Here is a 57,671-nt window from a genome sequence, read left to right as displayed (position 1 = left end):
ATGACGACCCTGTCGACGCACGACACCAAGCGCAGCGAGGACGTGCGCGCCCGCCTGGGGGTGCTGTCCGAGCTGCCGGTCGAGTGGGCGGACCTGGTGGGACGGCTGCGCGCCGCGTCCGCGCCGTACCGGTCGTCCCTGCTGGACGGCCGCACGGAGAACCTGCTCTGGCAGACGCTCGCCGGCACGTGGACCGCGGACGGGCCCCTCGCCGGCGACCGGCTGGCGGAGTACCTCACGAAGGCGGTGCGGGAGGCGAAGGACCGCACCTCCTGGACCGCGCCCGACGAGGCGTACGAGCGGGCCGTGCTGGACGCCGCGTCGCAGGCGCTGGCCGACGACCGCGTCGCCGGGCTGTTCGCCGAGTGGGAGCACCGCACCCGGACCGCCGTCCGCGCGGCGACGCTCGGGCAGAAGCTCGTGCAGCTCACGCTGCCCGGTGTCGCCGACGTGTACCAGGGCACCGAGGTCCCCGCGGTGGCCCTCGTCGACCCGGACAACCGGCGGCCCGTCGACGCCGAGGCGCTCGCCGCGCGGCTCGCCCGGCTGGACGAGGGTGCCGGCGCGCGCGACCTCGCGGACGAGAAGCTGCTGGTGACCTCGCGCGCGCTGCGGCTGCGCCGGGACGTGCCGGAGGCGTTCGTGGGGCCGGGCGCGGGCCTCGTGCCGCTCGCCCACTCGTCCGGCCACGTGCTGACCTACGCGCGCACCGCCGACGGGGAGCCGCGGGTCACGGTGCTCGCGACGCGCCTGGCCGCGACGGTCGACCGGCTCGGCGGCTGGGACGACCACACCGTGGCGCTGCCCGAGGGCGAGTGGCACGACGTGCTCGCCGACCGCAGCGTGCCCGGCGGGGTGCAGCAGCTCGCCGGCCTGCTCGACCGGATGCCGGTCGCCCTGCTCGTGAGGAGGACGGACGCGTGAGCGCGACCACCCCGGCACCTTCCCCGCGGCCCGCTGGCGCCGTCTGGGCGCCGCACGCCGGCAGCGTGGCGCTGCACCTGCCCGCCGCGGACGACGGCGGCGCGGAGACCGTGCCCCTCACCCGCGGCGCGGACGGCTGGTGGACCCCCGACCGGGACCTGCCGCACGGCACCGACTACGCCTTCGTGCTGGACGACGGCGACCCGCGCCCCGACCCCCGCAGCCCCTGGCAGCCGCACGGCGTCCACGGGCCCAGCCGCGTGTTCGACACGACGCGCCACGACTGGGCCGACACCGGCTGGGCCGGGCTCGACGTGCGCGGGGCCGTGCTCTACGAGCTGCACGTGGGGACCTTCACGCCGGAGGGCACGCTCGACGCGGCCGCCGCCCGGCTGGAGCACCTGGCGGGGCTCGGCGTGCAGGTGGTCGAGCTGCTGCCGGTCGCGCCCTTCAACGGCGTGCACGGCTGGGGCTACGACGGCGTCGGGCTGTACGGGGTGCACGAGCCCTACGGCGGGCCCGCCGCGCTGCAGCGCTTCGTCGACGCCGCGCACGCCGCCGGCCTGGCGGTCTGCCTCGACGTCGTCCACAACCACCTGGGGCCGTCCGGCAACTACCTCGGCGAGTTCGGCCCGTACTTCACCGAGGCGCACCACACGCCCTGGGGCGCCGCCGTGAACCTCGACGGGGACGACGCGGGCGAGGTGCGCCGCTGGATCCTCGACAGCGCGCTGCGGTGGCTGCGGGACTTCCACGTGGACGCCCTGCGGCTCGACGCCGTGCACGCCCTCGTCGACGAGTCCCCGCGGCACGTGCTCGCGGACCTGTCCGACGAGGTCGCCGCGCTGGCCGCGGAGGTGGGCCGGCCGCTGTCGCTGATCGCCGAGGTCGACCTCAACGACCCCGTGTCCGTGACGCCCACGGCGGACGGCGGCTGGGGCATGACCGCGCAGTGGGCCGACGACGTGCACCACGCGCTGCACGCGCTCCTCACCGGCGAGCGTCACGGGTACTACGTCGACTTCGGGTCGCCCGCGACGCTCCGCAAGGCGCTGCGCGACGTGTTCGTCCACGACGGGACGTACTCGACCTTCCGGGAGCGCGACTGGGGGCGCCCGGTGCCGCCGGACGTCGACGGGCACCGGTTCGTCGTGTTCGGGCAGGACCACGACCAGGTCGGCAACCGCGCGCTCGGCGACCGGCCGTCCGCCGCGCTGGACGACGGCGCCCTCGCCGCCGAGGCCGCGCTCGTGCTGCTGTCCCCGTTCACGCCGATGCTGTTCATGGGCGAGGAGTGGGGCGCGCGCACGCCCTGGCTCTACATGACCGACCACCCGGAGCCCGAGCTCGCCCAGGCCGTCCGCGAGGGCCGCGCCCGGGAGTTCGGCGGGCACGGCTGGGCCGCGATGTACGGCCGGGACGAGGAGACGTTCCGCGTGCCCGACCCGCAGGACCCCGCGGGCGTCGAGGCCAGCCGCCTCGACTGGGACGAGACGGCGCTGCCCGGCCACGCCCGGATGCTCGACTGGTACCGGCGGCTGGTGGAGCTGCGGCGGGAGGTCCCGGACCTGGGGTCGGGCGACCGCGCCGCGACGGACCTCACGTGGGCGCCGGAGGGCGCGGACGCACCCGGTGGCGCCGACGGCCCCTGGGGCGACTGGCTCGTCCTGCACCGCGGGGACGCCCGGGTGGTGGTGAACCTCGCGGGCACCGAGCGCGTCGTCCCCCTGGGCACCGACCGCGCGGACCTGCGCGTCCTCGCGACCTGGGCGACGGCCCGGCTGCTGTCCCCCGCCCCGGACGGCACCGCCCAGGTCGTCGTGGGCCCGCGCTCGGTGGCCGTCCTGGCCTGAACCGGGCGGCGCCGGGCTACGCGCGCGCGGCCGCCTCCTCGCGGCCGCGCTCCGCCAGGGCGCCCAGGCGGGACAGCGCGCGGAAGTACTTCTTGCGGTACCCGCCCGCGAGCATCTGCCCGGTGAACAGCGCCGACTCCCCCGCGCCGCCCAGCAGCACCGGGACGTCGCGGTCGTACAGCCGGTCCACCAGCACCACCAGGCGCAGGGCCACGTCCTGGTCCGGCACCGGCCCGACGCCCGTCAGGCCCACCAGGTCCACACCGTCCAGCAGCGCCCCGTACCGGGACGGGTGCACGGTGGCCAGGTGCCGCAGCAGCGACCCGAAGTCGTCGAGCGTCGCGGCCGGCGCCCCGGCGACGGCGTCCCGCACCGCCGCGTCGTCCAGCCCCGGGGCGTCCGTGACGACCGCGCGCTGCCGGTAGTCCTGCCCGTCGATGCGCAGCACCTCGAACCGCCCGGCCAGGTCCTGGATCTCCCGCAGGAAGTCGTCGGCGGCGAACCGTCCCTCGCCCAGCGACTCCGGCAGGGTGTTCGACGTGGCCGCCAGCGCGACGCCGCGGTCGGTGAGCTCGCGCAGCAGCCGGGACATGAGCACCGTGTCGCCGGGGTCGTCGAGCTCGAACTCGTCGATGCACACCAGGCGCCGGGTCGCGAGGGCGTCGACGGTCGGCCGGAACCCGAGGGCGCCGACCAGGTTCGTGTACTCGACGAACGTGCCGTAGGCCGAGGCCTCCGGGCCGACGGCGGTGGCCAGCGACGCCAGCAGGTGCGTCTTGCCGACGCCGAACCCGCCGTCCAGGTACACCGCGGGCACGGCGGCGGGACGGCGCCGCAGTCGGCGCAGCAGGCCCCCGCCGCCGTCGCCGCCGGCGAGCGTCCCCGCGACCTCGCGCAGCCGGTCGAGCGCCGCCTGCTGGCTCGGGTAGCGCGCGTCGGGCCGGTAGGTGTCGAACGACTCGTGCGCGAAGTGCCGCGGCGGGACGCGCTCCGCGAGCAGCCGGTCGGGTGCCACCTCGGGTCGGCGGTCGGCCAGGCTCGCGGTGGTCGGCGTGGCGGGGGTGGAGGTCACGGCCGCACAGCCTAAGCCGGGACCCGGCGCGCGGCGAGACCGGGCCCGCGGGCCGCACGCGGACCGGGGCCGCGCCCGGCCCACGCCCGTCCGAGCCCACGCCCGTCCGAGCCCACGCCCGCCCCGCACCGCCCGGCCAGCTCGCCCCTCCCGGCCCGCCCGCACCTCCCGGGCCCGCCCGCGCCGCCCGGTCCCTCTTACGCCGAGAAGCCAGGACACGCCCGGGATCTCGCGCGACGCCCGGCGTGTCCTGGCCTCTCGGCGAGCACCCGCCCGGCGGGGGACGCGCGCGGGGTCCGCGGGGCAGGTCCGGACGGAGAACGCGCGGGCCCCGGCGCACGGCGAGACCGGGTCCGCGGGTCGCACGCGGGCTCGTCCGCGCCCGGCTCACGCCAGTCCCAGCCCACGCCCGCCTCGCCCACGCCCGCCCCGCCCGGCCCGCTCGCCCAGCCCAGTCCTGCCTACGCCGAGAGGCCAGGACACGCCCGGGATCTCGCGCGACGCCCGGCGTGTCCTGGCCTCTCGGCGAGCACGCGCCCGCGGGGGGCTCGGGGGCGGGGCGGGCGGCGTCCGCACAGGGGCCCGGGGGCCGAACGGGCGCCGGGCGCGGTGGCCGGGCGCAGAACGCGCGGACACCGGGCGCGCGGGCCGGCCCCCGAGGGCGCACGCGCCAGGCACGCGGGCCGGACGGGCGCCGGGCGCGGTGGCCGGGCGCAGAACGCGCGGACACCGGGCGCGCGGGCCGGCCCCCGAGGGCGCACGCGCCAGGCACGCGGGCCGGACGGGCGCCGGGCGCGGTGGCCGGGCGCAGAACGCGCGGACACCGGGCGCGCGGGCCGGACGCAGAGAGCGCAGGCGCCAGGCACGCGGGCCGGACGGGCGCCGGGCGCGGTGGCCGGGCGGGCGGTCCCGCTAGCCTGGCCGGCATGCCTCGCGAGCTCCCGCCCCTGGACGTGCTGCTGCCGCTCGACCGCGCCGGCGCGGTGCTCGCGCCCGGCGGCGACGAGCGGGAGCTGCACGCCCTGTACGCCCACCCCGACCCCCGGGACGGGCGCCCGGCGGCGGTGCGGGCGAACATGATCGCGACGCTGGACGGCGCCGCGCAGGGGCCTGACGGGCGGTCGCGGAGCATCAACGGCCCCGCCGACTGGCGCGTGTTCCGGGTGATGCGGGCGGTCGCGGACGTGGTGCTGGTCGGTGCCGGCACGGCGCGCGCGGAGGGCTACACGCCGCTGTCCGTGCCCGCGGACCTGCGCGCGGCGCGCGCGGCCCGGGGCCAGGACCCGGCCCTGGCGCTGGCGGTGGTGTCGGCGTCCGGCGAGCTCCCGGAGGGGCTGCGGGGCACGGACCGGCCGCCCTACGTCGTGACCTCGGCGGCGTGCCCGCGCCTGGACGCCCTGCGCGACGAGCTCGGGCCGGAGCGCGTGGTCGTCGCGGGCGAGGAGACCGTCGACCTGGCCGCGGCGCTGGCGGCCCTCGCCGGGCACGGCCTCACGCGCGTCCTCGCGGAGGGCGGCCCGCGGCTGCTGACTGACCTGGTGCGCGCCGGCCTGGTGGACGAGCTCTGCCTGACGACGAGCCCGCTCGTGGTCGCCGGTCCCGCGCTGCGCGCCGTGCAGGGGCCGGACTGGGTCGGCCCGCTCGCCGCCCGCCCCGAGCACCTGCTGCACCACGACGGGATGCTGCTCGGGCGCTGGACGCTCGCGCGGCGATAGTCTCGACGGCGTGACCGACACCATCCTCGTCCTCACGGAGGACACCCTGGCCTCGGCGGACGTCGCCCACATCCTCTCGCTCCACGACGGCGAGACGCTGGCGTACCGCGTGCTCGTGCCGGCCGACACCGAGCGGAACGTGCTCGTGTCCCTCGTGGACCAGCTCAGCCTCGGCGAGCTCCGCGAGGCGCTCGACACCGTGCTCGGCCGCGAGCCGCAGCCGGCGGAGGCGACGGCGGACGCCGCCGAGCAGCTCGCCGACAGCCTCGCGGCCTTCGCGGCGGCCGGCGTGACCGCCACGGGCACCGTCGTCGACGACGACCCGCTGCCTGCCCTGCGCTCCGCGGTGGCGTCGGAGGGCGCCCGCGAGGTCGTCGTCGTGACCTACCCGCACGCGCTGGAGGACACGTTCCACCGCGACTGGGCCTCCCGGGCGCGCGACGAGCTGCACGTGCCGGTGCTGCACCTGTACTCGGGGACGTCCGAGCTGGGCTGAGACCCCGCCCGCAGCACCCGCACGCGACCGGTGCCCCGGACCTTGGACACGGTCCGGGGCGCTCCCCCGTCACTAGCGTGACGGGCGTGAGAGACGACGTCGTGCTTCACCCGGACACCGTGTCCCGCATCGTCGGCTACCTGCAGGACGGGACGCACGTCCAGGTGGTCGGGATGCGCGCGGCGGGACGCTCGTGCGTGCTCGACCAGGTGGCCGACCGGCTCGCGACGCTCGGGGTCGGCACGGTCCGGCTGCGCGGCGTGCGCGCCCTGCGGGACCGCACGCTCGGCGCCCTCGCCGTGGCCGGCGTCGCGCTGCCGAGCGCACCCCAGCAGCTGCGGGTGCTGAGCGCCGCGATGGAGTCGCTGGAGCAGATGCTCGCCGCACCCGGTGCGGTGCTGCTGGTCGACGACGCGGACGACCTGGACAGCGGCACGGTCGGCGCGGTGCTCGCGGCCCGGGCGCGACTGGGCACCCGCGTCGTCATCGCGTGCGGCCGGGGCGGCGGCACCGCGGCGGCGCTGCTCGCGGACGGCCTGCAGCCCGCGGCCCGCGTCACCGTCGACCCGCTGTCGTTCGCCGGCGTGCACCAGCTGCTGCACACGATGCTCGGCCGGGGCGTGGAGCCCGCCGCGGTGGCGCGCGTCGCCGCGGCCACGGGCGGGCTGCCCGGCCTGGTGCAGGCGCTGGTGGACACCGCCCGGCGCGAGAACCGCCTCGTCGTGCGCGACGGCCTCTGGGTGGCCCGGGGCGACCTGTGGACCACGTCGCTGGCGCAGACCGTCGAGCCGTTCCTCGCCGACCTCGACGACGACCTGCGCGACGCGCTGACGGTGCTGGCGTTCGCCGGGACGGTGTCGCTGGCCGCGGCGGGCCGGCTCGCGGGCACCGCCGCGCTCGTGCGGCTCGAGGAGTCCGGCCTGGTGCAGGTGGCCTCCGACGGCGAGCACGCGCTGGTCGGGGTGTTCCCGCCGCTGCTCGCCGACTACCTGGTGCAGGAGAGCGCCACGACGCGCGGCCTGCTGGTGCGGGCGCGCGTCGCCGAGGAGCTCCAGGGCGAGGACCCGGCCCCCGCCGGCGTGCGGACCGCCGCGCCGCTGGCCCGCCGGCTCATCGCGCAGCGCTGGGAGCAGCGCCGCCGCGACGCGCGCCGCCGCTGGGAGGCCGACCCGGACGCCGGGGCCGGCGCGGAGCTGCTGGAGGCGATGCTGCTCACCCACGCCCGCCCGCACCAGGTCGAGCACGTGCTGGAGCGCACCCGCGCCGACCGGGGCGACCCGGACGAGCGCGCGGCGTTCCTGGCCGCCCACGCCGTCTACCGGGGACGCGAGTCCGGCTCCCCCGCCGCGGCCGCCCTGGTGGTCGCGGAGCACGGCGCCGACCTGCCCGACCACGGGCCGGCGCTGGGCGCCGTGCTCGACCACCTGGCGCTGACGAGCGGCTCCCCGGTGCCCCCGGACGCCGGGCCGGCGCCGGTCGTGGCGGCTGCGACCGCCGCGGTCCGGGCGGCCGCTCCCTCGGACGGGCTCGCGCGCGCCGTGCGGGCCGAGACGCTCGTGGCCGCGGGACGCGCCCGGGAGGCGCTGGAGCTGCTGGACGGGCCCGAGCCGCGCGACCCGCGGGCCCGGTGGATCGCCGGCACCGCCCGCGGCCTGGCGCTGCTCTACACGTGCGACGTCTCCGCCGCCGCCGCGACCGCGCTGGCCGGCGTCGAGCGCGCGCGGCAGGAGCTGGACCCGGTCTCGCTGCTGGCGCACGCCTCGGTCGCGGGTCTCGCGCTCGCGGTGCAGGGGCGTGCGATGGAGCTCGACGCCCTGACCTGCGACGCCCTGGCGCTCAGCACCGCGTGCCCGCAGGAGCCGCAGCTCGTCACGGGCCTGATCGCCCTCGCGGCGGAGGCCGCGACCTGGCAGGGGCACCGGGAGTTCGCGGAGTCGCTGGCGGTGCAGGCGCGCTCGGTCCCGGCACGCCGCGGGCCGCACCCGTACCAGTCCAGCGACCTCGTCGCCCCGCTGATCCAGGACGAGGACGACCCGGCCGTCGCGGCCGGGACGGCGGACCGGATCTGGCAGGTGGCCGTCGAGCGGCTCGACGCGGGGTACCTGCCCGCGGGCGTCGTGGCGGGGGTCGCGGCGGTGGAGCGGCGCCCCGACCCGGCGCGCGCCGCCCACCTCGCGGAGGCCGCCTCGCGCAGCGACGCGCCGCTGCTCACGCACCTCGCGGGGTTCGCCACGGCCGTCGCGTCGGGCGACCCGGAGCGCCTCGCCGCGCTCGAGCCGGAGCTCCGGCGCGCGGGCCTGCGGCAGTTCGCGGTCCGCGCCGCCGTGGCCCGGGCGGTGCGGCTGCTCGCCGACGGGCAGCCGGCCGCGGCCATCGAGCGGGCGGACACCGCGTGGAGCCAGGGCGGGCTGCGCGGGCGCGACCTGTGCGGGCTGTTCCTGCCGTTCGACCGGGCGGTGCGGCTGACGTCGCGGGAGCGCGAGGTCGCGGTGCTGGTGGCGCGGGGCCTGTCGTCCCCCGAGATCGCGACCCGGATGGTGCTGAGCGCCCGGACGGTCGAGCACCACATCCTGTCCGCGTGCCGGAAGGTCGGTGTGAACTCCCGGGAGGGGCTCGCGCGGGCCGCCCGCACCTGGCTCACCTGCGCCCAGCGCTGAGCCCCCGGCCGGGGCGGGGCGTCCCCGCGACGAGACGCCCCGCCCCGGCTGCTCAGCCCTCCCGGAACGCGATGCCGAAGCCGCCGCGCGGGTAGGTCCACTCCAGGACGCCGGGGTCGGCCACCGCGAGGCACGCGCCGCACTCGAGGCACGCGGCGTGCTCGACGCCGATCGTGCCGTCCGCCTCGCGGGTGTAGACCTTCGCGGGGCAGACGGCGATCAGCCGGTCGCCGCAGCCGGTGCGGCGCGCGAGCTCCTGGTCGACGCGGATGTGCGGCTGCTCCTCGTCGGTGACGTAGCTGTTGGCCGCGAGACGGTCCGGGACCGAGGTCGTCCTCACAGCGCCCGCACCCCCGCCAGGCCGTCGCGGACCAGGTCCCGCACCCGCACGGGCGAGCGCCGGAGCTCGGCACGCGCCACGTCGAGCAGGTGCCGGCGCGGCGTCAGGTCGTGGTCGTACACGCGGTGCAGGACGTCGCCCAGCAGCGCTCCGTAGTCGTGGTACATCCGCTCCCTCTCCAGGAAGGCCGGCGCCTTGGCGTAGGTCTGCAGGTCGCGCCCGGCGGTCGAGCCGAGGAGCTCCCGCCGGTACCCCGCCAGTCCGTCCCGCGAGGTGTCGCCCGCGTCGAGAGCCCGGCCGACCGCCGACGCCGCCGCCACCCCGGACGCGACCGCGAGGTCCATCCCGCGGACGGTGAGGCCGGTGTTGATGGTCAGCCCCGCCGCGTCGCCCACGACGACCATGCCGTCGGTGACGACCTCGCCGAGCATGGCCAGGCCGCCCTCGGCGACCAGGTGGCTGCCGTACTCCACCACCTCCCCGCCCTCGAGCAGCGGCGCCACGAACGGGTGCGCCAGGAAGTGGTCGAACACCGCCGCGGAGTCCTCGCCCTTCGCGACCAGGTCGTCCAGGCGCAGCACCACCCCGACGGACAGCGACGCGCGGTTCGTGTAGAGGAACCCGCCGCCGCCGACCCCGCGCGTGCAGTCCCCGACGACGGCGTACGCGACGCCCTCGTCGCCGGTCAGGTGGAACCGCTCGCGCAGCCGCTCCTCGGGCAGCGCGACGACGGCCTTCACCCCGAGCGCTAGGTGGTGCAGCGGCTCGCGGCCGCGCAGGCCCGCGCTCCGGGCGAGGAACGAGTTCACCCCGTCCGCGGCCACGACGACGTGCGCCCGCAGCTCGTCCTCCCCTGCGCGGACGCCGACGACGCGGCCGTCCTCGCGCAGCACCCCGTCGACGCGGACGCCGCTCAGCAGGTCGGCGCCCGCCTCCTCGCACTGCTCGGCGAGCCACGGGTCGAACCGGGCGCGCAGCACGGTCACCGCGTTCACGGGCTCCGCGAGCCGGCGGTCCTGGTAGTCGATGCCGACCGCGGACTCCGCGTTGAGGAGCTGGAGGTAGTTGCGGGTGATGCGGCGCTCGATCGGCGCGCGCTCCAGCAGGTCCGGGAAGACCTCCTCCAGGCCGCGCGAGTACAGCACCCCGCCGGACAGGTTCTTGGACCCCGGCGCCGCGCCGCGCTCGACGAGCGCCACCGACCGGCCCGCCTGCGCCAGCCGGTAGGCCGTGACGCAGCCCGCGATGCCCGCGCCGACGACGACGACGTCGAAGTCCGGCTCGGCGGTCACGACGCGGCCCCCGGGCCGGGCGCCGCCAGCGCCGCGGTGAGCGCCGGCAGCACCTCGTACAGGTCGCCCACCACGCAGTAGTCGGCCTCGGCGAAGTACGGGCAGCCGGGGTCGGTGTTGATGGCGACGACGGTGCCCGCCCCGCGGGCCCCGACGACGTGCTGGAGCTGCCCGGACACGCCGGCGGCGACGTACAGCTCGGGCGCGACGTGCTGGCCGGTCACGCCGACGTACCGGTCGTGCGGCAGCCACCCGACGCCCTCCGCGAGCGGCCGGGAGCACGCCACCTCGGCGCCGAGCGCCGCGGCGAGGCCCTCCACGAGCGCCAGGTCCTCCTGGCGCCGCACGCCCCGGCCCGCCGCGACCACGCGCGGGGCGCGGGACAGGTCGACCGCCGCGCGCTCCGCGACCCTGGTAGCGGTCACGGTCACGGCCGGGTCGGCGGGTGCGGCCCCGGCGTCCACGACGGGGGCGGAGCCGCCGTCCGCGGCGGTGCCGCCGTCGGTGACGACGACGGCCGGGCCCGTGACGCGCTCGGTCCGCTCGGCGATGCCGCCGAAGACCGAGCGCGTCACCTCGACGCCGCCGTCCGCGACCTCGACGGCCCGGACCATGGTGAGGACGGGCGCGGCCAGGCGGGCGGCGACGGCGCCCGCGAGCACGCGGTCCGCCGGGCGGGGCGCGGCGAGCACGAGCGCGGGCGCGGCGTCCGCGACGAGGCCGGCCACGGCGGCGGCGCAGGTCTCCGCGGGGGCGCCGGGAGCGGGCTCGACATGCAGCACCCGGTCGACGCCGGGCGTGCGGGCCACGGCGGCGGCGGTCCGACCGTCGCCGACGACGACGACGGTGGTCGGGCCGGCGGCGAGCTCCACCAGGCGGCCGATGCGGGCGTCGCCCGCGGTGAGGATGTAGGTGGTCACGATGGGTCTCCCTCGGTCAGATCACGGCGTCGGCGCGCAGCGCCGCCACGAGCTCGGCGGCGGCGGCGGACGCGTCGGAGGCGTCGACCACCTGGCGGCGGCGGGCCCGCAGCGCGGGCGGGGCGGTGCCGACGACGTCCGGCCCGGCCGGCAGCTCGACGGGCAGGGTCTGCAGGTCGAGCTGCTCGACCGGCCGCTTGCCCGCCGCCAGGATGTCCTTCATCCCGGGCACGCGCGGGACGACGGCGTCCGCCGCGACGGCGAGGACCACCGGCCCGCGCACCGCGAGGTCCTCCGAGCCGGTCCCGGTGGCGCGCTCGACGGTCAGCGACGCGGTGCCGCCGTCGACCGCCGAGACCGCGCCGACGCCGAGCAGGGCGGGCCAGCCGAGCGCGCCGGCCAGCACGGCGGGGACGAGCTGCGCGCCGGAGTCGACGGACGCGTCGCCCGCGAGCACCACGTCCACCTCCCCGACGTGCCGCACGAGCGCCGCCAGCGCGAGCCCGGTCGCGGTGGTCCCCGCGGCGGCGAGCGCCGGGTCCGCCAGCACGACCAGCCGGTCCAGCCCGCGTGACAGCAGCGACTTGCGGGCCAGCGCGGACGCCACGTCGGGGCCGCCGACCGTGACGCCGACCAGCTCGGAGCCGGTGGCGTCGGCCAGCCGCCGGCCGACCTCCACGGCCACCGGGTCGTACTCGGACACCGCGGGCTTCGCGCGGCCCCAGTCCACGGCGCCGTCGGGTCCGACGGACGCGTCCTGGGGGTTCGGGGCCCACTTGCAGGCCACGACGATGGTCATCTGGTTCTCCTTGCGTCGGTGACCGCGGGGGTCACGGTCGGTGCGGCACGCCGGGGCCGGGGGCGGGCCGGCGGCGGCCGGGGGGTCCCAGCCGCAGGGCGGCGGACTCGGTGAGGGTCAGGCCGCGGGTCTCGGGCGCCGCGAGCACCGAGACGACGAGGCCGAGGCCGGAGATCGCGGCGCCGGCGAGCATGGTGGCGCGGGTCCCGTGCGCGAGCAGGAACCCCGGCAGCACGTACGTGGACACGACCGTGCCGATGCGGCTCACGGCCATCGCGGCGCCCACGGCGGAGGCGCGGATCTCCGTGGGGAACAGCTCGTTCGGGTACAGCCACTGCAGGTTGCCCGGCCCGCCGGAGAAGAACGCGTACAGCCCGAGGCACGCGACGACGGCCGGCAGCGCCGGCGACGGCACGGCGCCGAGCACCGCGAGCGCCGCGGTCATGATCGCGAAGCTGACGACGAGCAGCCGGCGGCGGCCGAGCGAGTTCGCCCAGTGCATGGCGGGCAGGCAGCCCACGAGGAAGAACGTGCCGATGACGATCTCGCCGAGCGTCGCGACCTGGCGCTCGCCGAGCCCGAGCTCGCCCATGATCTGCGGCCCGTAGGTGTAGATGGCGAACATCGGTGCCGCCTGGCAGAGCCAGATGGTCCCGACGAACAGCACCTTGCCGAGGTAGCCGCGGCGGAACAGGGCGGCGTAGGACTCCGTCCGCTCGGGTTCGGGCTCGAGCTGCACGTCGGCGCCGAGCACCCGGTGCACGATGGCGCGCGCCTCCTCGCCCCGGCCGCGGCGGGCCAGCCACCGCGGCGACTCGGGGATGTCCCACCGCCCGACGAGGATGACCAGGCAGGGCACGACGGCGCTGGCGAGCATCCACCGCCAGCCGCCGTCGACGTCGAGCAGCAGGTACCCCACGAGGTAGGCGGCGTTGGCCCCGAGGTACCAGGCCGCGGCGATCAGCCCCATGGAGACCGAGCGGTGCCGGCGGGGCGTGAACTCGGCGACGAGCGACGTCGCGATCGGGTAGTCCGCGCCGATGACGACGCCGATGGCGAACCGCATGGCGACGAGCTGCCAGGGCTCCGCGACCAGGGCCGTCGCCGCGGAGATGACCGCGATGCCGATGATGTCGACCACGAACATGCGCTTGCGGCCGATCCGGTCGGTCAGGTAGCCGCCGACCGACGTGCCGAGGAACAGCCCGACGAGCGCCGCCACGCCGACGAGGGCGGTCCAGCGGGCGTCGAGGTCCAGGGCGGGCGTGAGCTGGATGAGCGCGACCCCGATGATCGACAGCACGTACCCGTCGAGGAACGGCCCGCCGGCGGAGAACAGCGTCACCCGCTTGAGGAACGGCGTCATCCCCACGTCGTCGAGCAGCACCGTCTGCCGCCCGGGGCTCAGCTCCACTCGACGACCCCCCAGTTGAGGTGCGGCTTGGCGGTCGGGTCGTCGGCGTCGACCAGGCGGAAGTGCGCCCGGTGCTCGTCCATGCGCCACAGCTCGGTGCGCAGCGTCGAGCCGGGCAGCACGGGCGCGGTGATGCGGGTCTTGAACCGCCGCAGCCGCTCGGGCTCGCCCGGGAACAGCGAGCGGATGGCGTGCCGGCAGACCACGCCCGCGAAGCTCACGGCGTGCAGGATCGGCCGGGGCTGGCCGTTCGCGGCGGCGTACTCCCAGTCCACGTGCTGCGGGTGGTAGTCCCCGGAGAGCCGGTAGATGAGCGCCTGGTTCTCCGGGATGCGCTCCTCGACGGCGATGTCGGCGGGGCGGTCGGGCATCTCCACGAGGTCCTTCGGCGCGGCCGGGCCGCCCCAGCCGCCGTCGTAGATGAGGCAGTCCCACGACTCGTTCGTGAACAGCAGCGTGCCGTCCTCGTCGCGGGTCTCGCCGACGTGCTGGGCGAGCAGTCCCTTGCCCGGGCCGCGGTCGTAGAGGCCCTTGAGCAGCACGCGGGTCGACAGCCGCCCCTCGAGCCGGGTGATCGGCTGGTGGAACGTCAGGTCGAAGCTCCAGTGCAGGGACCCGGCGTAGTCGTACCCGTAGTCGATGGTGCGCGTGACCTCGGAGTCGACGATCGGCATGGCGCCGAACGTCGGCAGCACCTTCATGCCCTTCTCGTAGACGTACTCCAGGTCGGTGCGGCCGTCCACGGCGCACCCGGACCCGAGCGCGAACAGGCTGAGGTCCCGGGTGGCGTACTCGCGCTCGAACGGGCCGAACCACTGCCCGACCATCTCGGTCTTGATCGCCATGTCGTGCTGCTCCTCCATCGGTGCGGGTGGTGCGGGGACGTGCGGGGTGGTGCGGGGTCGTGCGGGTCAGGACCGGGCGGGCCGGGCGCCCTCGGCGGGCCGGACGCCCCGGGCGGGCCCCGCGGTGCCCGGGGCCCGGGCGGCCGCGCGGGCGGACAGCGCCCCGGTGGCGACCTTGTAGCTGGCGGTGCGCGGCAGCCGGTCCGCGACCTGGACGGTGCCGGGGACGGCGGGCGCGGGCAGGTGCGCGGCGCAGTGGGCGCGGACGTCCGCCTCGGTGAGCGCGACGCCGGGCCGCGGGACGACGACGGCGAGCACCGCCTCGTCGTAGACCGCGTCGGGGACGCCGACGACCGCGGCCTGCGCGATGCCGGGGTGCGCGAGCAGCACCGCCTCGACGCGCGCCGGGGAGACGTTCTCCGCGCCGCGCTTGATGATCCGCGAGCGCCGGTCCAGGAAGTAGTACCAGCCGTCGGCGTCCACGTACCCGAGGTCGCCCGTGCGCATCCAGCCGTCGGCGTCGTACGCCGCCGCGGTGGACTCCGGGTCATCGAGGTACCCCGCCATGAGGCTGACGCCGGGCTCGCCGCGGAGCTGGATCTCCCCCGGCTCGCCGGGCGGCAGCGCGCGACCGTCCGGCCCCGCGACGCGCGCCTCGTAGCCCGGGCCGACGCGGCCGACGGACGGCCAGCGCCGCTCGCCGGCGGGCGGGTCCGTGATCGCCCCGACCAGGCACTCGCTGGTGCCGTACGAGTTGAGCAGCCGGACGCCGAAGCGGCGCTCGTACTCCTGCTTCTCGGCGTCGGGCAGCGGCAGGTAGTACAGGATCTCGCGGACGTCGTGGTCCCGCTCCCCCGGCTCGACGGGCCGGCACAGCTGGGTGCGCACGATCATCGCGATGGACTGCACGACCGTGGCGCGGTGCGCCTGCACCTGGTGCCAGAACCGCCGCGCCGAGTACCGCTCGACGACCACCAGGGTGGCGCCGGCCGCGACCACCGGCAGCAGCGCGTTGAGCTGGAAGTTCACGTGGCAGGCGGGCATGGTCGTCAGCAGCCGGTCGGCGGGGGTGAGCGCGGCCTGCCACTGCACGAACCGCCCGGAGAACACCAGGTTGGCGTGGGTGAGGACGACGCCCTTGGGGGTGGCGGTCGACCCGGACGTGAACACCACCCCGGCGGTGTCGCTCCCGGTCACGCCGGCGCCGAGGAGCTGCCCGGTCCCGGGTGCGCCCACCGCGCCCACCGCGCCGACGCCCACCGCGCCGACGCCCACCGCGCCCGCGGCCACCGGCCCCACGACCCGCAGCCCGGGCACCCCCGCGTACCGCCCGGCCGCCTCCGGCGTGCAGACGGCGAGCCGCGCCCGGACCCGCTGCGCCACGTGCGCGCACTCCGGCGCCGGGCTGCCCGGGTCCTGCACCACCGCGACCGCGCCGGAGACCATGACGGCCAGCAGGTGGCGCACCAGCTCGGCGCCCAGCGGCAGGTGCAGCACCACGGCGTCCCCGGGGCGCACCCCGAGCCGGCGCAGCGCGGCGGCCGCGGACGCCACGAGGGCGTCGAAGTCGGCGTAGCCGAACGTGCGCACCGCGCCCACGGCGTCCTCGGCCACCAGGAAGGGGTGGTCGCCCCGCCGGCGCACCTGGGCGTGCCACAGGTCGCCGAGCGTCTCCTCGCGTGCAGTGTCCATGGTCGTGCCGGGCCCGGGGACGACGCCCCGGGCCCGCGTCGTTCACCCTCTCCGGATCGTCCCGTCGGCCGCCAGGCGCTCGATGCGCTCCGGCGCGTACCCCGCCTCGGCGAGCACGGTGTCGGTGTCCATGCCGAGCGTCGGCATGGGGCGCCAGATCCGGCCCGGGTGGCGGACGAACTTCGGCACGATGCCGACGCCGCGCACGGGGTCGCCGTCGTGCGTGCGCCAGTCGACGATCGCCTCGCGCTGCGCCACGTGCTCCTCGGCCAGCAGGTCGTCGAACTCCAGCACCGCGTTCGCCGCGATCCCGACGGCCGAGAGCTCGTCCTCGAGCTCCCGCGCCTTCTGGGTGAGGCAGAACGCGTCGAGGTGCTCCTCGATGAGCTGCGCCGCGGGCCCGTCGAGCCAGAGCGCCGCGGTGTCCTCCGGGTAGTCCTCGGTCCCCCACAGGTGGCCGAGGCCGATGCGCTCCAGCAGGTACTTGTTCTGCGGGACGCCGTAGACGCACAGCCCGATGAACCCGTCCGCGCACCGGTACTCGCCGATGCCGCACAGGTTGGGGTGCCGGGCGCCGGGGCGCGGGTAGCGGGTGCCGGCGTTGAGGTAGTCCATGAGGTAGTACGCGCCGACGCGCAGCATCACCTCGTACATCGCCACGTCGATGCTCTCGCCCTGCCCGGTGGTCCGGGCCTTGTGCAGGGCCGCGAGCGCCGACGCCGTGACCATCTCGGAGGTGAAGTAGTCCCCCACGTACGGCAGCGGCGCCATGGGCTGCTCGGGGGTGCCGTTCTGCGCGAGGTAGCCGGAGTACGCCTGGACGGTGAGGTCGTAGGCGGCGCGGTTCACGCGCTCGGGCACGCCGTACTGGCCGAAGCCGGACACGTGCACGATGACGAGCGCCGGGTTGCGCTCCCAGAGCAGCTCGTCGGTGATGCCGCGCCGGGCGTACGTGGGTCCCTTGGACGACTCGATGAAGATGTCCGCGTCCGCGACCAGGTCCAGCAGCACCTCGCGGCCCTGGTCGGTGAACGGGTTCAGGGCGACGGACCGCTGGTTGCGGCGCTCCATCTCCTTGACCCACGCGGTGTCGCGCATCGAGTCGCCCGTGCGGGTGTTCTCGATCCACACCACGTCGGCGCCCCACTCGGCCATCAGCGCGGCGGCCGTGGGCGCGGCGATCTCGACGGCCGCGTAGACGACCTTCACGCCGGACAGCACGCCGAACTCGGGGACGGCGCCCCCGGCGGCGCTCACCGGTACTCCTTGAGCGCCGCGCGGGCGACGGTGAGCACCATCATCTCGTCGGTGCCCCCGGAGATCCGCTCCACGCGCAGGTCGCGGTAGAACCGGGCGACCCGGTGGGCGCCGGTCACCGCGATGCCGCCCAGCACCTGGATCGCGTCGTCGACGACCTGCGCCGCCGCCTGCGTGCAGTACAGCTTGGCCATCGACGCGTCGCCCTTGCCGAGCAGGCCGTGGTCGGCCTTCCAGGCGGTCTCGTAGACCATCGCGCGCATGGTGGTGAGCGCGATGCGCATCCGGGCGATCTTGTCCTGCACGAGCTGGTAGCGGCCGATCGCCTGCCCGCCCTGCTCGCGCTGGTTGGCGTACCGCACGGCGTCCTCGAACGCGCACAGCGCCCAGCCGTAGTCGCACGCCGCCACGAGGAACCGCTCCAGGTCGAAGTCCGCGACGGTGCGCGCGAAGCCCTGCCCCTCGCCGCCGAACCGGTCCTCCTCGCGCAGCTCCACCTGGTCGAAGTAGATCTCGCAGCACGAGTCCATGCGCAGGCCCAGCTTGTCGAGCGGCTCGCGCGTGATCCCCGGCAGCGACAGGTCGACGAACCACTCGGTGTACTGGTCCATGTCGTCGGCGTCGCGCGCCATGACCACGAGCTGGTCCACGCCCAGGGACGAGGTGATGAACGTCTTGTGGCCGTTGAGGTAGACCTTGCCGTCGCGACGCGTGTACGTGGTGGACATCGCGGCGAAGCTGGAGCCGGCGCCCGGCTCGGTCATCGCGAAGTTCCAGATCTGCCTGCCGGTCCCGACGTAGGACAGGATCCGCTCGATCTGCTCGGGCGTGCCGACCTCGAGCACGGTGCGCAGCGTCGGCAGCTGGTACAGCACGTACGTGGGTGCGCCCAGGCGGCCGAGCTCCTCCCAGACCGCCGCGACGGTCGTCCAGCCGGCGTCGAGCCCGCCGTGCTCCTCGGGCAGCAGGATCGTGTCGACCCCCAGCCCGCACAGCGCGGCGACCCAGCGCTGCGGGTAGGCGTGCTCGGCGTCGCACTGCGCGAAGTACGGCTCCCAGCTCTCGCTCTCCATCAGCTCGCGGACGGCCTGGACCATCAGCTGCTGGTCCTCGGTCAGTCGGAAATCCATCGGTGGGCCTCTCGGTTCTCCAGGGGGTGGTGCGCGGGCAGGCGGTGCGCGCGCAGGAACGCGGCGCCCGCCGCCAGGGCCTCCCGGGCCTCGGGCAGCGTCCGGGAGCAGTGCAGGAAGCCGTGCAGCACGCCGGTCAGCACGTGCAGGCGGTGCGGCACGCCGTGGTGCTCCAGCAGCCCGGCGAGGGCCACGGAGTCGTCCAGCAGCGGGTCGAGGTCGGTCGCGGCCACGTAGGTCGGCGGCAGCGACGCGAGCAGGTCCGGGTCGGCGCCGAGGCAGTCGACCGCCGGGCCGGTGAGGTCGTCCGGGCCCGCGGTGTAGGCCGCGGTGTAGAACGCCAGGTCCTCCGGGGCGAGCCCGTCCCACGGGCCGCCCAGCAGGCGCCGCGACGCGGAGTCACGCAGCCCGTACAGGCCGTACCAGAGCAGCAGCGCGGACGGTCGCGGCCCGTCGGCGGCCCGCAGGTGCAGGGCCGTCGCCAGGGCGATCGACGCCCCCGCCGAGTCACCGGCCAGGGCGACCGGCCCGGGCGGGACACCCAGGTCGCCGGGGTGGGCCGCGAGGTGCCGCACGACGGCCGCCGCCTCCTCGACGGCCTGCGGCACCTTGGCCTCCGGCGAGAGGCTGTACGCGACGCCGACCACCACCGCGCCACCGGCCGCGGCGAGCTCGCGCAGGATGCGGTCGTAGGAGTCCAGGTCCCCGAGCACGAACCCGCCGCCGTGCAGGTAGACGACCGTGCCGGCCGGACCCGGGTCCCCGGGGAAGGGCTCGGGGTGGTGCACCCGGACGGGCACCGGCCCGTGCGGGGTGGCCACGACGGCCGACGTGCTGCGCGCCATCCGCGGCCCGCCCTCGTTCCACCAGCGGTGCTCCGCGGCGTAGTTCGCCCGCAGCACCTCCAGGTCGGACCCGGGCCGGGCCAGCCGGGCCGCGAGGTCGGCCTGGATCTCCAGGACCTCCCGCATCCCCGGGGTGAGGCGCGCCAGCACGTCGACCGCCGCCATCAGGCCGCCGCCCCCACCGCCGCGGCGCCCGTGGTGTCCCCGGCGCCCGCGGCGTACGCGGCCTCCAGGCGGCCCCGGTGCGAGCGCACGTAGAGCTGCAGGGCGAGCGCGGCCAGCGCGGCCACCACGGCGATCGCGGCGAGGATGAGGAACACCGTCGGGTACGCGGTCGTCACGTCGCCCGCGGCCTCCGCGTCGTCCAGGATCGAGCCGAGCCAGATCGAGGAGAACGTGTCGGGCAGGAACCCGATGACCGACAGCACGCCGGTGGCCGCGCCGAACGCCGCCAGCGGCACCTTGCCCTCGGTCAGCATGCCGGAGCAGATGCCGAACACGCCGTTGGCGATGAACCCGAGCGCGACCGCCAGCACCGCGATCGCGACGATGCTGCCCTCCTCGCCCGGCAGCGCCGCGACGACGCCGAACGCGACGGCGGCGAGCGCCGAGCCGATCCAGATCACCAGCGAGGACTTCTTCGCCTTGTGGGCGAGCATCCCGAACAGCGGGCCGGCGAGCAGGGTGATGCCGTAGGTCCGCACGACCGAGACCGCGTTGGTGACCGTGGCGTCCGCGCCGAGCGCCGTCATGTACGGCGCCGTGTAGGACGTGCAGGTGTAGAAGAAGTAGACGAAGAACAGGCAGCCGGACGTCAGCAGCACCACCGGGTTGGCCAGCGCCCGCCAGGCGTCGACGAGCACGGCCCGCACGGAGCCCTCGCCGCTGATCTCACCCTCGAACCGCGGGATGAACACCAGCGACAGCACGCCGAGCAGCGCGATCATCGCGCCGATGACCAGCAGGAAGGTCCGGAACGCGCCCTGCGCGTCGTCGGCGAACGCCGACAGCACCCACGTGCCGATGACGCCGATCAGCAGGCCGGCCGCGCCGTAGAACCCGTAGCTGATGCCGATCGAGCGCGAGTAGTCCTCCTCGGTGGAGACCAGCCGCACGAGCTTGTACCGCACGCCCCACCACAGCAGGATCGTGGACAGGCCCATGCCGATGAAGATCCCGATCAGCACGCCGAACGACGGCAGCATCGCGTACCAGAACGTCAGCGCCGCGGTCGTGAAGAAGCCGGTGGCGGACAGCGTGCGCATGCGCACCCGGTCGGCGATGAGGCCGGAGAACAGGTAGACCGCGACGGCGGTCCAGGCGTACGCGCTCATGAGCTGCCCGACCTGCGTGTTGGTCAGGTGCAGCGACTCGAGCTGCGCGTCGTAGAAGGTGTTCTTCAGGTAGGCCGGGGCATAGATCGTGGAGCTGCCCATGCTGACCAGGATCAGCACGATCCATCGACGGGCCGGGCTGAGCCCCGCCGCCCCGACCTCCCGGTCGGCCGAGCCGATAGTCCTGCGCGACATCCGACGCCCTCCTCAGCGAGCCCCGACTCCCGTGTCGGGGCGATCACGGGACAACCTGCCGGGTCCGCGGGGCCGCTCGGGACGCTCGCGCGCCGCCCGGTCGCGCTTGGGTAGGCCGCCCCTCGGCCTTGCGTACCGCGCGCGACGGGTTCGGTACCGGCGCCGGACGACTTTGCGAACCGGGTCACAAGGTAGTGCGCCGTCGGGCGTCGGACCTGGGACCGGGCCTGGGCCCGGGGCCCGGGGCCCGGGCGGAGCGGGCCCTGGGCGCAGCGGGCGCGCGGCGCGAGGGGCCCGGCGCGCGAGGCGCTGCACGCAGCACGCCCCGGCCCCGACGCGGGTGGCGTGCCTGCGTCGGGACCGGGGCGTGCCGGCCGGGTCGGGGCTCAGAACCCCGTGCCGGTGACCTCCGGGTAGTACCGGCGGAACTTGCGCACCTGGTTGAGCGCGGCCGCGAACGCGTACCAGCGCCGGCGCGGGCCGGCGTCGCCCCGGTAGCGCAGCGGGTGCGCCACCCGGCGCGACCGGATGAGCTCCCGCACGCGCCCGGCGAGCGCCGGGTCGAGCACGTACCGCAGCAGCAGCCGGTGCGGGAGGATCGAGTACAGCACCTCGGTGTCCACGACGACGGGCTCGACGGCGCGGCCCAGCACGCGGTCCTCCACGAGGAACCGGGCGACGTTCGCCCCGGCGGCGGTCACGTAGTAGTTGTTGCGCCCGATGCGGGGGTTGACCTCGAAGAACCGGTACGTCCCGTCGCGCGGGTCGACCTTCACGTCGAAGTTCGCGAACCCGACGTAGCCGACGCCGCGCAGGAACGCCGCCGCCTGGTCGAGCATCCCCTGCTCGCGGCTGACCACCATCGCGGCGGGGTTCCCGAGGCCCGACGGGGTGTGCTCCTCGAGCAGCACGTGCGCGGAGCACAGCAGGGTGATCTCCCCGCGGCCGTCGACGTACGCGGTGACGGACCGCATCTGCGTGTCGTCGCCCGGCACGAGCTCCTGCACCACGAACCGGCCCCGGAACCCGGCGGCGCGCAGCGAGTCCCACAGCGCGTCCAGCTCGGACGGGGTGCCGATCTCGAAGACCTTCTTCTTCCCCGGGAACGACACCTCCTGGTAGTCCGCGCTGCTCGCCGCCTTCGCGATGAGCGGGTACGGCACGTCCACCGGCACGGGCGCCCACGCGGGGTCGTCCGCACCCGCGAAGTCCTGCACGATCGTGCGCGGCACGTCCAGACCGAGCGAGGTCGCGACCTCGGCGAAGGTCGCCTTGTCCGACAGCCGGTCCAGCAGGTCCTGCGACAGGAACGGCACCACGTAGTGCGGCTCGAGCTCCGCCCGGTGCTGGACGACGACGCGCACCAGCCAGTCGGAGTTCGCGAGCAGCACCAGCCGGCGCCCGGCCTGCTCGCGGGCGACGCGCAGCAGGGCGTCGACGAGCTGGCGGGGGTCGTGCCCGTCGGCGACCAGGACGTTGTCGAGGATCGCCGAGTGCGCGACGGGGCCGAGCGCCGCGCCGCTGACGACGATGCTCCGGACCCCGTACTCCTCGTGGAACGCCCGGGCGAGCGCGTACACGCCGATGTCGGCGCCGAGGACGACGGGCTGCAGGTCGCGCAGCGCGTCGTCCCCGGGCGCGGGGACCGCGGCGCTCACGCGGGCTGCTCGGTGCGGTCGCCGGACCAGTCGGTGTGGAACGTGCCGTCCTTGTCGGTGCGCCGGTAGGTGTGCGCACCGAAGAAGTCGCGCTGCGCCTGGATCAGCGCTGCCGGCAGCCGCTCGGCGCGCACGCCGTCGTAGTACGCCAGCGACGACGAGAAGGCGGGCACGGGGATGCCGGCGAGCGCGGCCTGCGCGACGACCCGGCGCCACGCCGCGACCCCGTTCGCCACCGCGCCGGTGAAGTACTCGTCGGCCAGCAGCAGCGGCAGGTCGGCGTCGCGCTCGTACGCCTCGGTGATCCGGTTGAGGAACCGCGCGCGGATGATGCAGCCGCCCCGCCAGATGCGGGCCATCGCACCGCGGTCGATGTCCCAGCCGTTCTCGGCGGACGCCGCCGCGATCTGGTCGAAGCCCTGGGAGTACGCGACGACCTTGGACGCGTACAGCGCCAGGCGCACGTCCTCGACGAACGCGTCCCGGTCGGCCACCGCGATCGGCTCGGCGTGCGCGGGCAGCGTGCCGCGGGCGGCCGTGCGCTGCGGGACGGAGCCGGACAGCGCACGGGCGAACGTCGCCTCGGCGATGCCGGTGATCGGCACGCCCAGGTCGAGGCCGTTCTGCACCGTCCAGCGGCCGGTGCCCTTCTGCTCGGCCTGGTCCAGCACGACGTCCACGAACGCCGACCCGGTCTCCGCGTCGACCTGGGACAGCACCTCGGCGGTGATCTCGATGAGGAACGACTCCAGGTCGCCCTCGTTCCAGGTCCGGAAGATGTCCGCGATCTCCGCCGCGCCCGCGCCCAGCCCCTGCTTGAGCAGGTCGTACGCCTCGGCGATCAGCTGCATGTCGGCGTACTCGATGCCGTTGTGCACCATCTTGACGAAGTGACCCGCGCCGTCCGGGCCGACGTACGTGCAGCACGGCACGCCGTCCACCTTGGCGGAGATGTCCTCGAGGATCGGCCCGAGCACGGCGTACGACTCGCGCGAGCCGCCCGGCATGATCGACGGGCCGTTCAGGGCGCCCTCCTCGCCGCCGGACACGCCGGTCCCGACGAAGTGCAGCCCCTTCTCGCGCAGGGCGGCCTCGCGCCGGCGGGTGTCGGGGAAGTGCGCGTTGCCGGCGTCGACCACGATGTCGCCCTCGTCCAGCAGGGGCACGAGCTCGTCGATGACGGCGTCGGTCGCGGGGCCGGCCTTCACCATGACGATGATCGTGCGCGGGCGCTGCAGCGACGCGACGAACTCCTCGGTGGTCGCCGACGGCACGAACGTGCCCTCGTGGCCGTGGTCCGCGACCAGCGAGTCGGTGCGGGCCTGCGAGCGGTTGTGCACCGCGACCGCGTAGCCGTGCCGGGCCAGGTTCCGGGCCAGGTTCCGGCCCATGACGGCCAGGCCGGTGACGCCGATCTGTGCGGCAGGTGCGTCGGACATGCGCGGGGGCTCCTTCGGGAGGCGGTCGGCGGCGGTGCCAGGGACCCTTCACCCTAGTGCGGGCGCCGGCCGACCGGCGTGGCTCGCCCACCCTCCGGGCGCCCGCCCCTACGCTCGGCTGCTGTGAGCACCGGCCCCCGTGACGCGCCACCGGAGTTCCTGCGCGCCCTGCGCTCGCTGCGCGGCGTCACGCTGCGTCCCGAGGTCTCGCTGGAGGAGGCGCCCGGGCCCAGCCGCATCGCCCCGTACACCGCGGCGCTGGTCGCGGAGGTCCGCAGCAGCCGGCGCGACCCGGAGGCCGACGCCCTGGCCACGGGCCGCTTCGTCGTGCTGCACGACCCGGCGGGCCAGGAGGCGTGGGAGGGCGCGTTCCGCCTGGTGACGCTCGTGCGGGCGACGCTCGAGCCCGAGGTGGGCCAGGACCCGCTGCTCGCCGAGGTGGCGTGGAGCTGGTTCTCCGACGCACTGGCCTCGGCCGACGTCGACGCCCACGCCGCGGGCGGGACCGTGACGCGGGTGCTGTCGCAGTCCTTCGGCGCGCTGGACGAGCGCCCCGAGCTGTGCGAGCTCGAGCTGCGGGCCTCCTGGACGGCACGCGAGCCCGACCTGGCCCCGCACCTGCGGGCCTGGGGGGTGCTCCTGTGCACCGTCGCGGGGCTCCCGCCGCTGCCGGACGGCGTCGTGTCGCTGGGGCTGCGGCACTGACCTCGCACGGCGCCACGACACGCCGTCGCGCCGCTCACGTGACCGGGATCACGTGACAAGGCACCCGGGCGCACGACACGATGTCACCCGTTCCGCTCAAGACACGGGCGCGACGGGCCGATAAAGGGGGCAAGTGATGGACCGTCGAGGGGGCGCAGCAGTGAGCTTCGAGCCGATCAGACAACGGACGGGCGTGCCGAGCGCGCCCGCCGCCGGCCGCACCGGTCCGGGCGCTCCCGCGACCCACGCCGCGCCCTCCTCGCGCGTGGCGGCGCTCGCCCCCCAGACCCGCCGCCCGGCCACCCCCGGCGCGGACCCCCGCCGGCGCGGTCTCGGCCAGATGTGCGTCGTCGTCACCGAGCTCGCGGAGGGCGACGGGCAGGCGCTCGTGCGCAACCTGCGACGCCGCGGCTCCGGCCGGGTCATCCTGCTCGCCCGGCGCGCGGGCCGCCGCGACCTCGTCGGCCTGCTCACCGGAGGCCTGCGGGGAGCCGTCGCCACCGACCCGAACGCGGTCGTCGGGCTGCCCGGCACGGCCCCCGGCGCCGTGCCGTCGCCGTTCGCCCGCAGCCGGCCCGACCTGACCACCCGCGAGCTGTCCGTGCTGCGGCTGGTGGCCGACGGCTTCAGCAACCGCGCCATCGGCGAGGAGCTCGGGCTGTCCGCGCTGACGGTCAAGAGCCACCTCGCGCGCATCTCCCGCAAGCTCGGGACCGGCGACCGCGCCGCCCTGGTGGCGATCTCGATCCGGACCGGGCTGCTGTCCTGACCCGACGGCCCGAGGCCGCCCGGCCCCGCAGCGTGCCGTACCGCGGGGCGGGGGCGGCGACGGCCTACGGTTGACCCATGCAGTCCGTCCCCCAGCCGGCCGGCGCCCCGGCCGAGCCCGACGTGGTCCCCCTGACCGAGCCCGCCGAGGGCGTCCCCGCGGTCGTCGACACGCCCGAGGCGTTCGCGCGCGTGGTCGAGGCGTTCGGCGCGGGCACCGGCCCCGTCGCGGTCGACGCCGAGCGGGCCTCCGGGTACCGCTACGGCCAGCACAACTACCTGGTGCAGCTCCGGCGCGAGGGGGCCGGCACCACGCTGATCGACCCGGTCGCGCTGCCCGACCTGTCCCCGCTCTCGGACGCCCTCGTCGGCGTCGAGTGGGTGCTGCACGCGGCCTCGCAGGACCTGCCCGCGCTCGCCGAGCAGGGCATGCGTCCCTCGCGGGTGTTCGACACCGAGCTGGGCGCGCGCCTGCTCGGCCTGGAGCGCGTGGGGCTGGCGGCGGTGGTCGCCGAGCTGCTGGGACTCGGCCTGGCCAAGGAGCACTCGGCCGTCGACTGGTCGACCCGGCCCCTGCCCGAGCAGTGGCTGCGCTACGCGGCGCTCGACGTCGAGGTGCTGGTGGAGCTGCGCGAGGTGCTGGCCGAGCGGCTCGCCCTGGCCGGCAAGGCCCAGTGGGCCGCCGAGGAGTTCGAGGCCGTCCGGCTCGCGCCCCCGCCGGCGCCCCGCGTGGAGCCGTGGCGCCGGGTCTCCGGGGTGCACGCGATCCGCGACCCGCGCCGGCTGGCCGTCGTCCGGTCGCTGTGGGAGACGCGCGACGAGAACGCCCGGCAGCGGGACATCTCCCCCGGCCGCGTGCTGCCCGACGCCGCGATCGTCGCCGCCGCGCAGGCGCTCCCCCGCTCGGTCCCGCAGCTCGTGGCGCTGCCGCCGTTCTCCGGCAAGGGCACCCGGCGGCGCGCCGCGCTCTGGCAGCGCGCCGTCGACGCCGGGCTCGCACTGCCCGACGACCAGCTCCCGTCCTCCCGCGGCCCGCGCACCGACGCCCCGCCGCCGCCCCGCGCGTGGGCCGACCGCGACCCGGCGGCCGCCGCCCGCCTCACCGCGGCCCGGGCGGTCGTCGCGGAGCTGTCGGAGACGCACCACGTCCCCGCGGAGAACCTGCTGCAGCCCGACCTGCTGCGGCGGGTGTGCTGGACGCCGCCCGAGCCCGCGGACGCGGCGCACCTCGCCGAGCGGCTGGCCGCGGGCGGGGCGCGGCCGTGGCAGGTCGGGCTGCTCGCCGAGCGGCTGGCCGCGGCGTTCGCGGAGCAGGGCGCCCCGGCGTAGCCCGGCCGGCCTCACGCCGCGGTCGGGCGTCCCGCGACAGCGCCGGGGTGCGCGGTTAGGGTCGCGGGTGTTCCGCCGGACACCGACGTCCCAGGGAGACCGCATGCGCCACGCCGCCGAGGCACCGTCCACGACCAGCTCCGCCCCGCAGCGCGCCGGGGGCGACGCGCCGTCCGGCCGCCGTGCGGCACCGACCGCGCCGACCGGTCCCGCCGGTCCCGCCGGCCCCGCGGCACCGCCGGCCGAGCTGCTGGCGGCGCTGCCCGCCGAGCCGGCGGACCACGTGCTGCGGGTCGACGCGCGCGACGTGGCGCTGCCGGACGACGGCGGCGTGCTCGCGGTCCTGACCCTCACGGCGGCCGACGAGCGGCGGCCGACGACGCTCGGCCCGCGGGGGCTCGTCGCGTTGCACGAGGCGCTGGTCGCCGTGCGCGGGCGGGCGGAGCGCGGCGAGGTCGCCGCCGTGGCGGTCACCGGCCGGCCGGGCTGCTTCGTCGCGGGCGCCGACCTCGGCGTGGCCCGCACCCTGCGCGACCGGTCGGACGGCCACGCGCTGGGGGCGGCCGGGCACGCCACCCTCCGGCTGCTCGGCGAGATGCCGGTGCCCACGGTCGCGTGGATCACCGGCCACGCGCTCGGGGGCGGGCTGGAGCTCGCGCTGCACTGCGATCACCGCGTCGTCGCCGCGGGGGTGCGGTCGCTCGGCCTGCCGGAGGCCTCGCTCGGCATCGTCCCCGGCTGGGGCGGATGCTGGCTGCTCCCCCGGCTGGTCGGCCTCCCCGCGGCGGTCGAGCTCGCCGTCCTGCGCCCGCTCGCCGGGAACCGGCTGACCACCGCCGAGCAGGCGCTGGCGACCGGGCTGGTGGACGCCGTGCTGCCCGCCGACGGGTTCGACCGCCACGCGCTCGCGTGGACCGCGGGGACGCTGCGCGCCGGGGACGCGGTGCCCGACCGGCGTGGCGCAGCCGTCCCGCCGGTGCCGCCCGGGGAGGCGGACCCGGTCGCCCGGGCCGCGGCCGTGCTGGACGCCCGGCTGCACGGCGCCGCCCCGGCGTACGCCCACGTGCTGGACCTGCTCGCGCGGGCGGGCGCGCGCGACCGGGACGCCGGCTTCCGGGCGGAGGACGACGCGCTCGCCGCGCTCCTCGTGTCCGACCAGGCGCGCGCCGCCCTCTACGCGGCGGAGCTCACGGGCCCCGGCTCGCGCCGGGCCGCGCGCACGGACGGGCCCGGCACCGACCCGCGTCCCGTGCGGTCCGTCGGCATCGTCGGCGCCGGCCTGATGGCGGCGCAGCTCGCCGTGCTGCTCGGGTCCCGGCTGGACGTGCCGGTCGCGATGCGCGAGGTGGACGAGGAGCGCGCCGCGGCCGGGCGGCGGCGCGTCGAGGACCTGGTGGCGCAGGCCGTGGACCGGGGCCGGCTCGACGAGGACGCGGGCCGCCGGCTCGTCGACCGGGTCCGCGTCGGCACCGACCTGGCGGACCTCGCGGGCGCGGACCTCGTCGTCGAGGCCGTGACCGAGGTGCTCGACGTGAAGCGGGCCGTGTTCGCCGAGCTGGAGCAGCGGGTGCGCCCGGACTGCGTGCTGGCCACGAACACGTCCGCGCTGTCGGTGACCGCGATGGCCGACGGGCTCGCCCACCCCGGGCGCGTCGTCGGGCTGCACTTCTTCAACCCCGTCGCGCAGATGCCGCTGGTCGAGGTCGTCGCGGCCGGCGCGTCCGACGCCGCGTCGCTCGCCACCGCGGTCGACGTCGCCCGGCGCGCCGGCAAGACCGTCGTGCGGACCACCGACCGGCCCGGGTTCGTGGTCAACCGCGTGCTCCTGCGGATGCTCGCGGACGTCCTCGCCGCGGTCGCGGACGGCACGCCCGTCGAGGTCGCGGACGCCGCGCTGCGGCCGCTCGGCCTCCCGATGTCCCCGTTCGCGCTGCTGCAGCTCGTGGGCCTGCCCGTGGCGCGGCACGTGCTGGTCACGCTGCACGACGAGCTCGGCGACCGCTACCCCCTGTCGCCCGGGCTCGACCGCCTCGTCGAGCAGGGCCGCACGGTCACGCGCACCGGTCCGGCCGGGCTCCCCGAGGTGGACCCGGCCGTGCAGGACGCGTTCGGCCCGGCCCGGGGCGGCGACGGCCACGCGGTGCTGGAGCGCGTCGCCCGCGGGCTGGCCGAGGAGATCGGCCTGCTGCTCGCCGAGGGCGTCGTCCCCGGGCCGGAGCAGGTCGACCTGGCGATGCTGCTCGGTGCGGGCTGGCCGGCGCACCTCGGCGGCATCTGCCCGTGGCTGGACCGGGAGGGGTGGTCCGAGCGGGTGCTCGGGCGGCGGCTGCTGGCGCCGGGCGTCGCGTCCGCGCCGGCGTGAGCGCGGGCCCGGCCGCTCCTCGGCCGCGGCTCAGAAGACGGTGAGGCCCCGGTCCCGGAACTGCCGGCGCACGCGGGCGACCAGCTCGGGGCTCGGGGGCTGGGTGTCCTCGAGCTCGTAGGCCATGCCGAGGCTCGCCCACTTGTCGCGGCCCATCTGGTGGAACGGCAGGACCTCCACCCGGGTGACCGTGTCGAGCGTCGCGACGTAGTCGGCCACGGCGTCCACGTTCTCCGGGGCGTCGGTGAGCCCGGGCACGAGCACGAACCGGACCCAGATCTCCGTGCCGCTGGCGGCGACCCGGCGGCCGAAGTCGAGCGTGGGCTGCAGCTCGCGGCCGGTGGTCCGCCTGTAGGTCTCGGGGATGCCGGACTTCACGTCCAGCAGCACGAGGTCGATGTCCGCCAGCATCTCGTCCGTGCAGTGCGCGCCGAGGTAGCCGGAGGTGTCGATCGCCGTGTGGACGCCGAGCTCCTTCGCGCCGCGCAGGATGCGGGCGACGAACGCCGGCTGCATGAGCGGCTCGCCGCCGGAGATCGTCAGCCCGCCGCCCGTGACCTCGAACACCGCGCGGTACCGGGCGATGCGGCGCAGCAGCTCTTCGGCGAGCACGGGCTCCCCGCGGCGCATCTCCATCGTGTCGGGGTTGTGGCAGTACAGGCAGCGCAGCGGGCAGCCGGCGAGGAACGTCGTGAGCCGTGTCCCGGGGCCGTCGACAGCGGTGACGAGCTCCCACGAGTGCAGCGAGCCGAGCTCGCCGGCGCGCATCTGCGCGAACTTCTCGCTGCGCTCGGCGGCCGAGACCTCGAGCCCGGCGGTGCCGGCGGAGGACCGGTGGTGCGAGCCGCCGACCACCGGCACGCCGAGCTGGATCACCGGGGCGCCGACCTCGCCGCGGACGTCGCCGCCGTCGGGGGCGGAGGCGCAGGCCGGGACCTCGTGCTCGACGGTGCTGGTCATCTCGGCCTCCTCCGGTGCGGTCGTGCGGGGTGGTGCGGGGCGGGTGCCCGGCCGGGTCTGCTCCCCCGGCCGGGCACCCCGCGTGCGGGTCAGAGCCCGCCGTGGAACGTCCGGGACAGCACGTCGAGCTGCTGCTCGCGCGTCAGCCGGACGAAGTTCACGGCGTAGCCGGACACCCGGATGGTGAGCTGCGGGTACTTCTCGGGGTGCTCCATGGCGTCCTCGAGGGTGTCCCGGTTGAGGACGTTGACGTTCAGGTGGTACCCGGAGGACACGTTGTACGCGTCCATGAGGCCCACCAGGTTCGCCACCTGCTCGTCCTTGGTGCGGCCGAGGCCCGAGGGCACGACCGTCGAGGTGAGCGAGATGCCGTCCATCGCCTCGGAGTACGGCAGCTTCGCGACCGACATCGCGGAGGCGAGCATGCCGTGCGAGTCGCGCCCGTTCATCGGGTTGGCGCCCGGGGCGAACGGCTCGCCGGCGCGGCGGCCGTCGGGGGTGTTGCCCGTGGCCTTGCCGTAGACGACGTTCGACGTGATGGTCAGCACCGACTGGGTGTGCAGGGCGTTCCGGTACGTCTTGTGGTGGCGGATCTTCTCCATGAAGGCCTTGGTGATGCCCACGGCGATGTCGTCCGCGCGGTCGTCGTCGTTGCCGTACTTCGGGTAGTCGCCCTCGATGACGTAGTCCGTCACCAGGCCGTCCTCGTCCCGCACCGGCGTGACCTTGGCGTACTTGATGGCCGACAGCGAGTCCGCGACGACCGACAGGCCGGCGATGCCGCACGCCATGGTCCGCAGGATCGTCCGGTCGTGCAGGGCCATCTCGAGGCGCTCGTACGCGTACTTGTCGTGCATGTAGTGCACGCAGTTGAGCGCGTCGACGTAGGTCTCGGCCAGCCAGTCGAGCAGCTTGTCGTACTTCGCCGCGACGTCGTCGTAGTCCAGCACGTCGCCCTCGACCGGGGCGCTGACCGGCGCGACCTGCTTGCCGGAGACCTCGTCGCGGCCGCCGTTGATCGCGTACAGCAGCGCCTTGGCGATGTTGACGCGGGCGCCGAAGAACTGCATCTGCTTGCCGACCCGCATCGGGGAGACGCAGCACGCGATGGCGGCGTCGTCGCCCCAGGAGGTGCGGATGAGCTCGTCGGACTCGTACTGGATCGCCGAGGTGTCGATCGAGACCTGCGCGCAGAACTTCTTGAAGCCCTCGGGCAGCCGGTTGCTCCACAGCACGGTCAGGTTCGGCTCCGGGGCCGGGCCGATGTTGTAGAGCGTCTGCAGGAACCGGAACGACGACTTGGTGACCAGCGGCCGGCCGTCCTCGCCGATGCCGCCGATGGACTCGGTGACCCAGGTCGGGTCGCCGGAGAACAGCGAGTCGTACTCGGGGGTGCGCAGGAACCGCACGATGCGCAGCTTGATGACGAAGTCGTCGATGAGCTCCTGCGCGAACTCCTCGGTGATCGCACCGGAGGCGAGGTCGCGCTGGAGGTAGACGTCGAGGAAGGTCGAGACCCGGCCCAGCGACATGGCCGCGCCGTTCTGCTCCTTGACGGCGCCGAGGTAGGCGAAGTACAGCCACTGCACGGCCTCGCGGGCGTCGGTGGCCGGCTTGGAGATGTCGTAGCCGTAGGAGGCGGCCATCTGCTTGAGCTCGACGAGCGCGCGGATCTGCTCCGCGTTCTCCTCGCGGTCGCGGATGATGTCCTCGACCGACGGCTCCATGTCCATCTCGTGCCGCTCGAGGCGCTTGCCCTCGATCAGCGCGTCGATGCCGTAGAGCGCGACGCGGCGGTAGTCGCCGATGATCCGGCCGCGGCCGTAGGCGTCCGGCAGTCCGGTGATGATGTGCGAGGAGCGGGCCGCGCGGACGTTCGGCGGGTAGACGTCGAACACGCCGTCGTTGTGCGTCTTGCGGTACGTCGTGAAGATCTTGGCGACCTCGGCGTCGACCTCGTAGCCGTAGGTCTCGAGCGACTTCTCGACCATGCGCCACCCGCCGTTGGGGATCATGGCGCGCTTCAGCGGGGCGTCGGTCTGCAGGCCGACGATGAGCTCGTTGTCCTGGTCGATGTAGCCCGGCGCGTGGGACACGATGGTCGACGGGGTGTGGTTGTCGATGTCGTACACGCCCTTGGCGCGCTCCTCCGGGAACATCGCGCTGAGCTTCGCCCAGATGCCCGTGGTGCGCTCCGTCGGGCCGGCGAGGAACGCCGAGTCGCCCGTGTACGGGGTGTAGTTGCGCTGGATGAAGTCGCGGACATCGATCCCGTCACACCAGGGTCCGGTGACGAAACCGCTCCAGGCACCCGCGGTGGCGTCGGTGCCGGACTGGGGTACTGCGGTGGTGGACATGTGATGCTCCCTCGCTGAGGACGTCGTACTCGTGACGCTATTCACGAGGTCATGGGATGTCTTGGGACCGAGGTCCCAACCCGCGCCCGACCAGCGGGAACACGGACGTGACGGTGCTCACGTGGGCGCGCGCGCGACGCACCCGGCCCTGTCACGTCACCCGTTCCCGGCCCCGCGCGCGCGTGCCGCCCGACGAGGTTGCAGCAGGTGCGGGGTTCGCGCGCGGGAACCCCGCACCTGCTGCAACCTCGACGCAGCGCGGGGAGCGGTCAGGGGGTGGCGAGGGCCGCGAGGACGTCCCGCGCGATGTCCGGGGCCGTGAGGCGCAGGGACGTCAGGAGCTCGTCGCGGGACGCGTGCTCGAGGAACCGGCGCGGGACGCCGAACGCCTGCACGGGCGTGCCGATGCCGGCGTCCCGGGTGCGCAGCGCGAGCGCCGAGCCGATGCCGCCCTCGCGGACGCCGTCCTCCAGGGTGACCGCGTGGTCGTGCTCCCCCACCAGCTTGACCAGGGCGGCCGGCACGGGCAGGACCCACCGCGGGTCGACCACGGTCGCCCGCAGCCCGTGGGCGGCCAGCAGCTCGCCGAGCGCGAGCGCGGTGGGAGCCATCGCCCCGACGGCGCACACCAGGACGGACCGCTGCTCGCCCGGCACGGCCGGGTCCGCGGTGCCGCCGTGGCGGGCGAGCACGTCCACCCCGTCCACCTCGTCGACCGCCGGCAGCGGGTCCGGCAGCGCGCCCTTCGGGTACCGCACGACCGTGGGGGCGTCGTCCACGTCCACGGCGGCGCGCAGGGCGGCCCGCAGCGTGTCGCCGTCGCGCGGCGCGGCCAGGCGCAGCCCCGGCACGACGCCGAGCACCGCCAGGTCCCACATGCCGTTGTGGCTGGCGCCGTCGTCCCCGGTGAGCCCCGCGCGGTCGAGCACGAACGTCACGCCGGCGCGGTGCAGCGCGACGTCCATGAGCACCTGGTCGAACGCCCGGTTGAGGAACGTGGCGTACACCGCGACCACGGGGTGCAGGCCCGCGTAGGCCATCCCCGCGGCGGTCGTGACGGCGTGCTGCTCGGCGATGCCCACGTCGAACGTCCGGTCCGGGAACTCGGCCGCGAACGGCGCGAGGCCGACCGGGTTGAGCATCGCGGCGGTCAGGGCGACCACGTCGGGGCGCCGGCGCCCGATCCGCACCACCTCGTCCGCGAACACGCCCGTCCAGCCGAACCGCGACGGCGCCACCGGCAGGCCGGTCTCCGGGTGGATCTGCCCGACCGCGTGGAACCGGTCCGCCACGTCCTGCTCGGCGGGGCTGTAGCCGCGGCCCTTCTCCGTGATGACGTGCACGATGACGGGGCCGCCGAACGCCCGCGCGCGCTGGAGCGCGAACTCGACGTCCGCGACGTCGTGCCCGTCGACGGGGCCGATGTACTTGAGGCCGAGGTCCTCGAACATGCCCTGCGGCGCGACGACGTCCTTGATGCCCTTCTTCAGGCCGTGCAGGGCGTCGTACGCGAGCCGCCCGGGCGGCCCGGAGCGCTTGAGGGTGCGCTTGCCCCAGGACAGGACGGTCTCGTACCCGCGGGTGGTGCGCAGGGCGTCCAGGTGCAGGGCCAGGCCGCCGATGGTCGGCGCGTACGAGCGGCCGTTGTCGTTCACCACGACCACGAGCCGGCGGTCCGTGCCGTCCGCGATGTTGTTGAGCGCCTCCCAGGCCATGCCGCCCGTGAGGGCGCCGTCGCCGATCACCGCGACCACGTGCCGGTCGTCGCGCCCGGCGAGCGCGTCGGCCCGCGCGATGCCGTCCGCCCAGGACAGCGCCGTGGACGCGTGCGAGTTCTCGACGACGTCGTGCTCGGACTCCGCGCGGCTCGGGTAGCCCGACAGCCCGCCGCGGTGGCGCAGCCGGCCGAAGTCGCGCCGGCCGGTCAGCAGCTTGTGGACGTACGCCTGGTGCCCGGTGTCGAACACCAGGGTGTCCCGCGGCGAGTCGAACACGCGGTGCAGCGCCAGCGTGAGCTCGACGACGCCGAGGTTCGGGCCGAGGTGCCCGCCGGTCCGCGACACCTGGTCGACCAGGAACGCGCGGATCTCGGCGCTGAGCGTGCGCAGCTGCGGGTGGCTCAGGTCGCGCACGTCCGCGGGCGAGTCGATCCGGTCCAGCAGTCCCATCCGTCCACCGCCCCGTCGCCGTCGTGCCGCGCAGGGGGGTCCGCGGGCACGAGGGGTCCACGATACGACGCCCCCGCGGCCCGCGGCCGCCCCCGCGCCGCGCCCGTCGCCGGCCCGGCCCCGGCGCCGGCTCAGGCCGTGCGGACCTCCACCGGCGCGTCGGTCGCGACCTCGGCCCGGCCGTCCGCGCCGACCCGCACGGCGAGCGGCCGCCCGGCCAGGCGGAGCCCCTCCACGGCCACGGCACCCAGCGGCGCGGGCGCGGGCGGCCGCACGTCGAGCCGCCCGCCCGGGACGTCGGGCCGCAGCCCGAGGGCGGCGCCCAGCACGGACACCGCGGCGGCCGCGGACCACGCCTGGGGCCGGCACGCGGCCGGGTACGGGACGACCTGCGGGACGGTGCCGCGCGGGTCGCCGCCGTACAGCTCGGGCAGCCGGTCGTCGAAGCCCTGGGCGGCGGCCAGCAGGCCCTCCGCGAGCGCGGCGGCCTCGCGGGCGTGCCCGGCGCGGGCGAGCCCCTGCACGACGATCGCCGTGTCGTGCGGCCACACCGCTCCTCCGTGGTAGCGCAGCGGCCAGTAGCCGGCGGAGTCCGTCGACATGGTGCGCAACCCGTACCCGGAGTCCATGTCCGGCCCGGTGAGCCGCGCCGCGACCAGCGCCTCCTCCTCGGCGGTGAGGATCCCGGTCCCGAGCAGGTGCCCGATGTTCGAGGTGACCGTGTCGACGACCCGCTTGTCCGCGTCGAGCGCGATGCCCGGGTAGCGCCCCCGCTCGTCCGCGGTCCAGAACGACGCCCGGAACCGGTCGGCCAGCCCCGCGGCCCAGGCGCGCCAGCGGGCCGCCCCCGGCCTCCCGAACGCGTCGAGCAGCGCCGCGCCCGCCAGCGCCGCCTCGTGCGCGTACCCCTGCACCTCGGCCAGGGCGATCGGCCCGGTCGCGAGCTCGCCCGTGCGCCACTGCACGGAGTCCCCCGAGTCCTTCCAGCCCTGGTTCGCCAGCCCGTGCCCGGTCTCGTCCGCGTACTCGAGGAACCCGTCGCCGTCGGAGTCGCCGTGGTCCGACATCCAGGTGAGGGCCCGCTCCAGCGCGGGCAGCAGCGCCTCGACCTCGGCGTCCGGCATCCCCCAGCGCCAGGCGTCGTGCAGCAGGCACACCCACAGCGGGGTCGCGTCCACCGTGCCGTAGTAGACGGGGGGCAGCACGGTGCCCTCGCCGGGCATCGACAGCTCGGCGCGCCGGACCTCGTGCAGGATCTTGCCCGGCTGCTCGGCGGTCGCCGGGTCGGTCGTGGTGCCCTGCAGCGCGGCGAGCGTGCGCAGCGTGCCCGTCGCGAGCTCGGTCCCGAGCGGCAGCAGCATCCGGGCGGCCCAGATCGAGTCGCGCCCGAACAGCGTGAAGAACCACGGCGCACCGGCGGCGAGGAACACGTCGTCGGGGGCGAAGCGCGCGGACATCCGCAGCGTCGCCAGGTCGCCGAGCGCCTGGTCGAGCAGCGCCGGCAGGCGGCGGTCGGCCGCCTCGACGTGCAGCGGGGCCCACTCCGGCTCCGCGCGGCGCGGCGCCGTCACCACACCGCCCGCGTCGGTGACGGTGACGGTCCAGCCCACGGTCGCCGGCGCGCCGGTGGTCGCCTCGACGTCCCACGCCAGGCGGACCGTGCCGTCCGCGGCGACCTCGACGCGGGCGCCCGGCGCGACCAGCTCGGCGGTCACCTCGTCGTCGGCCCGCCAGCGCACGCCGCCCGCGACCGGCTCGGCCGCCGGCGGCGCGGTGACGGCGGCGCCGGACTTGATGCGGTCCATCGGCGTGCCGTCGGGCGTGACCACGATCTCCAGCCGTGCCGCGACGGGCGCGGGCGTCGAGCAGCTCAGCGTCAGCGTCTCGGTCACGGCGCCCGGCGACACCTCGCGCAGTCTCTCCAGCCGGGCCGTGGGGTCCGCCCCGGGGCCGTCCACGGTCCGCGGCAGCAGCACGGCGCGCGCCCGCCCCGGCCCGTCCGCCCCCGACGCGACCGCCTCCGGCACGGAGCCCGAGACGGTGAGCCGGGCGCCGGACACCACGCGGACGTCGCCGTGGTAGACGCCCTGGGCACCACGACCGCCGGCCAGGCCGATCTGTCCTTCCCGGTCGGACCACGCCTGCGTCGGGGCGTGCACCGCGACCAGCAGGTCGTGCAGAAGGGGCTGGAGCTCCATGGAGTACCTCGTCGTTCGTCCGGGTCGAGCGGGGGCCGGGTCGTGAGCGGGCCGAGACCTGATCGTGACCCTGCGTCACCGTGCCCCGGCTTGACACGCCCGGGGCCGCTGGCAACTCTAGAGCCCATCGTTTGATCGCTCCAATCCGACTTGGAACGATCATATGGCCCGCGAAGGAGCGCAGGATGGACAGCACGACGAGGCCGACGCTCGAGAGCGTCGCGCAGCGCGCCGGCGTCTCCCGCCAGACCGTGTCGAACGTCCTCAACGCGCCGCACCTGGTCCGGCCCGAGACGACCGACCGCGTGCGCAGCGCCATCGACGAGCTCGGCTACCGGCCGTCCGCCGCCGCACGCCAGCTGCGCACCGGCCGCTCCCGCGTCGTGGGCCTGCGGCTGGAGCCGGTGCGCGACGGCATCAACGGCGCCGTGCTGGACCGGTTCCTGCACGCGCTCACCGAGAGCGCCCAGGCGCGCGGCTACCGGGTCATGCTGTTCACCGCCCCCGACGACGAGCGCGAGATCGCCCAGTACGGCGAGCTGCTCGACACGGCGGACCTCGACGCGTTCGTGCTCACCAGCACGCACCGCGACGACGCGCGCGCCGCCTGGCTGGCCGAGCGCGAGGTGCCGTTCGTGACGTTCGGCCGCCCCTGGACGGCGCCCGGCCAGGCCCACGACGACCACCCGTGGGTCGACGTCGACGGCGCCGCCGGCACCCGGGCCGCCGTCGAGCACCTGCGCCGGCTCGGGCACGAGCGCATCGCGTACCTCGGCTGGCCTGACGGCTCCGACACCGGCGAGGACCGCGCGTCCGGCTGGGCGGCGGCCATGGTGGACGCCGGTCACGACGGCTCGCTGCTGCGCCGGCTGCGCGCGCGGGTCCCGGACGGCGTCGCCGCGGGCGCGCAGGCCACCGAGCGCGTGCTCGCCGACGCCGCCCCCACCGCGGTCGTCTGCGCCTCGGACTCGCTCGCGCTCGGCGCGCTCACGGTCGCGCGCTCGCGCGACACCCCGCTCGCCGTCGTCGGGTTCGACGACACGCCCGTGGCGGCCGCCGTCGGCCTGACCTCCGTCGCCCAGCCCCTCACCGAGGCCGCGCACCGCGCGCTCGACCTGCTGCTCGACCAGCTCGACGGCGGCGGTGGCACGCGCAGCCGCACGGTCCTGCTCGCCCCGCACCTCGTCGAGCGCGCCTCGTCCCACGGACCCGGCGCCCCGCACACCCCCTGACCCCGCAGCCCCCGCACCACCCCCTCGAAGGAGAGACCCTCATGCACAGCACCCCCACGCGAGGACGGCGCCTGCTGGCGTCCACCGCCGTCGGCGTCGCCGGCGTCCTCGCCCTGGCCGCCTGCGGCGGATCCGGGTTCGACGACAGCGGCGACGAGGAGACCGCATCGGGCGGCGGCGGCCCGCTCAGCATCCTCATCGGCTCGTCCGGCGACGCCGAGACCGACGCCGTGAAGGCCGCCGTCGCCGACTGGTCCGAGCAGTCCGGCGTCGAGGCGACCGTCCAGGTGGCGTCCGACCTCACCCAGGAGCTCAGCCAGGGCTTCGCCTCCGGCGACCCGGCCGACGTGTTCTACGTCAGCGCCGACCAGTTCCGCACCTACGCCGCCAACGGCTCGCTGTACCCCTACGGCGACCAGCTCGACAACGCCGACGACTTCTACCCGAGCCTCGTCGACCAGTTCAGCACCGACGGGCAGCTCGTGTGCGCGCCGAAGGACTTCTCGACGCTCGCGCTCATCATCAACAGCGCCGCGTGGGAGGCCGCGGGCCTCACCGACGACGACGTGCCCACGACGTGGGACGAGCTGACCGACGTCGCCGGCCGGCTCACCACCGGCGACCAGGTGGGCCTCGGGTTCTCCGGCGAGTACGCCCGGGTCGGCGCGTTCCTCGCGCAGGCCGGCGGCACCATGACGAACGCCGACGGCACCGAGGCGACCGTCGACTCCTCCGAGAACCTCGAGGGCCTGACGTACGTGCAGCAGCTCCTCGCGTCCGGCAGCGCCGCCTACGCCGCGGACCTCGGCACCGGCTGGGGCGGCGAGGCGTTCGGCACCGGCGCCGCCGCCATGACGATCGAGGGCAACTGGATCACCGGCGCCATGACCAACGACTACCCGGACGTCGACTACCGCGTGGTCGAGCTCCCCGCCGGCCCCGCCGGCCAGGGCACCCTGCAGTTCACCAACTGCTGGGGCGTCGCCGCGGACTCCGACAACCAGTCCGACGCCGTCGACCTGGTCCAGCACCTGACGAGCACCGACCAGCAGCTCGCGTTCTCCGAGGCGTTCGGCGTCATGCCGTCCGTGCAGTCGGCGGCCGACGGCTGGAAGGAGCTGTACCCGGAGATGACCGCGTTCATCGACTCGGCGGACTTCGCGCAGAACGTCGTCAACGCCCAGGGCGCCGCAGACGTGATCACCGACTTCAACGCCCAGCTCGAGAGCCTGAAGACCGGCGACCCGGCGGCGATCCTCGCCTCCGTGCAGACCAACCTGCAGGCCGTCCTCGACGAGAACGCGTCCTGACGATGTCCGCAGCGGTCACGTCGCCGGCGTCCGCGCCGGTGCGCCGCCGCCGTCGCCCGCACGGCCCCGGGTCCGCCCGGGGCCGTGCGGCCGCGTCGGGGTGGCTGTTCCTCGCCCCGATGCTCGTCATCCTGGGGCTGTTCCTCGTCGTCCCCGTCCTGATGGCGCTGTGGGTCAGCATGTCCGACTGGACCGGGCGCGGCAGCCCGCTGTCGTCCGACGTGTCGTTCGTGGGGGTGGAGAACTACCGCAGCCTGCTGCTCGGCGGCGGGCTCGCGACGCAGGACTTCGGCACCGCCATGCGCAACAACGCGTACTACGTGCTGCTGGTCGTGCCGCTGCAGACGGCGCTCGCGCTGTTCCTCGCCACCATGGTCAACCGGCGGGCGCTGCGCGGGCGCGGGTTCTTCCGCACCGCCTTCTACTTCCCCTCCGTGACCTCGTCCGTCGCGATCACGGTGCTGTGGCTGTTCCTCTTCTCGGCGTCGGGGACGATCAACGCGATCCTGGCGCGGCTGTCGATCAGCGGACCGAACTGGTTCAACGACCCCCGCGGCGTGCTGCACCTGCTGCTGGGCGCGGTCGGCGTCGACACCGCGCCGGAGTCCCTCGCGCAGCACGGGTTCCTCGGCATCCCGCTGTGGGAGTGGCTCGCCGGGCCGTCCGTGGCGATGTCCGCGCTGATCCTGCTGGCGATCTTCACCACGTCCGGCACGTTCATGCTGCTGTTCCTCGCGGCGCTCCAGGCGATCTCCTCGGAGGTCGAGGAGGCCGCCGTCATGGACGGCGCCACCGCCTGGCAGCGGTTCCGCCGGGTGACGCTCCCGATGCTGCGGCCGACGGTGTTCACGGTGGTGACGCTGGGGCTGATCGGCACGTGGCAGGTGTTCGACCAGATCTACACCGGCACCCAGGGCGGCCCCGCCAAGACGACGATCACGCCCGCCTACCTGTCCTACAGCGCGGCGTTCCAGAACAACCAGTGGGGTCGCGGCGCCGCGATCGCGTTCGTGCTGTTCGCGATCATCGTGCTGCTCACCGTGCTGCAGCGGCTCGTGCTGCGGGAGCGGGACACCGTGCCGCGGCGCAAGCGGTTCTACCGCACCCCGCCGGCACCACCCGCCGCCCTCGCCGGTACCGCCGGCACCGCGCCGGCCGCCGGCGCCCCGGGCACCGGGACCGCGAGCCCCACCGAGGGGGACCACCGATGAGCGCCACCACCGCCCTCCCCGCGCCCGCCCGCCCCGGCGCACCGGCGCCCCGGGCCCGCCGCAGCAACCGCCGCGTGGTCGCGACGTCGTTCACCTACGCGGTGCTCGTCGTCCTGGCCGTGCTGTACGTCTACCCGTTCCTCATCCAGGTCGCGACGTCGTTCAAGACGGACGCCGAGGCCGCGCAGAACGCCGTCTCCCTGATCCCGCAGACGTGGAGCACCGCGGCGTACGAGCGGCTGTTCCTGCGCTCGGACTTCCCGCTGTGGTTCCGCAACTCCGTGATCGTCACGGTCGTGGTGACGCTGGGCCGGGTGTTCATCAACTCGCTCGCCGGCTACGCGCTGGCACGGCTGCGGTTCCGCGGGCGCGGCCTGGTGTTCGCCGGGCTCGTGGCCGTCATGGCGGTGCCGAACGTCGTGCTGCTCATCCCGAAGTTCCTCGTCATCAAGCAGGTCGGGATCTACAACTCGTTCGCCGGGCTCATCGTGCCGCTGCTCGCGGACGCCGCCGGCATCTTCATCATGAAGAACTTCTTCGAGTCCATCCCGCCCAGCGTCGAGGAGGCCGCCCGCCTGGACGGCGCCGGCACGTTCCGGGTGTTCTGGTCCGTCGTCCTGCCGATGGCCCGGCCGGCGGTCGTCACGCTGGTGATCCTGTCGTTCCAGGGGTCGTGGAACGAGCTGTCGCACTTCATCGTCGCGTCGCAGGACCCGGATCTCGTCACCCTCACCAAGGGCGTCGCCCAGCTCGCGTCCGGGCAGCTCAGCCAGGGGACGCAGTACCCGCTGAAGCTCGCGGCGGCGGCGATCATGACGGTCCCCGTGGCGGTGCTGTTCTTCGTGTTCCAGAAGCGGATCATGAACCAGAGCGCGGGCGCCGTGAAGGAGTAGCGCCGGGGCCGGCGGCGGCGCGGCGGGTAGACTCAGGCGGAAAGGGGAACTCTCATGCGCTTCCTGCCCGGGCACTCGCCCTCGTCCGACCTCACGTACGGCGACGTCTTCCTCGTCCCGTCCCGATCCGAGGTCGCCTCGCGGTTCGACGTCGACCTCGCCGCGCCCGACGGCACCGGGACGACGATCCCGGTGGTGGTCGCGAACATGACCGCGGTCGCCGGCCGGCGCATGGCGGAGACCGTCGCCCGCCGCGGCGGCCTGGCCGTGCTGCCGCAGGACGTGCCGGGCGAGGTGGTCGCGGACGTCGTGGCGTCGGTGAAGGCGAAGCACACGGTCGTCGAGAGCGCCGTGGTCGTCTCCCCCCAAGACACGGTGCACACGGCGCTGACGCTGATCGGCAAGCGGTCGCACGGCGCGGCCGTGGTGGTCGAGGGCGCGCGGCCGGTCGGCGTCGTGACGCCGGCGGACTGCGAGGGCGTCGACCGGTTCACGCAGGTCGCCGAGGTGATGACGCCGGAGCCGACGACGGTCGACCTGTCCGTGGTGGAGTCCGGCGGCGTCGCGGGGCTCCAGGCCGCGTTCGAGCGGCTGCACGCCTCGCGTCGCCGGTTCTCCCCCGTCGTCCGGGACGGCGAGCTGGTCGGGGTGCTCACCCAGGTCGGCGCGCTGCGCTCGTCGATCTACGCGCCCGCCGTGGACGCGCGCGGCCGGCTGCGGGTCGCGGCGGCCGTCGGCGTCAACGGCGACGTGAAGTCCAAGGCCGCGGCGCTGCTCGAGGCCGAGGTCGACGTGCTGGTCGTCGACACCGCGCACGGGCACCAGCGCAAGATGCTCGACGCCCTGGAGGCCGTGCGCTCGCTCGACCCGCAGGTCCCCGTCGTGGCGGGCAACGTCGTGACCGCGGAGGGCACGCGGGACCTGATCGCCGCGGGCGCGGACATCGTCAAGGTCGGCGTCGGCCCGGGCGCCATGTGCACCACCCGCATGATGACCGCGGTGGGCCGCCCGCAGTTCTCGGCCGTGCTGGAGTGCGCGACCGAGGCGCGCCGGCTGGGCAAGCACGTGTGGGCCGACGGCGGCGTGCGGCACCCCCGCGACGTCGCGCTCGCCCTGGCGGCCGGCGCGTCGCAGGTCATGGTCGGCTCGTGGTTCGCCGGCACGCACGAGTCGCCCGGTGACCTGCACGCGGACGGCGACGGGCGGCTCTACAAGGAGAGCTTCGGCATGGCGTCGGCCCGCGCGGTCGCCGCCCGGACCCGCGGGGGCTCGGCGTTCGACCGGGCCCGCAAGGCCCTGTACGAGGAGGGCATCTCGTCCTCCCGGATGTACCTGGACCCGGAGCGCCCCGGCGTGGAGGACCTGCTGGACCGGATCACGTCGGGCGTGCGGTCGTCCTGCACCTACGTGGGCGCCACGACGCTGGACGAGTTCGCCGAGCGCGCCACCGTCGGCATCCAGTCCGCCGCCGGCTACGACGAGGGACGGCCGCTGCCCGACGGCTGGTGACGGGCCCGGCGGTGCGGGTGCCGCGCGCGGTCCGGGCCGTCCGGGCGACGCCGGCGGCGCACCGGCCGCGTGCTCAGATGACGCCCGCCCGCGCGAGCTCGGCGGCCAGCGCGCGGCCGTCGGCGCCGCGGGCCAGCGCCACGTCCGACGCGTCGAGGCCCTCGACCGCCCTCCGGGTCGCCGGCGACACGGCGGGCAGACCGTTCTGCGCGACCTGCTCCCCCAGGGACAGCTCGCGCACCGCGATGGCCGCGACGCGACCCGGGTGCTCCCGGGCGAACGTCTCGTACACCTGCGGGTCGTGCTGCCCGTCGTCCCCGACGAGGATCCAGCGCAGGTGCGGCAGCTCCTCGGCGAGCGCCCGCAGGGTGGCGGCCTTGTGCGCCGGCCCGGAACGCAGGAGCGCCGTGCCGGTCGGCCCCAGGTCGGTCAGCAGGAGCGACCCCTGCGGCAGCCCCACGCGCTCGAGGAACCGCGCGAGGGCGCTGGCGGTGTTCCAGGCGCCCGTCGACAGGTAGAACACCGGCGCGTCCGGGTGGGTCGCGGTGAGCCGGGCGTACAGCTCGGGCATGCCGGGGACGGGCTTGCGCCGTGCCTCGGACCGGACGAGGAAGTTCCAGGCCGCCAGGTGGGGCCGCGGCACCATCGTCACAAGCACGGTGTCGTCGATGTCGCTCACGATGCCGTGCGTGGCGGCGGGGTCCACGACCTGCACGGGCGCGGGCACCGACGGGGACGACGCGGGGGCGGTCCCGCCGTCGGTGCGGTCCCCCTCGGCGGCGGCCGCCGCCACGTCCACCACCGCGACGTGCAGCGTGCGCCAGCCGGGCTCGAGGCGCAGGTCGACCCACGCGTCCACGTACCCGCCGCGGTCGGAGCGCGTCTCCAGCAGGACCGGCCCGTCCGGGCCGGCGGTGACCCGGACGGACGCCCCGGCGACCTCGGCGGAGAACAGGTTGCGCCAGCCGCGCCGGGCCACGCTGCCCGGGGTCGGGGCGTCGGGCGGCGTGAGGAGGACGCGCGCACGCACCCGCGACCGGGTGGTGGTCCCGTAGGACGGGTAGGTGACGACGCGCGGGCAGTACCCGCGCCGGGTGAGCACCCGCACGACGGCGGCGTTGAACCGGTCCTCGGCGCGGGCGGCGAGCGTGGCGATCCGGGGCATCACCCCAGTATCGGCCGGGCCCGCGCCGGCCGCGCGGCGGGTGCGCGCCTGCTGCGGGCGGGCTACGCGACCAGGTGCCGGTCGAGCCGCCGCGGGGTGCCGCCGCGCACGACGGTGCCGGGCGCGACCCGCGTCTCGGGCTCGACCACCGCGCGGGGCTCCAGGCGCGCCTCGGCGCCGACGTCGCTGCGGGTGCCGACGGTCGATCCCGCGCCGACGCTGGCTCCGCGGCCGACGTGGGCGTGCGAGCCGACGGTCGCGGCCACCTCCACGCGGGCGCCGGGCTCCACCCAGCAGTGCTGGCCGATGCGCGCGCGGGCCTCCACGCGCGCCCCGGGGTCCACCCACGCCGTGTCGGCGACGTAGGCGCTGTCGTCGACGACGGCTCCCTTGGCGACGAGCCCGCCGCCGTTGTCGTGGCGCTGGTAGCGCACGACCGTGCCGTCGTCCTGCTCGAGGTCCTCGTATCGCTTCTTCATACCGCCCCGTACAACGCCGCGGGGCACCCCCGTGTTCCCGGTCCGGTCGCGTCGCGCCCTGTGTTTGGCTCCGTATGTCTGCCCGTTTGGCTCCGGATTTCTGTGTTCGTGTTGACTTCGGGCCCGTGCTGTTGCCAGAGTGTGACTCGCGCGACAGCGATGTCGCGGTGCGGGCACCGGCCGCACCCACCCCGAGGACAGGACGTCGACGTCATGTACCCGCCCGAACGCCAGCAGCTCATCGTGACCACCGCCCGCGCGGCGGGCCGGGTCGAGGTGCAGCAGCTCGCCGCCGAGCTCGACGTCACCGCCGAGACCGTCCGCCGCGACCTCACCGCGCTCGAGCGGATGGGCCTGGTGCGACGCGTCCACGGCGGGGCCGTCCCCGTGGAGCGCCTGGGCTACGAGCCCGCCCTCCCCCAGCGCGAGCAGGTGCTGACCGCCGAGAAGGAGCGGATCGCCAAGGCGGCCCTGGACGAGCTGCCGGCCGGCGGCTCCGTGCTGATCGACGCCGGCACCACCACGGTCCGGTTCGCCGAGCTGCTGCCCCCGGACCGCGAGCTCATCGTCGTCACGCACGCGCTGCCCGTCGCGATGGTGCTCGCCCCGCTGCCGTCCGTGACGCTGCACCTGCTGGGCGGGACCGTGCGGCGGCGCACGCTGGCCGCGGTCGGGACGTGGGCCGTGCGCGCGCTCGCCGACGTCCGCGTCGACGTCGCGTTCCTCGGCACCAACGGCCTGACGGTCGAGGACGGCCTCACGACGCCCGACCTCGCCGAGGCCGCGGTCAAGCGCGCGTTCGTCGCCGCGGCCGCCCGCACCGTGGTCCTCGCGGACCGCACCAAGGTCGGCCGCGCGGAGCTCGCGCGCGTCGCCCCGCTCGCGGCGGTCGACGCCGTGGTCACCGACTCCGGCATCGAGCCGGAGCTCGCCGACGAGATCGAGACAGCCGGCCCGCGCGTCGTGCGGGCCTGACCACCGAGGACCACGCGCCCCGCGCGGCCCCGAACCCGAGGAGAGAGATGAAGGTCTTCCGCTTCTACGCACCCGGTGACGTCCGGCTGGAGGACGCGCCGGAGCCGTCGCCGAGCGAGGGCGAGGTCAAGATCCGCGTCCGTGCGACGTCGATGTGCGGCACCGACGTCAAGATCTCCACGTCGGGGCACCAGCGCATCCGCCCGCCGCGCGTCATGGGCCACGAGATCGCCGGCGAGGTGGTCGAGGTCGGCGCCGGCGTCGAGGGCTGGGCGCCCGGCGACCGGGTGCAGGTCATCGCGGCCATCCCGTGCGGCGAGTGCGAGTACTGCCGCGTCGGCGCCATGACGATCTGCCCGAACCAGGTCTCGATGGGCTACGACTTCGACGGCGGGTTCGCGCCGTACATGATCGTGCCCCGCGAGGTGCTGAAGGTCGACGGCCTCAACCGGATCCCCGAGGGCGTCTCGTACGCGGAGGCCTCGGTCGCCGAGCCGTTCGCGTGCGCGATCAACGCCCAGGAGATCATCGACGTGCACGACGGCGACGTCGTCGTGGTCGTCGGCTCCGGGCCCATCGGCTGCCTCCACGTCCGCCTGGCGCGGGCCCGGGGCGCGAAGCAGGTGCTGCTCGTGGAGCTCAGCCGCGAGCGCCTCGACCTCGCGGCGGCGGTCGTGCAGCCGGACGCGGCGATCTGCGCGTCGGAGGTCGACCCGGTCGCCGCCGTCAAGGAGGCCACGGACGGCCGCGGGCCGTCGGTGGTCATCACCGCCGCCGCCTCGGGGGCCGCGCAGGAGCAGGCGCTGCAGATGCTCGCCCCGCAGGGCCGGCTCAGCCTGTTCGGCGGCCTGCCCAAGGACCGCCCCACGATCACGTTCGACTCGAACCTCGTGCACTACCGCGAGCTGGCGGTGTTCGGGGCGAACGGCTCCAGCCCGGAGCACAACCGCCAGGCCCTGGCGCACATCGCCGACGGCAGCGTGCCGGTCGCGGACCTCATCACCCACAGGCTGCCGCTCGAGCGGGTGGCCGAGGGCATCGACGTGGTCCGCTCCGGGGCGGGCATCAAGGTCACCATCGAGCCGTGACCGGCCACGCGCCGGCACCCGACCAGCAAGGAGCAGGTCAATGACGACCCTTTCCCTCCCGGCCCGCGCGGGCCGGCCGACCACCGAGACGGAGGCGTGACGACCGTGTCCGCGACCACAGCCGCCCCGGGCGCCACGAGCCCGACGCGCGCCAAGCAGGCGCAGGTCCGCATCCAGCGGTTCGGCGCGTTCCTCAGCGCGATGATCATGCCGAACCTCCCCGCCTTCCTGGCGTGGGGGCTCATCACCTCGATGTTCATCGCCGTGGGCTGGACGCCCAACGGCATCCTCGGGGGCTTCGGGAACGCCGACGCGATGAGCTGGCAGGGCGCCGCCACCCAGCTCGCGCAGGCCGACGACGGGACGACGTTCCGGCAGTACCTGGGGCTCGTCGGCCCGATGGTGACCTACCTGCTGCCGATCCTCATCGCCAACGCCGGTGGCCGCATCGTCTACAAGGAGCGCGGCGGCGTCGTCGCGTCCATCGTGGCGGTCGGCATGATCACCGGCTCCACGGTGCCGATGTTCCTCGGCGCCATGGTGGTCGGCCCGCTGTCGGCCTGGGTCATGAAGAAGGTCGACTCCCTGTGGGCCGGCAAGATCAAGCCGGGCTTCGAGATGCTCGTCGACATGTTCTCCGCGGGCATCCTCGGTGCCGCGATGGCGGTCGGGGCGTTCTTCGGGTTCGCGCCGATCATCACGCAGGTGTCGAGCTGGCTGGGGAGCATCGTCTCCTGGATGGCGGACAACCACCTGCTGCCGCTGATGTCGGTGATCGTCGAGCCGGCGAAGGTGCTGTTCCTCAACAACGCCATCGGCAACGGCGTCCTGGTGCCCCTCGGCGCGCAGGAGGTCGTGGAGTCCGGCAAGTCGCTGCTGTTCCTGGTGGAGGCCAACCCGGGCCCCGGCCTCGGGATCCTCATGGCGTACACCGTGTTCGGCGTCGGCGCTGCGCGGATGTCCGCCCCGGGCGCGGCCGTCGTGCAGTTCATCGGCGGCATCCACGAGGTCTACTTCCCGTTCGTGCTCATGAAGCCGGCGCTGATCCTCGCGGCGATCGCGGGCGGCGCCACGGGCATCGCGACGAACGTCGTGTTCGGCTCGGGCCTGCGCGGGCCGGCCGCACCGGGGTCGATCCTCGCGGTGCTCGCGGCGACACCACGGGACTCGTACGTCGGTGTCGTCCTGTCGGTGGTGCTGTCGTTCGCCGTGACGTTCCTGGTCTCGGCCGTGATCCTGCGGGCGTCCCGCAAGCGGGACCTCGCGGCCGGCGGCGGGGACCTCGGGGCGGCGATCGCGCAGACCGAGGCGAACAAGGGCAAGTCGTCCTCGGCGCTCGGTGCGCTGGCCACCCAGGCCGCCCCGGTCTCCGGTGCGACCCCCGCCGTCGGCGGCGACGCGCTCCCCGACCGGCCGCTGCGGTCGATCGTGTTCGCGTGCGACGCCGGCATGGGGTCGTCCGCGATGGGGGCCAGCATCCTGCGCGACAAGCTCAAGAAGGCGGGCCGCGGCGACATCACCGTGGTCAACCGGGCCGTCGCGCAGCTCGAGGACGACGTCGACCTGGTCATCACGCAGCGCGAGCTGACGGACCGGGCCCGGCGGCACGCCCCGTCCGCCCGGCACGTCTCGGTGGACAACTTCCTCAGCAGCCCGGTCTACGACGACGTCGTCCGCGAGGCGCAGGCGGCGGAGAGGACCCAGTCGTGAACGCCGTGCTCAGCGACGACCTGATCGTCCCGGCGGGGCGGGCGACCACGAAGGAGGAGGCGATCCGCGAGGCGGGCGGCCTGCTCGTGGCGTCCGGCGCGGTGGAGCCGGAGTACGTGGACGCGATGCTCGACCGCGAGCGGACCGTCTCCACGTACATGGGCAGCCACCTCGCCATCCCGCACGGCACCGAGGAGGCGAAGGGCCGCATCCGGCGGTCCGCGATCTCCCTGGTGCGGTACGAGCAGCCGGTCGACTGGGACGGCAACCCCGTGCGCGTGGTGGTCGGCATCGCGGGCGCGGGCGGGGAGCACCTGGAGCTGCTGTCCCGGATCGCGCTGGTGTTCACCGACGCGGAGCGGGTGCAGCGGGTGCTCGACGCCACGACGCGGGAGGCCCTCGCGGGGATCCTCGCGGAGGTCGAGCCGGCCTGACGGGCGGGTGGCGCCGGCGGCGCGGGTGCGGTGCTCACGGGCCGCACCCGCGCCGCCGGCGTCAGCGCAGGGCGGCCGCCGCGGCCGCGCGCACCGCGTCGCCGGTGCGGTGCAGGGCGGCGGTCGGCAGCGTCCACTGCTGCCAGTACAGCGTCACGTCCACGTGGCGCCCCGGGTCGAGGTCCACGAGCACACCCTCCCGCTCGCCCGCCGCGGCGTCCGCCTCGGGCAGCAGGCCCCAGCCGAACCCGAGCCGGACCGCGAGCGCGAAGTCCGCGGTGGCCGGCACGTGGTGGCGGGGAGGGACGGCCGGGTCGACGCCGCGCTCGCGCAGGTAGCGGTCCTGCAGGTCGTCCTTGCGGTCGAACACCACCAGCGGGGCGGCGGCGAGCGCCTCCGGGGTCGGGCCGTCCGGGAAGTCGGTCGCGACGCGCGCGGCGGCCACCACGGGCCGGTACCGCAGCACGCCGAGCCGGTGGGACGTGCAGCCCTGGACCGGGCGGGCGGCCGTGGTGATCGCGGCGACCACCACGCCGTCGCGCAGCAGGTCCGCCGAGTGGTCCTGGTCCTCGCGGTGCAGCTCGAACCGCACCTCGTCGGCCAGCGGCGCGAGCGCGGGCAGCACCCAGGTGCCGAGCGAGTCCGCGTTCACAGCCACCGGCAGCACCGGACGCCCCGGGCCGGGGGTGGCGCTCACCGCGGCGCGCGCCTCCGCCGTCAGCCCGAGCACCTGCCGGGCCAGGCGCAGGTAGACGGCGCCGGCCTCGGTCACGCCGGCGGGCCGGGTGCGGCGGACCAGCACCTGGCCGACGGCGGTCTCGAGCGCCCGGATCCGCTGGCTGACCGCGGACTGCGTCAGGTGCAGGGCGTGCGCGGCGCCCTCGAACGACCCCTCGTCCACGACGGCGAGCAGCGCGCGGAGCTGGGGCAGGTCGACGTCCGGCATGGTGGCGCCACGCTACCGCGCGCCCCCGACTCCCCCGCGTCCGCGGCCCCCGGGTCCGCCGGCACGCTCCCAGCGCCGCCGGTCGGCCCGCCACGAGACCGCGGCCGACGCCGCGAGCACCACCGCCCCCGCCAGGAGGGCCAGCGGGGCGAGCCGGTCCGTCGAGCGCGCGAGCCAGGCGTCGAGGTCCGGCAGCCGGTCGCCGAGCACGCTCACCGCCGCGCCGGCGGCGCTGCACAGCAGCACCAGCGGCACGATGGCGACCATCCGCCCCCGCGTGTAGCCGAGCGCGTAGTAGACCGGCAGCTGCGTCCCGGCGAGCAGCGCGTACACGCCGAACCCGACGGCGACGGACGTCGCGACGTCCCCCGGCGAGATCTGCACGACGACGTCGCGCATCTCGGCCCCCAGCACCGCGAGCGGCACCGCGACCAGCGCGGCGGCGAGGTACAGCACCAGCGTGAACGCGTAGCGCCCGGCGACCAGCGTCCCCCGTCCGACGGGCAGCACGGCGCGCAGCGTGTCGAGCCCGTCCCGCTCGCCGATCGCGAACGGGTAGGACGCGCCGAGCGCGGCGAACACCGCACCGGCGAGCACGACCGCCTGCGGCCGGCCGGCGACGACGGCGATGACGCCGACCGCGCCGGCCAGCGGCACGAGCTGGCGGGCGAACGGCCGGACGGTCCGCAGGTCCAGACCGAGAGCGGCCCCGACCTCCCGGGCGCTCACGCCGGCACCGCCGTCCGGCGGCGCGCCCCGAGGTGCACGACGATCTGGTCGAGCGTCGGGCGCTCCACCACCACGCCGGTCCCCAGCAGCGGCACGTCGTCGGCCGCCACGAGCGCCTCCACGCACACCCCGGTGCGCCGGGCGCCGAGCAGCGGGACCAGGCCGTCGGGCGGCAGGTCGTCCGGACCGCCCCGCACCAGGCAGTACGCGTCCATCAGCTCCTCCTTGGTGCCGGTCCGCAGCACGCGGCCGCCGGCGAGCAGGGTGAGGTGGTCGGCGATGCGCTCCAGGTCCGCGGTCAGGTGCGTGGAGAACAGCACGCTGCGGCCCTCCGTCACCAGGTAGTCGCCGAGGATGCCGATCAGGTCGTCGCGCGCCACGGGGTCGAGGCCGCTGGAGGGCTCGTCCAGCACGAGCAGCCGCGCGCCGTGCGACAGCGCCACGGCGATCTGGAGCTTCATCGTCATGCCGCGGCTGAGCTCGGAGACCCGCGACCGGGGGTCGAGCTCGAACTCGGCGAGCAGGCCGGTGTACCGCGTGGGGTCCCAGCGGTCGTAGAACGGCCGCAGCGCGCGCTCCACGTCCCGCAGCCGCCACTCCCCGACCAGGCTCGGCCGGTCGAGGACGACCCCGATGTCCTGCCGCAGCGCCGCCGGCGCGGGCAGCGTGCGCCCGAGCACCTCGACGCGGCCGGACGCGGGACGCAGCATGCCGAGCAGCGTGCGGATCGTCGTCGTCTTGCCCGCGCCGTTGGGGCCCACGAGGCCCATGACGTAGCCGGCGGGCAGGCGCAGGCTGACGTCCTGGAGGGTGAAGGCGCCGACCGGGACCGTGACGTGGTCCAGCACGACCGCGTCGCCGCTCACCGCCGGGCCCCCTCGGCCTCGGCGAGCACGACGTCGAGCATCTCGACCAGGCCGTCCCGGTCCACGCCCGCGAGCCGGGCGGCGTCGGCGGCCGCGCCGAGGGCGTCCTCGACGCGGCGCAGCACCTGCTCGCGGACCAGCGCGGTGTCCACCGGCAGCACGTACGCGCCCTTGCCGGGGACGGTCGTGATGAAGCCGGCGGCCTCGAGCTCGGCGTACGCCCGCGTGGTGGTGATGACGGAGATCCGCAGGTCGCGGGCGAGCGCCCGGACGGACGGCAGCGCGTCGCCGTCGTGCAGGTCGCCCGCGAGCACCGCGACCTTGATCTGCTCGGCGACCTGCTCGTACAGCGGCGCGTCGGCGCTGTTGGAGACCACGATCCGCACGGAGCCACCTCCTCTACTGTTCATATGCAGTATGCACAGTAGACCCCGCTCGCCCCGTGCGTCAGCGGGACCTCCGGCCCACGTCGTGCATCAGTCGCGCTGATGGAGCATCGCGGACAGTCGTTGGACTGATGCGGGCGCGCGCGCCTACCGTCGGCGCGTGCCCGCCGCCCTCGCCACCGCCCTGACGGGGCTCCTCCTCGGCCTGTCGCTCATCGTGGCGATCGGGGCGCAGAACGCGTTCGTCCTCCGGACCGGGCTGCAGGGCACACACGTCCTGCCCGTCGTCGCCGTGTGCGCCCTGTCGGACGCGGTGCTCATCGCCGCGGGCGTCGCCGGGCTCGGCGTGCTGGTCGACCGCGCGCCCGTCGTCCTCACGGTGGCCCGGCTCGCCGGTGCCGCGTTCCTGCTCGGCTACGCCGCCCTCGCCGCGCGACGCGCGTGGCGGCCGGCCGGGGACGCGCTCGACGCCGCCGGAGGCAGCGCCCCCGCCCGGCTGTGGCCCGTGATCGCGACCTGCCTCGCCCTGACCTGGCTGAACCCGCACGTCTACCTGGACACGGTCGTGCTGCTCGGGTCCGTGGCCGGCACCCACGGCGGGCTCCGGTGGTGGTTCGCCGCCGGCGCGGCGGCCGGCAGCGTGCTGTGGTTCACCGGCCTCGGCTACGGCGCACGCCTGCTGCGGCCGCTGTTCGCCCGGCCCGGCGCGTGGCGGGTGCTCGACGCCGCCATCGCGCTCGTCATGGCCGCGATCGCGGTGAGCCTGCTGCGCGGGCTCTGAGGACGCGGGGCTCAGCGCTCCGGGCGGCCCTGCTCCCGCGTCCGGCGCCAGCGCCGCAGCCGCTCGTCGACCCGCCGGTCCACGTGAGCGCCCACCTGGGCCGACACCTGGGCGTCGATCAGCGCCCGGAGCTGGCGGCGCTCGGCCCGCAGGAACGCCATGTGCTCCAGGTGCAGCGACCGCGACGTCGCGACCACCATCCCGATCATCACCACGCTGAACGGCAGGGCGATGAGGATCGCCGCCGTCTGGAGCGCGCCCAGCCCGCCCGCCAGCAGCAGCGCGATGGCCAGCACACCGCCCAGGCCCGCCCACACGACGCGCAGCGCGGTGCGCGGGTGCGGGTCCCCGCCGGCCGCCAGCATGGCGACCACCAGCGCGCCGGAGTCCGCGGACGTGATGAAGAACAGCGCCACCAGGATGATGGCCCCGATCGACAGCGCCGCCCCGCCCGGCAGCCCCGACAGCACGTCGAACAGCGCGTTCTCCGGCACCACCTCACCGTCGGCGCCCACCAGGCCGCCGCCCCCGAACAGCTCCCGGTACAGGGCCGTCCCGCCGAGCACGGAGAACCACAGGAAGCACACCAGCGTCGGGACGAGCAGCACCCCGCCCACGAACTCGCGCACCGTGCGGCCGCGCGAGATCCGCGCGATGAACACCCCGACGAACGGGGACCAGGAGATCCACCAGCCCCAGTAGAACGTCGTCCAGGCCGCCTGCCACTCCTGCCCCGCCTCGCCGGCGTACGCGGACGCGTTGAACATGAGCGGGACCACCGACGCCAGGTACGCGCCGATGGACTGCACGAACTCGCGCAGCAGGAACAGGGTCGGCCCGAGCACGAGCACGGCGACCAGCAGCACGCCGGCGAGCGACACGTTGATGTTGGACAGCCACTTCAGCCCGCGGTCCAGGCCGGAGACGACCGACAGCGTCGCCAGCGCCGTGATGCCGACGATCAGGGCGATCTGCAGGCCCGTCGAGGACGTCGCGATGCCCGTGTGCTCCAGTCCCGCCGTGATCTGCAGCACGCCGAGGCCCAGGGAGGTCGCGACGCCGAACACCGTGCCGACGACGGCGGCGACGTCCACCGCGTCCCCGATCGGACCGCGCGCCCGCCTGCCCAGGATCGGCTCGAGGGCCCACCGGATCGACACGGGGTGACCCTTGCGGTGCACCGAGTACGCGATCGCGACGCCCACGACGACGTAGATCGCCCAGGCGCTCAGGCCCCAGTGCAGGTAGGTCTGCGTCATCGCCTGCTGCGCCAGCTCCTCCGGGGTGCCCGTCACGCCGGGCTTCGGGCTCGCGTAGTGGCTCAGCGGCTCCGCGACGCCCCAGAACACCAGGCCGATGCCCATGCCGGTCGCGAACAGCATCGCGAACCAGCTCCCCAGCGGGTACTCCGGCTCGTCGTCGTCCTTGCCCAGCGTGATGTCGCCCCACCGCCCGACGCCCAGCCAGATCGCGAACGCGACGAAGCCCGCCACCAGGGCCACGTAGTACCAGCCGAACGCGCTGATGACGTCGGACTGCACCCGCCCGATCACGTCGCCCGCGGTGTCGGGGAACGCGATCGTCAGGCCCGCGACCAGGGTGACGACCGCGGCCGAGCCCCAGAACACCGCGGGGTTGGTCCCCCAGGGGCCGCGGCGTGACCCGTCCGCGCCGGGCGGCCCCTGCTGGGTCTGCGTGGTCGACGTGCTCACGTCGGGCTCCTCTCGCGGGCTGCTTCGCGCGGTGCTCACCCTAGCCAGGGCCACCCGACCCGGCCCGCCGTGCGGAGGGACGCTGCGTGACCTGCTGGGCCGCCGCCGGGGACGGTCGCGACAGCCCGCGGGTGAGCCCCCGCAGAGCGGGCCCGCGCACCGCGCAGGCACCCGCGCCCGTCGAGACGGCTCACCGGGCGTTCCGGTCGAGTGCCAGCCGCATGCGCCCCCTTGTCTCCCGAGCACTGGTTCGGGACGATCACGTACCGCGATGTCCAGGGTGAGGGGGTCGAGATGGCCACGCGGAGCCCGGTCCGTGCACCGTTCGGGTCGATCGGCGACACGTACGCACCGCGCGGACCACAGTCGCCATGCGGGACCCGTAGTGAGTGACGACATCTGGACCGCCTTGATCGGCCAGATCTCACCGGTGCTCACGATCGTCGCTCTGCTGGGGGTGACGTGGTGGCTACGCAAGCAGGTCAAGGATCTCGCAGCACGAGCCACGAGACTAGGCATTGCGGGCATCGTCGAGATCTCGGCCGAGCCGCTGCGCAACGCGCCGGCCGGAGCTCCGCTGACCGAGGGAGACGTACGCATCGTCGACCTCCGCGTGCAGCGAAACCGCGAGCGGATCGCGCGGATGCGGCTGCTGTGGGTCGACGACCTCCCGCGGAACAACCAGGTGGAGCGCCGCTACCTGCGCGACGTGGGTGTCGAGATCACGATCGCGACCAGCACCGAGCAGGCGCTGTCGCAGCTGGAGCGGGCGGAGCCCACAGTCGTCGTGACCGACATCGACCGGCCCGAGTCGACGACGGCGGGCCTCGAGCTCGGGCAGAGACTTGCGAGGGAATGGCCGCAGCTCCCCGTGATCGGATACGTCAGCAAGATTCGACCTCAGACGCCGCCCGGATTCTTCGGGATCACGGACCGACCTGATGAGCTCGTGCACTTGCTCCTCGATGTCGCCGAGCGGCAAGGGTAGCGGCCCCACCACCTGCGGCTCCGTCGTCCGTCCCGGTCGCCCAACCGAGAACAGCGCTCGCCCTGTTCTCGGTTGTCGGCGGGTTCCCTGCCGCGGCTGTGCTGCAGCTGCTCCCCGCCCGATCGTCGACGCCGACGTCCCGCGCCCATCGCAGATCCCGGGCTCACGGACTCTCCGTGCGGCTCCCGACGCGCCGGGTCGCCCACGTCGCCACGGCCACCGCGGACGCGACGTTGAGCGAGTCGACCCCGCCCGCCATCGGGATCCGCACCGTCAGGTCGCACGCCGCGATCGTCTGCCGCTTCAGGCCGTCGCCCTCGGTGCCGAACACCATGGCCAACCGGGCCGGCGGGTCCGCCGCGAGGTCGTCCAGACCGACCGACTCGTCGTCCAGCGCGAGCGCGGCGACGGTGAAGCCCCGCTCGTGCAGCAGCTCGACACCGTCCGCGGCGCCCCCGCGCGGACCGTGCGGCCAGTGCTCGAACCGCGTCCACGGGACCTGGAACACCGTGCCCATCGACACCCGGATCGCCCGGCGGTACAGCGGGTCGGCGCACGACGGCGTGACGAGCACCGCGTCGACGCCCATCGCCGCGCAGGCCCGCATCGCCGCACCGACGTTCGTGTGGTCGACGACGTCCTCCAGCACCGCCACCCGCCGCGCGCCCTCGAGCACCGAGGCCACCGACGGCAGCGGCGGCCGGTGCATCGCGGCGAGCGCGCCCCGGTGCACGTGGAAGCCGGTGATGGCCTCCAGCACGGGCGGGTCCGCGACGTACACGCGCACCGGCTCGCCGTCCGGGTCGCGCGCCTCGAGCATCGCCCGCAGGTCCGGCAGCCAGCGCGGGGACACGAGCACCGACCGCGGCCGGTGCCCCGCGGCGAGGGCCCGGCCGAGCACCGTCGAGCTCTCCGCGATGTACAGGCCCTTCTCGGGCTCGTGCCGCGAGCGGAGCGCGACGTCGGTCAGCGCGACGTAGTCGGCGAGCCGCTCGTCGTGGGGGTCGGTCAGGGGGACGAGGTCGAGCGCGGGCACCCGCCCATCCTCCCCGACGACCGGGTCAGCCGAGGAACGCGAGCGCGGCGGCGACCAGCAGCCGGCGCCCGGCCGCGATCGTCGGGTCGTCGAGCGGCGCGAACTGCGCGCTGTGGTTGCCCGGCACCTCCGGCGAGAGGCCCGAGTCGATGCCCTCGGGGAACAGCGCCGGGTCGGGGCCGCCCCAGAACCAGAACGCGTAGGGCACCGGGTCGCCGTCGTACCGGCCGCGAGGCAGGCCGTACTCGGAGAAGTCCTCGGAGCCCATGAGCGGCTCGGCGGTCCTCACGGTGCCGGCCGGCATCACGGCCCGCTGCGCCGCCATGACCCGGTCCACGACGTCCGGGTCGTTGACCGTCGCCGGCGGGTTCTCCCGCAGCGTGACCGTCGGCGGCTGCGGGCACCCCGCGGCGGCGGCCTCCGCCTCCACCACCCGCCGCACCGACGCGACGAGCCGCGCCATCGTGGCGTCCGAGCGGGCGCGCAGGTTGACCGTGAACGTCGCGGTGTCCGGGATGATGTTCGACTTCGTGCCGGCGTGGAAGGTCGCGACGGTCACCACGACCGGGTCGTCCGGCGAGGTCTCGCGCGACGCGATCGCCTGCAGGCGCGTCACGGCGTACGCCGCGGTGAGCACCGGGTCGACGGTGACGAACGGGCGGGAGCCGTGACCGCCGCGTCCGTGGACGGTGACGTCGAGCGTGCACGCCGCCGCCATCAGCAGGCCGCGGGCGTGGTGGCTGACTCCCGCCGGCAGCGCCCCGACGTGCTGGCCGAGCGCCACGTCGGGCTTCGGGAACCGCGTGAACAGGCCGTCCTCCAGCATCGCGGACGCGCCGGACGCCGTCTCCTCGGCGGGCTGGCCGACCACCAGGAGCGTGCCGTGCCACTGCTCGCGGGCGCCGGCGAGCGCGTCCACGGCCGCCGCCAGCGCGGTGACGTGCATGTCGTGGCCGCAGGCGTGCATCGTCGGGACGGTGTCGCCGGCCGGGTCCACGTCGGTGTGCCGGCTCTGGTACGGCAGCCCCGTCTCCTCCCGGACCGGCAGGCCGTCCATGTCGGCGCGGAGCATGACCACCGGGCCGTCCCCGTTCCGGAGCACCCCGACCACGCCGGTCCCGCCGACGCCCTCGGTGACCTCCAGACCCGACGCCCGGAGCTCCGCGGCGAGCGCGGCGGCGGTGCGGTGCTCGCGGCCCGAGAGCTCGGGGTGCGCGTGCAGGTCGCGGTAGAGCGCGCGCCAGTGCTCGGTGCGCGGGTCGGCGGCGTCGAGGACACGGGCGGCGCGGGCGGGGTCGGGGGCGCCGTCGGGGTGGGTGGCGGACATGCGGGCGGGGCTCCTCCGGGCAGGTGACGGGTCCTGCGCACCGTACCCGGGGGACCGCGGGCGGCGCGTGCGCCTCAGAGCGCCGCCGCCACCGCGGGTCGTTCGCGCCGCCACGCCCGGGCGCCCGCCAGGGCGGCGACGCCGCCGGCCACCGCGATGACCGGCACGAT

The 57,671-nt window shown here is 75.6% G+C and carries 48 protein-coding genes (2 of these 48 only partly in view); 20 read left to right on the top strand and 28 right to left on the bottom strand.

From position 1 onward, the window contains the following. Positions 1–924 carry the 3' end of a malto-oligosyltrehalose synthase gene (gene treY / locus AAHH18_RS02005; RefSeq protein WP_343300383.1) on the top strand. It extends 1,608 nt beyond the left edge of the window, so 924 of the gene's 2,532 nt are visible here — the last part of the coding sequence; its start codon lies beyond the left edge, outside the window; it ends in the stop codon at positions 922–924. Continuing rightward, positions 921–2,777, top strand: a complete 1,857-nt coding sequence (treZ, locus tag AAHH18_RS02000) for a malto-oligosyltrehalose trehalohydrolase (RefSeq protein ID WP_343300382.1) — start codon at positions 921–923, stop codon at positions 2,775–2,777. The genes treY and treZ overlap by 4 nt, the downstream gene beginning before the upstream one ends. A 16-nt stretch (positions 2,778–2,793) precedes the next feature. On the opposite strand, the gene zapE is transcribed toward treZ, so the two are convergent. After that, positions 2,794–3,849, bottom strand: a complete 1,056-nt coding sequence (gene zapE / locus AAHH18_RS01995; RefSeq protein ID WP_343300381.1) for a cell division protein ZapE — start codon at positions 3,847–3,849, stop codon at positions 2,794–2,796. A 926-nt stretch (positions 3,850–4,775) separates the two neighbouring features. Here zapE and AAHH18_RS01990 point away from each other — a divergent pair. The 3 genes from AAHH18_RS01990 (at position 4,776) to AAHH18_RS01980 (ending at position 8,717) form a co-directional block, all read left to right on the top strand. Then, positions 4,776–5,564 carry a dihydrofolate reductase family protein gene (locus tag AAHH18_RS01990; RefSeq protein ID WP_343300380.1) on the top strand — a complete coding sequence of 263 codons (789 nt, stop codon included), beginning with the start codon at positions 4,776–4,778 and terminating at the stop codon, positions 5,562–5,564. Between the two features lie 10 nt (positions 5,565–5,574). After that, positions 5,575–6,060, top strand: coding sequence for a hypothetical protein (locus AAHH18_RS01985; RefSeq protein WP_283320186.1), 486 nt, complete (start codon positions 5,575–5,577; stop codon positions 6,058–6,060). 86 nt (positions 6,061–6,146) lie between these two features. Further along, positions 6,147–8,717 carry a helix-turn-helix transcriptional regulator gene (locus AAHH18_RS01980; RefSeq protein WP_343300379.1) on the top strand — a complete coding sequence of 857 codons (2,571 nt, stop codon included), beginning with the start codon at positions 6,147–6,149 and terminating at the stop codon, positions 8,715–8,717. 52 nt (positions 8,718–8,769) lie between these two features. On the opposite strand, the gene AAHH18_RS01975 is transcribed toward AAHH18_RS01980, so the two are convergent. The 13 genes from AAHH18_RS01975 to gndA all read right to left on the bottom strand — a co-directional run bounded on the left by AAHH18_RS01975 (position 8,770) and on the right by gndA (position 23,877). Next, positions 8,770–9,057 carry a ferredoxin family protein gene (locus AAHH18_RS01975; RefSeq protein ID WP_343300378.1) on the bottom strand — a complete coding sequence of 96 codons (288 nt, stop codon included), beginning with the start codon at positions 9,055–9,057 and terminating at the stop codon, positions 8,770–8,772. Further along, complete coding sequence (locus tag AAHH18_RS01970) at positions 9,054–10,349, bottom strand: FAD-dependent oxidoreductase (RefSeq protein ID WP_283320183.1); 1,296 nt, start codon at positions 10,347–10,349, stop codon at positions 9,054–9,056. The genes AAHH18_RS01975 and AAHH18_RS01970 overlap by 4 nt, the downstream gene beginning before the upstream one ends. Next, entirely contained in the window at positions 10,346–11,269 is a 924-nt protein-coding gene (locus tag AAHH18_RS01965) for an electron transfer flavoprotein subunit alpha/FixB family protein (protein WP_343300377.1), read from the bottom strand. The genes AAHH18_RS01970 and AAHH18_RS01965 overlap by 4 nt, the downstream gene beginning before the upstream one ends. A 16-nt stretch (positions 11,270–11,285) precedes the next feature. Beyond that, the gene (locus AAHH18_RS01960; protein WP_343300376.1) at positions 11,286–12,068 is read right to left on the bottom strand and encodes an electron transfer flavoprotein subunit beta/FixA family protein; all 783 of its coding nucleotides are present in this window, start codon (positions 12,066–12,068) and stop codon (positions 11,286–11,288) included. 31 nt (positions 12,069–12,099) lie between these two features. Further along, the gene (locus tag AAHH18_RS01955) at positions 12,100–13,482 is read right to left on the bottom strand and encodes an MFS transporter (RefSeq protein ID WP_343300375.1); all 1,383 of its coding nucleotides are present in this window, start codon (positions 13,480–13,482) and stop codon (positions 12,100–12,102) included. Then, complete coding sequence (locus AAHH18_RS01950) at positions 13,473–14,345, bottom strand: MaoC/PaaZ C-terminal domain-containing protein (protein ID WP_343300374.1); 873 nt, start codon at positions 14,343–14,345, stop codon at positions 13,473–13,475. The genes AAHH18_RS01955 and AAHH18_RS01950 overlap by 10 nt, the downstream gene beginning before the upstream one ends. Before the next feature lie 48 nt (positions 14,346–14,393). Beyond that, positions 14,394–16,019: an AMP-binding protein gene (locus AAHH18_RS01945; protein WP_343300373.1), complete on the bottom strand. Its 1,626-nt coding sequence runs from the start codon at positions 16,017–16,019 to the stop codon at positions 14,394–14,396. A 42-nt stretch (positions 16,020–16,061) separates the two neighbouring features. Next, a complete protein-coding gene (caiB, locus tag AAHH18_RS01940; protein ID WP_283320177.1) occupies positions 16,062–17,276 on the bottom strand; it encodes an L-carnitine CoA-transferase in 1,215 nt (404 codons plus the stop codon). Further along, complete coding sequence (caiA, locus tag AAHH18_RS01935) at positions 17,273–18,406, bottom strand: crotonobetainyl-CoA dehydrogenase (protein ID WP_283320176.1); 1,134 nt, start codon at positions 18,404–18,406, stop codon at positions 17,273–17,275. Before caiA ends, caiB begins: the two co-directional genes overlap by 4 nt. Next, positions 18,391–19,416 (bottom strand): alpha/beta hydrolase fold domain-containing protein, encoded by a 1,026-nt coding sequence (locus tag AAHH18_RS01930; RefSeq protein WP_343300372.1) that lies wholly within the window; start codon positions 19,414–19,416, stop codon positions 18,391–18,393. The genes caiA and AAHH18_RS01930 overlap by 16 nt, the downstream gene beginning before the upstream one ends. Next, complete coding sequence (locus AAHH18_RS01925; RefSeq protein WP_283320174.1) at positions 19,416–20,780, bottom strand: MFS transporter; 1,365 nt, start codon at positions 20,778–20,780, stop codon at positions 19,416–19,418. Before AAHH18_RS01925 ends, AAHH18_RS01930 begins: the two co-directional genes overlap by 1 nt. 386 nt (positions 20,781–21,166) lie before the next feature. Further along, positions 21,167–22,438: a carboxylate--amine ligase gene (locus tag AAHH18_RS01920; RefSeq protein ID WP_343300371.1), complete on the bottom strand. Its 1,272-nt coding sequence runs from the start codon at positions 22,436–22,438 to the stop codon at positions 21,167–21,169. Beyond that, entirely contained in the window at positions 22,435–23,877 is a 1,443-nt protein-coding gene (gndA, locus tag AAHH18_RS01915) for an NADP-dependent phosphogluconate dehydrogenase (protein ID WP_283320172.1), read from the bottom strand. Before gndA ends, AAHH18_RS01920 begins: the two co-directional genes overlap by 4 nt. 123 nt (positions 23,878–24,000) lie before the next feature. Between gndA and AAHH18_RS01910 the strand changes: the two genes are divergently transcribed. The 4 genes from AAHH18_RS01910 to AAHH18_RS01895 all read left to right on the top strand — a co-directional run bounded on the left by AAHH18_RS01910 (position 24,001) and on the right by AAHH18_RS01895 (position 29,041). Next, positions 24,001–24,582: a DUF3000 domain-containing protein gene (locus AAHH18_RS01910; protein ID WP_283320171.1), complete on the top strand. Its 582-nt coding sequence runs from the start codon at positions 24,001–24,003 to the stop codon at positions 24,580–24,582. Positions 24,583–24,775: 193 nt separating this feature from the next. Beyond that, a complete protein-coding gene (locus AAHH18_RS01905) occupies positions 24,776–25,351 on the top strand; it encodes a response regulator transcription factor (protein ID WP_343300370.1) in 576 nt (191 codons plus the stop codon). 77 nt (positions 25,352–25,428) lie between these two features. Continuing rightward, positions 25,429–26,679 (top strand): HRDC domain-containing protein, encoded by a 1,251-nt coding sequence (locus AAHH18_RS01900; protein ID WP_343300369.1) that lies wholly within the window; start codon positions 25,429–25,431, stop codon positions 26,677–26,679. Positions 26,680–26,782: 103 nt separating this feature from the next. After that, positions 26,783–29,041 carry a 3-hydroxyacyl-CoA dehydrogenase NAD-binding domain-containing protein gene (locus AAHH18_RS01895; RefSeq protein WP_343300368.1) on the top strand — a complete coding sequence of 753 codons (2,259 nt, stop codon included), beginning with the start codon at positions 26,783–26,785 and terminating at the stop codon, positions 29,039–29,041. A gap of 30 nt (positions 29,042–29,071) precedes the next feature. Here the strand turns inward: AAHH18_RS01895 and pflA are convergent, their stop codons facing one another. The 4 genes from pflA to AAHH18_RS01875 form a co-directional block, all read right to left on the bottom strand. Then, the gene (pflA, locus tag AAHH18_RS01890) at positions 29,072–30,001 is read right to left on the bottom strand and encodes a pyruvate formate-lyase-activating protein (RefSeq protein ID WP_343300367.1); all 930 of its coding nucleotides are present in this window, start codon (positions 29,999–30,001) and stop codon (positions 29,072–29,074) included. A gap of 89 nt (positions 30,002–30,090) precedes the next feature. Beyond that, positions 30,091–32,358 carry a formate C-acetyltransferase gene (gene pflB / locus AAHH18_RS01885; RefSeq protein ID WP_343300366.1) on the bottom strand — a complete coding sequence of 756 codons (2,268 nt, stop codon included), beginning with the start codon at positions 32,356–32,358 and terminating at the stop codon, positions 30,091–30,093. 269 nt (positions 32,359–32,627) lie between these two features. After that, complete coding sequence (gene dxs / locus AAHH18_RS01880) at positions 32,628–34,526, bottom strand: 1-deoxy-D-xylulose-5-phosphate synthase (RefSeq protein ID WP_343300365.1); 1,899 nt, start codon at positions 34,524–34,526, stop codon at positions 32,628–32,630. A gap of 131 nt (positions 34,527–34,657) precedes the next feature. Beyond that, positions 34,658–36,724 carry a glycogen debranching N-terminal domain-containing protein gene (locus AAHH18_RS01875; RefSeq protein ID WP_343300364.1) on the bottom strand — a complete coding sequence of 689 codons (2,067 nt, stop codon included), beginning with the start codon at positions 36,722–36,724 and terminating at the stop codon, positions 34,658–34,660. A 185-nt stretch (positions 36,725–36,909) separates the two neighbouring features. Between AAHH18_RS01875 and AAHH18_RS01870 the strand changes: the two genes are divergently transcribed. From AAHH18_RS01870 to AAHH18_RS01850, 5 genes are read left to right on the top strand one after another with little or no spacing between them, the layout of a single operon-like run. After that, positions 36,910–37,956, top strand: a complete 1,047-nt coding sequence (locus AAHH18_RS01870; protein ID WP_283320163.1) for a LacI family DNA-binding transcriptional regulator — start codon at positions 36,910–36,912, stop codon at positions 37,954–37,956. A 41-nt stretch (positions 37,957–37,997) separates the two neighbouring features. After that, positions 37,998–39,266, top strand: coding sequence for a sugar ABC transporter substrate-binding protein (locus AAHH18_RS01865; protein WP_343300363.1), 1,269 nt, complete (start codon positions 37,998–38,000; stop codon positions 39,264–39,266). A gap of 2 nt (positions 39,267–39,268) precedes the next feature. Next, entirely contained in the window at positions 39,269–40,477 is a 1,209-nt protein-coding gene (locus tag AAHH18_RS01860; RefSeq protein WP_343300362.1) for a carbohydrate ABC transporter permease, read from the top strand. Next, complete coding sequence (locus tag AAHH18_RS01855) at positions 40,474–41,370, top strand: carbohydrate ABC transporter permease (protein ID WP_283320160.1); 897 nt, start codon at positions 40,474–40,476, stop codon at positions 41,368–41,370. The genes AAHH18_RS01860 and AAHH18_RS01855 overlap by 4 nt, the downstream gene beginning before the upstream one ends. A 54-nt stretch (positions 41,371–41,424) precedes the next feature. Further along, complete coding sequence (locus tag AAHH18_RS01850) at positions 41,425–42,879, top strand: GuaB1 family IMP dehydrogenase-related protein (protein WP_283320159.1); 1,455 nt, start codon at positions 41,425–41,427, stop codon at positions 42,877–42,879. 73 nt (positions 42,880–42,952) lie between these two features. Here AAHH18_RS01850 and AAHH18_RS01845 read toward each other — a convergent pair whose 3' ends face one another. Together AAHH18_RS01845 and AAHH18_RS01840 are read right to left on the bottom strand one after the other, a co-directional pair. Continuing rightward, positions 42,953–44,044 (bottom strand): App1 family protein, encoded by a 1,092-nt coding sequence (locus AAHH18_RS01845; protein ID WP_343300361.1) that lies wholly within the window; start codon positions 44,042–44,044, stop codon positions 42,953–42,955. A gap of 62 nt (positions 44,045–44,106) precedes the next feature. Then, on the bottom strand, positions 44,107–44,523 hold the full coding sequence (locus AAHH18_RS01840) for a transferase (RefSeq protein ID WP_343300360.1): 417 nt from the start codon (positions 44,521–44,523) through the stop codon (positions 44,107–44,109). Between the two features lie 213 nt (positions 44,524–44,736). On the opposite strand from AAHH18_RS01840, the gene AAHH18_RS01835 reads away from it, so the two are divergent. The 4 genes from AAHH18_RS01835 (at position 44,737) to AAHH18_RS01820 (ending at position 48,730) form a co-directional block, all read left to right on the top strand. Next, positions 44,737–45,498 carry a DeoR/GlpR family DNA-binding transcription regulator gene (locus AAHH18_RS01835; protein ID WP_343300359.1) on the top strand — a complete coding sequence of 254 codons (762 nt, stop codon included), beginning with the start codon at positions 44,737–44,739 and terminating at the stop codon, positions 45,496–45,498. A 47-nt stretch (positions 45,499–45,545) separates the two neighbouring features. Then, positions 45,546–46,586: a zinc-dependent dehydrogenase gene (locus AAHH18_RS01830; protein ID WP_343300358.1), complete on the top strand. Its 1,041-nt coding sequence runs from the start codon at positions 45,546–45,548 to the stop codon at positions 46,584–46,586. Between the two features lie 201 nt (positions 46,587–46,787). Next, positions 46,788–48,296, top strand: a complete 1,509-nt coding sequence (locus tag AAHH18_RS01825; RefSeq protein WP_343300452.1) for a PTS mannitol transporter subunit IICB — start codon at positions 46,788–46,790, stop codon at positions 48,294–48,296. Beyond that, entirely contained in the window at positions 48,293–48,730 is a 438-nt protein-coding gene (locus tag AAHH18_RS01820) for a PTS sugar transporter subunit IIA (protein ID WP_222169559.1), read from the top strand. The genes AAHH18_RS01825 and AAHH18_RS01820 overlap by 4 nt, the downstream gene beginning before the upstream one ends. Before the next feature lie 61 nt (positions 48,731–48,791). On the opposite strand, the gene AAHH18_RS01815 is transcribed toward AAHH18_RS01820, so the two are convergent. The 4 genes from AAHH18_RS01815 to AAHH18_RS01800 are packed head-to-tail and all read right to left on the bottom strand — an operon-like array spanning position 48,792 to position 51,657. Continuing rightward, positions 48,792–49,676 carry a LysR family transcriptional regulator ArgP gene (locus AAHH18_RS01815; protein WP_343300357.1) on the bottom strand — a complete coding sequence of 295 codons (885 nt, stop codon included), beginning with the start codon at positions 49,674–49,676 and terminating at the stop codon, positions 48,792–48,794. A 12-nt stretch (positions 49,677–49,688) separates the two neighbouring features. Beyond that, positions 49,689–50,405, bottom strand: a complete 717-nt coding sequence (locus AAHH18_RS01810) for an ABC-2 transporter permease (protein ID WP_343300356.1) — start codon at positions 50,403–50,405, stop codon at positions 49,689–49,691. Then, positions 50,402–51,271: an ABC transporter ATP-binding protein gene (locus AAHH18_RS01805; RefSeq protein ID WP_343300355.1), complete on the bottom strand. Its 870-nt coding sequence runs from the start codon at positions 51,269–51,271 to the stop codon at positions 50,402–50,404. Before AAHH18_RS01805 ends, AAHH18_RS01810 begins: the two co-directional genes overlap by 4 nt. Continuing rightward, positions 51,268–51,657 carry a GntR family transcriptional regulator gene (locus AAHH18_RS01800; RefSeq protein WP_283320151.1) on the bottom strand — a complete coding sequence of 130 codons (390 nt, stop codon included), beginning with the start codon at positions 51,655–51,657 and terminating at the stop codon, positions 51,268–51,270. Before AAHH18_RS01800 ends, AAHH18_RS01805 begins: the two co-directional genes overlap by 4 nt. Positions 51,658–51,817: 160 nt before the next feature. On the opposite strand from AAHH18_RS01800, the gene AAHH18_RS01795 reads away from it, so the two are divergent. Continuing rightward, positions 51,818–52,438 (top strand): LysE/ArgO family amino acid transporter, encoded by a 621-nt coding sequence (locus AAHH18_RS01795; RefSeq protein WP_343300354.1) that lies wholly within the window; start codon positions 51,818–51,820, stop codon positions 52,436–52,438. Positions 52,439–52,449: 11 nt separating this feature from the next. On the opposite strand, the gene AAHH18_RS01790 is transcribed toward AAHH18_RS01795, so the two are convergent. Beyond that, positions 52,450–54,150: a BCCT family transporter gene (locus tag AAHH18_RS01790; RefSeq protein WP_343300353.1), complete on the bottom strand. Its 1,701-nt coding sequence runs from the start codon at positions 54,148–54,150 to the stop codon at positions 52,450–52,452. 385 nt (positions 54,151–54,535) lie between these two features. Between AAHH18_RS01790 and AAHH18_RS01785 the strand changes: the two genes are divergently transcribed. Next, positions 54,536–55,138, top strand: a complete 603-nt coding sequence (locus AAHH18_RS01785; RefSeq protein WP_343300352.1) for a response regulator — start codon at positions 54,536–54,538, stop codon at positions 55,136–55,138. Positions 55,139–55,301: 163 nt separating this feature from the next. On the opposite strand, the gene AAHH18_RS01780 is transcribed toward AAHH18_RS01785, so the two are convergent. The 3 genes from AAHH18_RS01780 to AAHH18_RS01770 form a co-directional block, all read right to left on the bottom strand. Beyond that, on the bottom strand, positions 55,302–56,174 hold the full coding sequence (locus AAHH18_RS01780) for a TrmH family RNA methyltransferase (RefSeq protein ID WP_343300351.1): 873 nt from the start codon (positions 56,172–56,174) through the stop codon (positions 55,302–55,304). Between the two features lie 25 nt (positions 56,175–56,199). Then, on the bottom strand, positions 56,200–57,501 hold the full coding sequence (locus tag AAHH18_RS01775; RefSeq protein WP_343300350.1) for an amidohydrolase: 1,302 nt from the start codon (positions 57,499–57,501) through the stop codon (positions 56,200–56,202). A 74-nt stretch (positions 57,502–57,575) separates the two neighbouring features. Next, positions 57,576–57,671, bottom strand: partial view of an MFS transporter gene (locus tag AAHH18_RS01770; protein WP_343300349.1) — the final stretch only. Its footprint extends 1,233 nt past the window's final position; the window shows 96 of its 1,329 coding nt (coding positions 1,234–1,329); its start codon lies off the right edge, out of view; its stop codon occupies positions 57,576–57,578.

Origin of the sequence: Cellulomonas olei, from assembly GCF_039548315.1 — a bacterium.
Taxonomy (GTDB): domain Bacteria; phylum Actinomycetota; class Actinomycetes; order Actinomycetales; family Cellulomonadaceae; genus Cellulomonas.
The sequence above is the reverse complement of the archived record's forward strand: the minus strand, read 5'-3'. Positions and strand labels throughout refer to the sequence as shown.

Excerpts from the sequence above, each read along its gene's own strand:
- AAHH18_RS01990 (WP_343300380.1), top strand. The coding sequence starts at position 4,776 with ATGCCTCGCGAGCTCCCGCCCCTGGACGTGCTGCTGCCGCTCGACCGC.
- AAHH18_RS01960 (WP_343300376.1), bottom strand. The coding sequence starts at position 12,068 with ATGACCATCGTCGTGGCCTGCAAGTGGGCCCCGAACCCCCAGGACGCG.
- AAHH18_RS01950 (WP_343300374.1), bottom strand. The coding sequence starts at position 14,345 with ATGGAGGAGCAGCACGACATGGCGATCAAGACCGAGATGGTCGGGCAG.
- AAHH18_RS01945 (WP_343300373.1), bottom strand. The coding sequence starts at position 16,019 with ATGGACACTGCACGCGAGGAGACGCTCGGCGACCTGTGGCACGCCCAG.
- caiA (WP_283320176.1), bottom strand. The coding sequence starts at position 18,406 with ATGGATTTCCGACTGACCGAGGACCAGCAGCTGATGGTCCAGGCCGTC.
- AAHH18_RS01930 (WP_343300372.1), bottom strand. The coding sequence starts at position 19,416 with ATGGCGGCGGTCGACGTGCTGGCGCGCCTCACCCCGGGGATGCGGGAG.
- AAHH18_RS01925 (WP_283320174.1), bottom strand. The coding sequence starts at position 20,780 with ATGTCGCGCAGGACTATCGGCTCGGCCGACCGGGAGGTCGGGGCGGCG.
- gndA (WP_283320172.1), bottom strand. The coding sequence starts at position 23,877 with ATGTCCGACGCACCTGCCGCACAGATCGGCGTCACCGGCCTGGCCGTC.
- AAHH18_RS01900 (WP_343300369.1), top strand. The coding sequence starts at position 25,429 with ATGCAGTCCGTCCCCCAGCCGGCCGGCGCCCCGGCCGAGCCCGACGTG.
- AAHH18_RS01895 (WP_343300368.1), top strand. The coding sequence starts at position 26,783 with ATGCGCCACGCCGCCGAGGCACCGTCCACGACCAGCTCCGCCCCGCAG.
- pflA (WP_343300367.1), bottom strand. The coding sequence starts at position 30,001 with ATGACCAGCACCGTCGAGCACGAGGTCCCGGCCTGCGCCTCCGCCCCC.
- pflB (WP_343300366.1), bottom strand. The coding sequence starts at position 32,358 with ATGTCCACCACCGCAGTACCCCAGTCCGGCACCGACGCCACCGCGGGT.
- dxs (WP_343300365.1), bottom strand. The coding sequence starts at position 34,526 with ATGGGACTGCTGGACCGGATCGACTCGCCCGCGGACGTGCGCGACCTG.
- AAHH18_RS01875 (WP_343300364.1), bottom strand. The coding sequence starts at position 36,724 with ATGGAGCTCCAGCCCCTTCTGCACGACCTGCTGGTCGCGGTGCACGCC.
- AAHH18_RS01870 (WP_283320163.1), top strand. The coding sequence starts at position 36,910 with ATGGACAGCACGACGAGGCCGACGCTCGAGAGCGTCGCGCAGCGCGCC.
- AAHH18_RS01865 (WP_343300363.1), top strand. The coding sequence starts at position 37,998 with ATGCACAGCACCCCCACGCGAGGACGGCGCCTGCTGGCGTCCACCGCC.
- AAHH18_RS01860 (WP_343300362.1), top strand. The coding sequence starts at position 39,269 with ATGTCCGCAGCGGTCACGTCGCCGGCGTCCGCGCCGGTGCGCCGCCGC.
- AAHH18_RS01855 (WP_283320160.1), top strand. The coding sequence starts at position 40,474 with ATGAGCGCCACCACCGCCCTCCCCGCGCCCGCCCGCCCCGGCGCACCG.
- AAHH18_RS01850 (WP_283320159.1), top strand. The coding sequence starts at position 41,425 with ATGCGCTTCCTGCCCGGGCACTCGCCCTCGTCCGACCTCACGTACGGC.
- AAHH18_RS01845 (WP_343300361.1), bottom strand. The coding sequence starts at position 44,044 with ATGCCCCGGATCGCCACGCTCGCCGCCCGCGCCGAGGACCGGTTCAAC.
- AAHH18_RS01840 (WP_343300360.1), bottom strand. The coding sequence starts at position 44,523 with ATGAAGAAGCGATACGAGGACCTCGAGCAGGACGACGGCACGGTCGTG.
- AAHH18_RS01835 (WP_343300359.1), top strand. The coding sequence starts at position 44,737 with ATGTACCCGCCCGAACGCCAGCAGCTCATCGTGACCACCGCCCGCGCG.
- AAHH18_RS01830 (WP_343300358.1), top strand. The coding sequence starts at position 45,546 with ATGAAGGTCTTCCGCTTCTACGCACCCGGTGACGTCCGGCTGGAGGAC.
- AAHH18_RS01825 (WP_343300452.1), top strand. The coding sequence starts at position 46,788 with ATGATCATGCCGAACCTCCCCGCCTTCCTGGCGTGGGGGCTCATCACC.
- AAHH18_RS01815 (WP_343300357.1), bottom strand. The coding sequence starts at position 49,676 with ATGCCGGACGTCGACCTGCCCCAGCTCCGCGCGCTGCTCGCCGTCGTG.
- AAHH18_RS01775 (WP_343300350.1), bottom strand. The coding sequence starts at position 57,501 with ATGTCCGCCACCCACCCCGACGGCGCCCCCGACCCCGCCCGCGCCGCC.